This window comes from Roseomonas sp. BN140053, assembly GCF_047690175.1.
Taxonomy (GTDB): domain Bacteria; phylum Pseudomonadota; class Alphaproteobacteria; order Acetobacterales; family Acetobacteraceae; genus Roseomonas.
Map to the genome: position 1 here is coordinate 1 of NZ_JBLLEB010000030.1, position 54,572 is coordinate 54,572.

General features: G+C 70.6%; 49 protein-coding genes and 1 pseudogene. 24 read left to right on the forward strand and 26 right to left on the reverse strand.

Annotation, left to right across the window (positions count from 1 at the left end; genetic code table 11):
* Nucleotides 1-365, forward strand: a 365-nt coding sequence (locus ACLIBK_RS19835) for an energy transducer TonB family protein (protein ID WP_415389033.1), incomplete at its 5' end; no start/stop codon positions are given.
* 210 nt (nt 366-575) lie between these two features.
* On the opposite strand, the gene ACLIBK_RS19840 is transcribed toward ACLIBK_RS19835, so the two are convergent.
* From ACLIBK_RS19840 to ACLIBK_RS19850, 3 genes are all read right to left on the reverse strand, one after another.
* Complete coding sequence (locus ACLIBK_RS19840) at nt 576-1,898, reverse strand: hemolysin family protein (protein WP_415389034.1); 1,323 nt, start codon at nt 1,896-1,898, stop codon at nt 576-578.
* Nucleotides 1,899-2,042: 144 nt separating this feature from the next.
* Nucleotides 2,043-2,993: a class I SAM-dependent methyltransferase gene (locus ACLIBK_RS19845; RefSeq protein ID WP_415389078.1), complete on the reverse strand. Its 951-nt coding sequence runs from the start codon at nt 2,991-2,993 to the stop codon at nt 2,043-2,045.
* A 123-nt stretch (nt 2,994-3,116) separates the two neighbouring features.
* On the reverse strand, nt 3,117-4,379 hold the full coding sequence (locus ACLIBK_RS19850; RefSeq protein WP_415389035.1) for a UbiH/UbiF/VisC/COQ6 family ubiquinone biosynthesis hydroxylase: 1,263 nt from the start codon (nt 4,377-4,379) through the stop codon (nt 3,117-3,119).
* 144 nt (nt 4,380-4,523) lie between these two features.
* Between ACLIBK_RS19850 and ACLIBK_RS19855 the strand changes: the two genes are divergently transcribed.
* Nucleotides 4,524-4,862 carry a P-II family nitrogen regulator gene (locus tag ACLIBK_RS19855; protein WP_415389036.1) on the forward strand — a complete coding sequence of 113 codons (339 nt, stop codon included), beginning with the start codon at nt 4,524-4,526 and terminating at the stop codon, nt 4,860-4,862.
* A gap of 98 nt (nt 4,863-4,960) precedes the next feature.
* Nucleotides 4,961-6,298 (forward strand): ammonium transporter, encoded by a 1,338-nt coding sequence (locus ACLIBK_RS19860; RefSeq protein ID WP_415389079.1) that lies wholly within the window; start codon nt 4,961-4,963, stop codon nt 6,296-6,298.
* Between the two features lie 134 nt (nt 6,299-6,432).
* Here ACLIBK_RS19860 and ACLIBK_RS19865 read toward each other — a convergent pair whose 3' ends face one another.
* The 4 genes from ACLIBK_RS19865 to gnd form a co-directional block, all read right to left on the reverse strand.
* Nucleotides 6,433-7,302 (reverse strand): TauD/TfdA dioxygenase family protein, encoded by an 870-nt coding sequence (locus ACLIBK_RS19865; RefSeq protein ID WP_415389037.1) that lies wholly within the window; start codon nt 7,300-7,302, stop codon nt 6,433-6,435.
* Nucleotides 7,303-7,694: 392 nt separating this feature from the next.
* A complete protein-coding gene (locus ACLIBK_RS19870) occupies nt 7,695-7,841 on the reverse strand; it encodes a hypothetical protein (RefSeq protein ID WP_415389038.1) in 147 nt (48 codons plus the stop codon).
* Between the two features lie 68 nt (nt 7,842-7,909).
* Nucleotides 7,910-8,440, reverse strand: coding sequence for a gluconokinase (locus ACLIBK_RS19875; protein WP_415389039.1), 531 nt, complete (start codon nt 8,438-8,440; stop codon nt 7,910-7,912).
* Entirely contained in the window at nt 8,437-9,495 is a 1,059-nt protein-coding gene (gene gnd, locus ACLIBK_RS19880; RefSeq protein ID WP_415389040.1) for a phosphogluconate dehydrogenase (NAD(+)-dependent, decarboxylating), read from the reverse strand. The genes ACLIBK_RS19875 and gnd overlap by 4 nt, the downstream gene beginning before the upstream one ends.
* A gap of 229 nt (nt 9,496-9,724) precedes the next feature.
* On the opposite strand from gnd, the gene ACLIBK_RS19885 reads away from it, so the two are divergent.
* From ACLIBK_RS19885 to ACLIBK_RS19900, 4 genes are all read left to right on the forward strand, one after another.
* Nucleotides 9,725-11,302 carry a circularly permuted type 2 ATP-grasp protein gene (locus tag ACLIBK_RS19885; RefSeq protein WP_415389041.1) on the forward strand — a complete coding sequence of 526 codons (1,578 nt, stop codon included), beginning with the start codon at nt 9,725-9,727 and terminating at the stop codon, nt 11,300-11,302.
* Entirely contained in the window at nt 11,302-12,231 is a 930-nt protein-coding gene (locus tag ACLIBK_RS19890) for an alpha-E domain-containing protein (protein ID WP_415389042.1), read from the forward strand. The genes ACLIBK_RS19885 and ACLIBK_RS19890 overlap by 1 nt, the downstream gene beginning before the upstream one ends.
* 16 nt (nt 12,232-12,247) lie before the next feature.
* Nucleotides 12,248-12,997, forward strand: coding sequence for a peptidase (locus tag ACLIBK_RS19895; protein ID WP_415389043.1), 750 nt, complete (start codon nt 12,248-12,250; stop codon nt 12,995-12,997).
* A 316-nt stretch (nt 12,998-13,313) separates the two neighbouring features.
* Nucleotides 13,314-13,922, forward strand: coding sequence for a transglycosylase (locus ACLIBK_RS19900; protein ID WP_415389044.1), 609 nt, complete (start codon nt 13,314-13,316; stop codon nt 13,920-13,922).
* Between the two features lie 107 nt (nt 13,923-14,029).
* Here ACLIBK_RS19900 and ACLIBK_RS19905 read toward each other — a convergent pair whose 3' ends face one another.
* The gene (locus ACLIBK_RS19905; RefSeq protein ID WP_415389045.1) at nt 14,030-14,221 is read right to left on the reverse strand and encodes a hypothetical protein; all 192 of its coding nucleotides are present in this window, start codon (nt 14,219-14,221) and stop codon (nt 14,030-14,032) included.
* A gap of 226 nt (nt 14,222-14,447) precedes the next feature.
* Here ACLIBK_RS19905 and ACLIBK_RS19910 point away from each other — a divergent pair, with 226 nt between their 5' ends.
* The 7 genes from ACLIBK_RS19910 (at nt 14,448) to ACLIBK_RS19940 (ending at nt 23,507) form a co-directional block, all read left to right on the forward strand.
* Nucleotides 14,448-15,815 carry a c-type cytochrome gene (locus ACLIBK_RS19910; RefSeq protein ID WP_415389046.1) on the forward strand — a complete coding sequence of 456 codons (1,368 nt, stop codon included), beginning with the start codon at nt 14,448-14,450 and terminating at the stop codon, nt 15,813-15,815.
* Between the two features lie 15 nt (nt 15,816-15,830).
* Nucleotides 15,831-16,334 carry a (2Fe-2S)-binding protein gene (locus tag ACLIBK_RS19915; RefSeq protein ID WP_415389047.1) on the forward strand — a complete coding sequence of 168 codons (504 nt, stop codon included), beginning with the start codon at nt 15,831-15,833 and terminating at the stop codon, nt 16,332-16,334.
* Entirely contained in the window at nt 16,331-18,628 is a 2,298-nt protein-coding gene (locus ACLIBK_RS19920; RefSeq protein ID WP_415389048.1) for a molybdopterin cofactor-binding domain-containing protein, read from the forward strand. Before ACLIBK_RS19915 ends, ACLIBK_RS19920 begins: the two co-directional genes overlap by 4 nt.
* Before the next feature lie 276 nt (nt 18,629-18,904).
* On the forward strand, nt 18,905-19,261 hold the full coding sequence (locus ACLIBK_RS19925; protein WP_415389049.1) for a hypothetical protein: 357 nt from the start codon (nt 18,905-18,907) through the stop codon (nt 19,259-19,261).
* A 71-nt stretch (nt 19,262-19,332) separates the two neighbouring features.
* Complete coding sequence (locus ACLIBK_RS19930; RefSeq protein WP_415389050.1) at nt 19,333-20,499, forward strand: ligase-associated DNA damage response exonuclease; 1,167 nt, start codon at nt 19,333-19,335, stop codon at nt 20,497-20,499.
* 256 nt (nt 20,500-20,755) lie between these two features.
* Nucleotides 20,756-22,387 carry a cisplatin damage response ATP-dependent DNA ligase gene (locus ACLIBK_RS19935; protein WP_415389051.1) on the forward strand — a complete coding sequence of 544 codons (1,632 nt, stop codon included), beginning with the start codon at nt 20,756-20,758 and terminating at the stop codon, nt 22,385-22,387.
* 82 nt (nt 22,388-22,469) lie between these two features.
* Nucleotides 22,470-23,507, forward strand: coding sequence for an extracellular solute-binding protein (locus ACLIBK_RS19940; protein WP_415389052.1), 1,038 nt, complete (start codon nt 22,470-22,472; stop codon nt 23,505-23,507).
* 43 nt (nt 23,508-23,550) lie between these two features.
* Here ACLIBK_RS19940 and ACLIBK_RS19945 read toward each other — a convergent pair whose 3' ends face one another.
* Nucleotides 23,551-24,141, reverse strand: a complete 591-nt coding sequence (locus tag ACLIBK_RS19945) for a hypothetical protein (RefSeq protein WP_415389053.1) — start codon at nt 24,139-24,141, stop codon at nt 23,551-23,553.
* A 347-nt stretch (nt 24,142-24,488) separates the two neighbouring features.
* On the opposite strand from ACLIBK_RS19945, the gene ACLIBK_RS19950 reads away from it, so the two are divergent.
* The 3 genes from ACLIBK_RS19950 to ACLIBK_RS19960 all read left to right on the forward strand — a co-directional run bounded on the left by ACLIBK_RS19950 (nt 24,489) and on the right by ACLIBK_RS19960 (nt 27,035).
* Complete coding sequence (locus tag ACLIBK_RS19950) at nt 24,489-25,703, forward strand: NADP-dependent isocitrate dehydrogenase (RefSeq protein WP_415389054.1); 1,215 nt, start codon at nt 24,489-24,491, stop codon at nt 25,701-25,703.
* A 130-nt stretch (nt 25,704-25,833) separates the two neighbouring features.
* Entirely contained in the window at nt 25,834-26,520 is a 687-nt protein-coding gene (locus tag ACLIBK_RS19955; protein ID WP_415389055.1) for a DUF599 domain-containing protein, read from the forward strand.
* Nucleotides 26,520-27,035, forward strand: coding sequence for a 2'-5' RNA ligase family protein (locus ACLIBK_RS19960; protein ID WP_415389056.1), 516 nt, complete (start codon nt 26,520-26,522; stop codon nt 27,033-27,035). Before ACLIBK_RS19955 ends, ACLIBK_RS19960 begins: the two co-directional genes overlap by 1 nt.
* 19 nt (nt 27,036-27,054) lie before the next feature.
* Here the strand turns inward: ACLIBK_RS19960 and ACLIBK_RS19965 are convergent, their stop codons facing one another.
* From ACLIBK_RS19965 to ACLIBK_RS19980, 4 genes are all read right to left on the reverse strand, one after another.
* On the reverse strand, nt 27,055-27,411 hold the full coding sequence (locus ACLIBK_RS19965; protein ID WP_415389057.1) for a DUF952 domain-containing protein: 357 nt from the start codon (nt 27,409-27,411) through the stop codon (nt 27,055-27,057).
* Between the two features lie 65 nt (nt 27,412-27,476).
* Nucleotides 27,477-27,974, reverse strand: a complete 498-nt coding sequence (locus tag ACLIBK_RS19970) for a cell wall hydrolase (protein ID WP_415389058.1) — start codon at nt 27,972-27,974, stop codon at nt 27,477-27,479.
* Entirely contained in the window at nt 27,971-28,336 is a 366-nt protein-coding gene (locus ACLIBK_RS19975; RefSeq protein ID WP_415389059.1) for a hypothetical protein, read from the reverse strand. The genes ACLIBK_RS19970 and ACLIBK_RS19975 overlap by 4 nt, the downstream gene beginning before the upstream one ends.
* Before the next feature lie 67 nt (nt 28,337-28,403).
* Nucleotides 28,404-28,883 (reverse strand): hypothetical protein, encoded by a 480-nt coding sequence (locus ACLIBK_RS19980; RefSeq protein ID WP_415389060.1) that lies wholly within the window; start codon nt 28,881-28,883, stop codon nt 28,404-28,406.
* Between the two features lie 273 nt (nt 28,884-29,156).
* Between ACLIBK_RS19980 and ACLIBK_RS19985 the strand changes: the two genes are divergently transcribed.
* Nucleotides 29,157-29,381, forward strand: coding sequence for a hypothetical protein (locus ACLIBK_RS19985; protein WP_415389061.1), 225 nt, complete (start codon nt 29,157-29,159; stop codon nt 29,379-29,381).
* Nucleotides 29,382-29,425: 44 nt separating this feature from the next.
* Here ACLIBK_RS19985 and terL read toward each other — a convergent pair whose 3' ends face one another.
* The 7 genes and pseudogenes from terL to ACLIBK_RS20020 form a co-directional block, all read right to left on the reverse strand.
* Complete coding sequence (gene terL, locus ACLIBK_RS19990; RefSeq protein WP_415389062.1) at nt 29,426-30,868, reverse strand: phage terminase large subunit; 1,443 nt, start codon at nt 30,866-30,868, stop codon at nt 29,426-29,428.
* Entirely contained in the window at nt 30,843-31,145 is a 303-nt protein-coding gene (locus ACLIBK_RS19995) for a hypothetical protein (RefSeq protein ID WP_415389063.1), read from the reverse strand. Before ACLIBK_RS19995 ends, terL begins: the two co-directional genes overlap by 26 nt.
* 79 nt (nt 31,146-31,224) lie before the next feature.
* Nucleotides 31,225-33,558 carry a glycosyl hydrolase family 28-related protein gene (locus ACLIBK_RS20000; RefSeq protein ID WP_415389064.1) on the reverse strand — a complete coding sequence of 778 codons (2,334 nt, stop codon included), beginning with the start codon at nt 33,556-33,558 and terminating at the stop codon, nt 31,225-31,227.
* A gap of 93 nt (nt 33,559-33,651) precedes the next feature.
* Nucleotides 33,652-34,092: a hypothetical protein gene (locus ACLIBK_RS20005; RefSeq protein ID WP_415389065.1), complete on the reverse strand. Its 441-nt coding sequence runs from the start codon at nt 34,090-34,092 to the stop codon at nt 33,652-33,654.
* A complete protein-coding gene (locus ACLIBK_RS20010; protein WP_415389066.1) occupies nt 34,092-35,969 on the reverse strand; it encodes a hypothetical protein in 1,878 nt (625 codons plus the stop codon). The genes ACLIBK_RS20005 and ACLIBK_RS20010 overlap by 1 nt, the downstream gene beginning before the upstream one ends.
* Before the next feature lie 10 nt (nt 35,970-35,979).
* The gene (locus ACLIBK_RS20015) at nt 35,980-36,546 is read right to left on the reverse strand and encodes a hypothetical protein (RefSeq protein ID WP_415389067.1); all 567 of its coding nucleotides are present in this window, start codon (nt 36,544-36,546) and stop codon (nt 35,980-35,982) included.
* 267 nt (nt 36,547-36,813) lie between these two features.
* A pseudogene (locus tag ACLIBK_RS20020) lies at nt 36,814-37,404 on the reverse strand (phage capsid protein); the annotation flags it as partial.
* A 288-nt stretch (nt 37,405-37,692) separates the two neighbouring features.
* On the opposite strand from ACLIBK_RS20020, the gene ACLIBK_RS20025 reads away from it, so the two are divergent.
* Nucleotides 37,693-44,085 (forward strand): hypothetical protein, encoded by a 6,393-nt coding sequence (locus ACLIBK_RS20025; RefSeq protein ID WP_415389068.1) that lies wholly within the window; start codon nt 37,693-37,695, stop codon nt 44,083-44,085.
* A gap of 66 nt (nt 44,086-44,151) precedes the next feature.
* Here ACLIBK_RS20025 and ACLIBK_RS20030 read toward each other — a convergent pair whose 3' ends face one another.
* Nucleotides 44,152-44,769, reverse strand: coding sequence for a hypothetical protein (locus ACLIBK_RS20030; protein WP_415389069.1), 618 nt, complete (start codon nt 44,767-44,769; stop codon nt 44,152-44,154).
* Between the two features lie 293 nt (nt 44,770-45,062).
* Here ACLIBK_RS20030 and ACLIBK_RS20035 point away from each other — a divergent pair, with 293 nt between their 5' ends.
* The 4 genes from ACLIBK_RS20035 to ACLIBK_RS20050 all read left to right on the forward strand — a co-directional run bounded on the left by ACLIBK_RS20035 (nt 45,063) and on the right by ACLIBK_RS20050 (nt 47,495).
* On the forward strand, nt 45,063-45,410 hold the full coding sequence (locus ACLIBK_RS20035) for an H-NS family nucleoid-associated regulatory protein (RefSeq protein ID WP_415389070.1): 348 nt from the start codon (nt 45,063-45,065) through the stop codon (nt 45,408-45,410).
* 481 nt (nt 45,411-45,891) lie between these two features.
* Entirely contained in the window at nt 45,892-46,599 is a 708-nt protein-coding gene (locus ACLIBK_RS20040) for a thermonuclease family protein (protein ID WP_415389080.1), read from the forward strand.
* A gap of 284 nt (nt 46,600-46,883) precedes the next feature.
* Complete coding sequence (locus ACLIBK_RS20045) at nt 46,884-47,042, forward strand: hypothetical protein (protein ID WP_415389071.1); 159 nt, start codon at nt 46,884-46,886, stop codon at nt 47,040-47,042.
* A 279-nt stretch (nt 47,043-47,321) separates the two neighbouring features.
* Nucleotides 47,322-47,495, forward strand: coding sequence for a hypothetical protein (locus tag ACLIBK_RS20050; protein WP_415389072.1), 174 nt, complete (start codon nt 47,322-47,324; stop codon nt 47,493-47,495).
* Between the two features lie 116 nt (nt 47,496-47,611).
* On the opposite strand, the gene ACLIBK_RS20055 is transcribed toward ACLIBK_RS20050, so the two are convergent.
* The 4 genes from ACLIBK_RS20055 to ACLIBK_RS20070 all read right to left on the reverse strand — a co-directional run bounded on the left by ACLIBK_RS20055 (nt 47,612) and on the right by ACLIBK_RS20070 (nt 53,095).
* A complete protein-coding gene (locus ACLIBK_RS20055; protein ID WP_415389073.1) occupies nt 47,612-48,565 on the reverse strand; it encodes a Bug family tripartite tricarboxylate transporter substrate binding protein in 954 nt (317 codons plus the stop codon).
* A 274-nt stretch (nt 48,566-48,839) separates the two neighbouring features.
* On the reverse strand, nt 48,840-50,645 hold the full coding sequence (locus ACLIBK_RS20060; RefSeq protein WP_415389074.1) for a hypothetical protein: 1,806 nt from the start codon (nt 50,643-50,645) through the stop codon (nt 48,840-48,842).
* 1,602 nt (nt 50,646-52,247) lie between these two features.
* Nucleotides 52,248-52,469 (reverse strand): hypothetical protein, encoded by a 222-nt coding sequence (locus tag ACLIBK_RS20065; protein ID WP_415389075.1) that lies wholly within the window; start codon nt 52,467-52,469, stop codon nt 52,248-52,250.
* A 62-nt stretch (nt 52,470-52,531) separates the two neighbouring features.
* Entirely contained in the window at nt 52,532-53,095 is a 564-nt protein-coding gene (locus tag ACLIBK_RS20070) for a Crp/Fnr family transcriptional regulator (protein ID WP_415389076.1), read from the reverse strand.
* A gap of 369 nt (nt 53,096-53,464) precedes the next feature.
* Between ACLIBK_RS20070 and ACLIBK_RS20075 the strand changes: the two genes are divergently transcribed.
* On the forward strand, nt 53,465-54,181 hold the full coding sequence (locus ACLIBK_RS20075) for a Crp/Fnr family transcriptional regulator (protein WP_415389077.1): 717 nt from the start codon (nt 53,465-53,467) through the stop codon (nt 54,179-54,181).
* Nucleotides 54,182-54,230: 49 nt separating this feature from the next.
* Here ACLIBK_RS20075 and ACLIBK_RS20080 read toward each other — a convergent pair whose 3' ends face one another.
* Entirely contained in the window at nt 54,231-54,551 is a 321-nt protein-coding gene (locus ACLIBK_RS20080; protein WP_415389081.1) for a DUF6894 family protein, read from the reverse strand.
* Nucleotides 54,552-54,572 lie beyond the last annotated feature (21 nt).

Genomic DNA, 54,572 nt, shown 5'->3' on the forward strand with positions numbered 1-54,572 from the left:
CGGTGGCGGCCGCCCCCGCGGCGCCGGCGGCCGCGGCCCCCTCCGCGCCCGCGGTCGCCGCGGCGGCGCCCGCCGGTCCCCCGGTGGGCTGGATGAACGCGCTGGTGGGCGCGCTGGACCGGGCCAAGGACGTCGGCTTCGCGGCCCGGACGCGGCGCAGCCAGGGCGTCGCCCTCGTGGCCTTCGCCATGCGCCGCGACGGCTCGCTGGTGTCGTCGCGCCTCGTGCGCAGCAGCGGCGACGAGGAGATGGATGCCGCGGCGCTGGCCCAGTTGCAGCGGGCCCGCCTGCCCGCGCCGCCCGCGGATTACGGTGGCGAGGTGGTGCAGCTCACGGTGCCGATCCGGTTCAGCGTCACGCGCTGAGAAGGAGCGGCGGTCACGACGCGGGCGGATGTGGCAGAAAGCGCGGATTCTGCCACGGTTTTCGCCTTGCTTGACCGGCAGCCCCTTGGAACTGTAGGATTATCTTCCGTAAACAGCCTCACCGTGGCGACTCATGGTAAGGAAGTAAGAGAGTAAGGAAGTAAGGCGAACTGCCGCTCCGGCAGGCCTGGGCGCGATCCGCAGCGGGCCCTAGCCCGCCCCAGCATTGCGGTGCAGGGCGGGGACGATGATCCCGGCCTCGTGCTGGGAGGCCAGCACCTTGTCGATGCGGTTGCCGTCCAGGTCCACCACCTCGAAGCGCCAGTCGCCGATGGCGAGGTGGTCGCCCGCCCCCGGTAGCCGCCCGAAGGCGGCCAGCACGTAGCCGGCCACGGTCTGGTAGTCCCGCTCGGGCGGCAGGCGCAGCCCGAGATGCTCCGCCATCTCGTCGGCCGGCAGCCAGCCGGCCAGCAGCCAGGACCCGTCCTCGCGCCGGACGGCGCCGGGTTCCTCCGTGTCGGCATCGGCACGGAATGCGCCGGCGATGGCTTCCAGCAGGTCGGCGGGGGTCACCACGCCCTGGAAATGGCCGTACTCGTCGTGCACCAGGGCCATCGGCACGGCGGCCTCGCGCAGCACCTCCAGCGCGTCCAGGGCATCGGCGGTGTCGGGGATCACGGGGGCGGTGCGGACATGGGCGCGCACGTCCAGCGCGCCGCCGGCCAGCAGCTGCGCCAGCAGCTCGCGCGTCTGCACCACGCCGATCAGCGCGTCGGCTGAGCCCTCGCCGGCCGGCAGGCGGGAATGCTGCGTGTGCATCAGCAGCTCCCGCATCCGTTCCTCCTCGCCCGAAAGGTCGATCCAGTCGATGTCGGTGCGCGGGGTCATCACGCCGCGCACGGGACGGTCGCCCAGCCGCATGACGCCCGAGATCAGGTGCCGCTCGGCCGGCTCGATCACCCCCGCCCCTTCCGCCTCCGCCACCAGGGAGCGGATCTCCTCGTCCGTCACCGCCGCCTGCTGTTCCGGCCCGACGCCGAGGATGCGGAACACGCCGCGGGTGGACACGTCCAGCAGCCAGGCGAGCGGTGCCGCCACGCGAGACAGCAGCGTCATGGCGGGGGCTACGGCGCAGGCGATGCCCTCGGGCGAGCGCAGGGCGAAGCGCTTGGGCACCAGCTCGCCGATCACGATGGACAGAAAGGTCACCAGGGCGATCACCACCCCGAAGCCGATTGGGTCGGCCAGGTTCTGCGGCACCCCCTGGTCGCGCAGGAGGGCGGCGAGCCGGCCCCCCAGCGCTTCGCCGGAATAGGCGCCGGCCAGGATGCCCACCAGGGTGATGCCGATCTGCACGGTGGACAGGAAGCGCCCGGGATTCTCCGTCAGGGCCAGCGCCGCCGCCGCCCCGGCCCGCCCTTCCGCCACCATGGCCTGCAGGCGCCGCGGCCGGGCGGACACCACGGCCAGTTCCGAGATCGCGAAAACGCCGTTGAGCAGGACCAGCACGAGCACGATGAGCAGTTCGATCATGCGCCGGACCCTATCGGTCCCCCGACCCGAGCGCGAGGGCAGGCGGGCACCGGCGGGGCGGAGCGAGCGGGGCCGCGGTGACGGCCGCCCGGCCCGGTTCCGCCGCCGGCCGCACCATCCCCGGACGGCCGCGGCGGAACAAGCCTAGCGGCGTTCCAGCATGCCGTAGACGATGCGGCGGTTGGCACCCTGAAACACCGTCCGATGGCTGCAGGCCTCCGGAGACACCACGTCCAGCACGGCTCCCAGCCCGGCCGCGTCGCGCCGGATCGGGTGCCAGTCCATGAAGGCGGCCATGTAGCCATTCTCCGGCAGGTCGGGCACGAAGCTCGCCACCAGCAGGCGGCCGCCGGGCTTCAGCGCCTGGAACATGGCCGACACCAGCCGGCGCGCTTCCCGGTCGGCGAGGTATTCGCAGGCGGTGGCGGCGTAGACCAAGTCGAACTGCCCGAATTCCAGCGGCCGCAGCATGGTGCGTTCCAGGGAAACCGGCGCGGGCACCAGGCCGGGCAGGTCCGCGTAGTGCTCGGCGATCTCCTCCACGCTTTCCACGTCGCGGTCCAGCGCCACCCAGCGGGCGAGGTCGCCGGCGTTACGGCACAGCTCGGCTTCCCGCAGGTGCTGCGCGCCGAGCGACAGCACCTCCCCCTCATCCTCCTCGGCGACCCGGTCCACCAGGCGGGCCAGGATGGCGCGCCGTTCGCGCACGGCCTCGGCCAGCCCGCTCTGCCGCGCGAAGGCGAGCAGGTCCTGGCCGCAGGGCGTGGCGGCCGCGGCGGAAGCCTCCACACTCTCATGCCCGTAGAAGAAGTCGGCCAGGCGGGCATCGTCGGGATAGCCGCGCGGCTTCTGCCAGGACCAGTTGGTCAGCGGGCAGTGCCGCGACAGGGACGCCACCGGATGCCGGCGCAGCAGGGCCAGCCCTTCCTCGCCGTAATGGTCGAGGGCGCGGCGGCTGACCTCGATCAGCCGCGACCAGCCTGCCCAGATCCCGGGCAAGTCATCCGCGTGGCCCGCGATGGTGTCGAGTTCATCCTGGATGTCGCGCCGGATGCCGGGCGCCACGCCCGGACGGTCCATCACCATGCCCTGCATCACCGTCAAGTCCCGTGCTGGTTCCGCTTAGGGCAAAACTTTGCCACGGATTGAAAGGGCATTGAAACGAAACATCTCCTGATTTTTGACGCAATTCTCCTGAAAGCGAATAAATCTCCCCGCCTATCCCGCCCCGAGCAGGCCTCGCCCGTCGAGCAGTCCCGATAAGGCACCGGGGGCACCGAAACCCATGGCACGGCGGGCAAAGAAGCGTTTCAGGGTGGGGCTGCGATCCACGGCCGCGATGCCCAGCCGGCGCGCAACCCGCACGGGCGCGAAGTCATTGCCGAACAACCGTTCCAGCGCGTGGGTGGCGCCCAGCATCAGCAGCGCGTCCGGCCGGCGGGCGGCCTGGTAGCGCGCCAGCAGCGCCGGGCTGCCGGGATCGGTGCCGGCATTGTCCGCTTCCACCAGCAGCTCGGCCAGGGCGGCCACGTCCCGGAAGCCGAGGTTCAGCCCCTGGCCGGCAATGGGGTGGATGCCGTGCGCGGCGTCGCCGACCAGGGCCAGCCGGACGTCGGTGAAGCGCGAAGCCTGCATGGCCGCCAGGGGATAGGACCAGCGCTGGCCGATCACCCGCACCGCGCCGAGATGGTTGCCCAGCCGCCGGGCCGCTTCCCGGGCCAGGGCGGCGTCGTCCATGGCCAGGAAGCGGTCGGCCAGCGCCCGCCGCTCCGACCACACGATGGCGGACGCGTGGGGATGCTCCGGCGTGCCGGACAGCGGCAGCTGCGCGAAAGGACCGTTGGGCAGGAACTGTTCCAGCGCCACGCCGCGATGCGGTTTCTCGTGCGCGATGGCCAGCACGATGCCGGTCTGGCGGTAGTCGAACTGCGCCGTGCCGATGCCCGCCGATTGCCGCAGCGGCGAGCGGCGGCCTTCCGCCCCGACCACCAGCCCGGCGGCGATGACGGTGCCATCTTCCAGCGTCACCGTGGCGCCGTTCTCCTCCCGCGCCACCGTCGCCCGGGCCGGAGCGAAGAGCCGGGCGCCGGGCAGGTCAAACAGGACGCGGTTCAGCGCCACGCGCAGGGAACGGGCTTCCACCATCCAGCCGAAGGCCTCCTCCCCCAGCTCGGCGGCGGAGAAGTGCAGGTGCAGGGGCGAGGCGCGCTCCCCCGGGCGGCCGTCGCTGACCCGGATCTCCCCGATGGCGCAGGGCGGGGCCGGCAGCCGGTCCCAGACCCCCGCGGCGGCCAGCAGGTTGCGGCTGGTTCGCGCGATGGCGTAGGCGCGGCCGTCGAAGGCCGGCAGTTCCATCGGCGGCAGGGGAGCGGCGTCCACCACCGCCACCGTCACGCCGCCGGCCGCCAGGGTCGCGGCCAGGGTGGCTCCCACCGGGCCGGCGCCGACCACGCAGACCTGAACCTCGATACGTTGTGCCATGCCCCTATCCTGCCCCGCTGCACAGGTTTTGGGCAGGGGGGCGGGGGAGAAGCGGTGTCCCTACCCGGTCACGGCGTCGCGACGGCTGGCACGCGCTTCGCATCCACCCCGACTCAGCGGAGGAAGAAGAGGGGGCCGCGGTCGATGAAGCTGGTCATGGCGATCATCAAGCCTTTCAAGCTGGACGAGGTGCGCGAAGCGCTCACCCCGCTCGGCGTGCAGGGGCTGACGGTGACTGAGGTAAAGGGGTTCGGGCGGCAAAAGGGCCAGACCGAGATCTACCGCGGCGCCGAATACCACGTGAGCTTCCTGCCCAAGCTCAAGATCGAGGTCGCCGTGGCCGCCGACATGGTGGACGCGGTGGTGGAAGCCATCGCGGCCACCGCGCGCACCGGCAAGATCGGCGACGGCAAGATCTTCGTGCTCGACCTGGAGCGCGCGCTGCGCATCCGCACCGGCGAGACGGATTCCGCCGCGCTGTGACACACGAAACAAAGGACCCGACGATGACCATCGCGTCGCGCGGCGCCGCGGGCCGGGGCATGCGCCCGGCCGCGCGCTGCGCCCTGGCGTTGCTGCCGATGCTGCTGCTGGCCCTGCCCGTTCTGGCGCAGGGCACCCCGGGGGCCGTCGAGGCGCCCGCCGCCGCGCCGGCGGCCGTGCCCACCACCCCCGACACCGGCGACACCGCCTGGATGCTGACCAGCACCGCCCTGGTGCTGATGATGACCGTGCCGGGCCTGGCGCTGTTCTATGCCGGCATGGTGCGCAAGAAGAACGTGCTGGCCACCATGATGCAGTCCTTCGCGATCGCCGCGATCGCGACGATCGTGTGGATGGTGGCGGGCTATTCCCTCGCCTTCGGCGAGGGCAACGCCTATGTCGGCGACCTGTCCAAGCTGCTGCTGAACGGCGTGGCGGAAAACTGGAACAGCCCCTTCACCCTGGGCACGGGGGATTCGGCGGTGGCCTTCACCATCCCCGAAACCGTGTTCCTGATGTTCCAGATGACCTTCGCCATCATCACCCCGGCGCTGATCACCGGCGCCTTCGCGGACCGGATGAAGTTCTCGGCGATGGTGCTGTTCACCATCCTGTGGTCGCTGATCGTGTATTCCCCGATCGCCCACTGGGTGTGGCACCCCAATGGCTGGATCTTCGCCCTGGGCGCGCTGGACTTCGCCGGCGGCACGGTGGTGCACATCAACGCGGGCGTCGCCGGGCTGGTGGCCGCGGTGGTGCTGGGCAAGCGCGTGGGCCTGGGCCACGACAACATGTCGCCCTATTCCCTGGCGCTGGCGGTGATCGGCGCCTCGCTGCTCTGGGTCGGCTGGTTCGGCTTCAACGCCGGCTCCGCCGGGGCCGCGGGCGGCCGCGCCGGCATGGCCATGCTGGTGACGCAGGTCGCGGCCGCCGCAGCGGCGCTGGCCTGGCTGTTCGTGGAATGGGCGGTGAAGGGCAAGCCTTCCGTGCTGGGCGCCATTTCCGGCGCGGTGGCCGGGCTGGTGGCCATCACCCCCGCTTCCGGCTTCGTGCTGCCGGTGCCGGCCCTGGTGATCGGCGTGGCAGCGGGGCTGACGGGCTTCTGGGGCGCCACGGCGCTGAAGCACTGGTGCGGCTACGACGACAGCCTGGACGCCTTCGGCGTGCACGGGCTGTGCGGCATCGTGGGCGCGTTGCTGACCGGCGTCTTTGCCTACGGGCCGCTCTCGGCCACCACGGCCTCGCCGGACGGCACCACGGGCTCCTTCGCGCAGTTCGTGGTCCAGTTCTACGCGGTGGCGGCGACCTTTATCTACACCGCGATCGCGAGCTGGATCCTGCTCAAGATCGTGGACGTGGTGGTCGGCCTGCGCGTCAGCGAGGAAGAGGAGCGCGAAGGCCTGGACGTCACGCTGCACGGCGAGCGGCTGGGCTGATCCACGCTTCCCGCGGCACGCCGCGGCAGGATCGGGGGGGCGCCGGTGGGGAAACCTGCCGGCGCCCTTGCCGCTTTACACCCCTTGGGGGCACGCTTCCGGACGTCCCGTCGGCCATCCCCCCTGCCGGAGTCTCAGGCCGCCCGGGCGGTCTGGGCCGCGCCGACTGGCCGGGCTCCCTTGATCGTGGTGCGGTGCAGGGTGCGCGCCTGATCCTCGGGGCAGCCGGTGGCGAGGTGGATCACTGCCCGGTTGTCCCACAGCACCATGTCGCCGGGCTGCCAATGGTGCCGGTAGGTCACCGCCGGATCCACCGAGGCGGCGAAGAGCTGGCGCAGGAAGGCGTCGCTCTCGGCCGGCGGCAGTTCCGGGATGCGGGTGGTGAAGCCCTCGTTCACGAAGAGCGCCGGACGGCCGGTGGCGTCGTGCAGCCGCACCAGCGGGTGTTCCACCGGCGGCACGGCGGCGCGCTGGGCTTCCGTCAACGGCGGGCGCGTGCCGGCCCGGGCCTGGATATCGGAGCGGTAGCCGTAGTCATGCACCCCCGTCAGCCCGATCAGGCGCTCGCGCAGCGCGGGTTCCAGCCGGTCATAGGCGGCGTGCATGGACGCGAAGAGCGTGTCGCCACCATCCCGCGGCAGCACGCGGGCATAGAGCGCCGAGCCGAGGCTGGGCTCTTCCTTGTAGCTGAGGTCGGAATGCCAGTAATGCCCGGCATCGCCCAGGCCGATCGGCTTGCCGTCCCGCTTCTCGTTGGACACCAGCAGGATTTCCGGCGCGTCCGGATGCAGGAACTGCCTGAGGACGTGGATTTCCAGTTCACCCAGCCGGCGGGAAAAGGCGACCTGTTGTGCCGGCGTGATCTCCTGCCGGCGGATCACCAGCACCGAATTCTGCTCGAATGCCGCTTTCAGCGTGTTGAAATCCCCCTCATCCAACGGCTGCGACAGGTCTACCCCGACCGCCTCGGCGGCGAAGAGGGGGTGCAGGGCACGGATTTCCACGGCGTCGTTCCTTCCGGTGGCCATGTGCGCGAGGCTAGCGCGCGATATGCGCGAAAGAAACGCGGAAATCATCAATACCACGGCAATGTATTGGATAATGGCTCCAGACCAGGACGGCAGCGGCGCCACGAAGGAAGGCTCTGGTGGAAATAAGGCGCCAGAAAGCCGCCGTTCTGGCCGCGACGAGTCCAATGGCACGTTGCCGTCAGGTCCGGGGCGTCGCGATCCCGCGCGCTGCCGGCACGGCGGGGCGGAAGCGGGATTGCTCCCGCCCCGTAGCCAGCTCCGGAGGGGGACCGGAGCTGTCCCGCCGCATCAGGAGCGCCGGGGGAACGGCACCCGGACTGCGGCAGGGAAGCGGAACGGACCCGGAAAAAGCCGGGTCGGCTCGATCAGAGGCCCTGGAAGCGGAGCACCAGTTCGGCTAGGCCCCAGGAGGCCAGCAATCCGAACAGGGCGGCGAGCAGGGCTTCCCGGATCACGAGGTCCAGGGGGCGGCGGTGGGTGGCGGCCACGCAGGCCGGGAGGCGCGGTGTCATGACCCCCAGAAAACACGAACAAAACGTGAACGCAAGGGAAAATTCCGCGGGATGGCCCGGTGGTCCCTCTAGATCCCGGGAACCACTTTCCGCAGCGCCGTCAGGCCGCGCTCCAGCACCGCCTCCGGCGGGCCGGACACGTCCAGTGTGATCGCGCCCTCCTCCGCTTCCGGCGGCTCCAGCGTCGCGAACTGGCTGCCGGCCAGGGAAGCGGGCATGAAATGGCCCTGGCGCGCCGCCTGCCGCCTCGCGATCAGTTCGGGCGGCCCCGACAGGAACACGAACACCGCGTCGGGGCAGTGCCGGCGCAGCCGGTCGCGATGGCTGTGCTTGAGGGCCGAGCAGGTCACCACCGCCGCCTTCCGCTCCTCCAGCCAGGTGCCGATGGCTTCCAGCCAGGGCAGGCGGTCCTCGTCGGACAGCGGCTGGCCGGCACGCATCTTGGCGATGTTGGCCGGACTGTGGAAATCGTCCGCGTCGGCGAAGGGCAGCCCCAGCGCCGCGGCGATGCCGCCGCCCACCGTGGTCTTGCCCGACCCCGACACGCCCATCACCACGACCCGCAGCCCGTGGCGGCGCCCGGCAGGGCTCGTGGTCACGGCGTCGCCGTCGGCGGCAGCGGCCCGTCCGGCTGTCCGGTGGAGGGCGCGGGCGCGGTCGGCGGAGCTTCGGCATGGCCGCCGAAGCCGTGTCGCATGGCCGAGAGCATGCGGTCGGCAAAGGAGGTTTCCTGCCGCGAGCGGAAGCGGGCGTAGAGCGCCGCCGTCAGCACCGGGGCGGGGGTGCCGGTGTCCACGGCCTCCTGCACGGTCCAGCGGCCTTCGCCGGAATCGCCCACGCGTCCGGCATAGGCGCCCAGCGCATGGTCACCGGCCAGGGCCTGCGCGGTCAGGTCCAGCAGCCAGGACGACACGACCGAGCCGCGCCGCCAGGCTTCCGCGACGTCGGGCAGCGGCATGGCGAGGCCGTGGGTGTCGCCCGCGGCGCGCAGGAGGTCGAAGCCCTCGGCCAGGGCCTGCATCATTCCGTACTCGATGCCGTTGTGCACCATCTTGGTGTAGTGGCCGGCGCCGTTCGGCCCGGCATGGACGTAGCCCCGCGGCGGCCGCGGGTCGCCGTCGCGGCCCGGCGTGGGCAGGGCCGTGCCTTCGCCCGGTGCCAGCGTGGCGAAGATGGGGTCCAGCCGCGCCACCGCCGCGTCGGGACCACCGATCATCAGGCAGTAGCCGCGCTCCAGCCCCCAGATCCCGCCGGAGGTGCCGATGTCGAGGTAGTCGATGCCCTTTTCCCGCGCCGTTGCGGCCCGGCGCTGGCTGTCCTTCCAATAGGAGTTGCCGCCCTCGATCACGCAGTCGCCCGGGGAGAGCAGGGCGAAGAGCTCGGCCAGCGCGCCTTCCGTGGGCTCGCCCGCGGGCAGCATGACCCAGACCGTGCGCGGCGCTTCCAGGCGGTTCACCAGGTCGGACAGGCCGGTGGCCCCGTCGGCATGGGCGGCCGGTTCCGTCCCGGCCGCGGCTTCGCCCCCGCCCTCCCCGGCCAGGGCGGACACTGCGGCCAAGCTACGGTCCCAGACCACGACGCCGTGCCCGCCCCGCAGCAGCCGGCGGGCAAGGTTCGCCCCCATCCGGCCCAGCCCCACCATTCCGATCCGCATCGCCGCGATGCCTTTCCTGCGCTTCACGGCCCGCTTCGCATCACCCCCGGCCGGGTGCAAGCCGGAATGGCGTGCCCTGTCCCCATCTCTCCGACAGTGGCGGAAAGGCTTTCCAGGACGGGTGCCCCCCCGGGTGCTCCGGGAAAGCCCGGCGGCTCCGCGCCGCCCGGGCAGGGCTGCCGTGCAAGGGTACTCCCCCTCGGCACGACCCTTGCTGTAGCCTGGGTTCATGAACCCTCCGAAGCTTCCCCCGGCTTTCGACGAGATGAGCGCCGGCGACGAGGTGCGCCCGCCCTATGCCGGCCTGTCGCGCTACCTGGAAAACCACGGCCAGGCCGTGCTGGAACAGAAGCGGCGGGAAGCGGAGGTGCTGTTCCGGCGGATCGGCGTCACCTTCGCCGTGTATTCCGACGGCGGCGACCCGGAACGGCTGATCCCCTTCGACGTGGTGCCGCGCATCCTGTCGCGCGCCGAATGGGACCACTTGGCCCGCGGGCTGGAACAGCGGGTGCGGGCGCTGAACGCCTTTCTGCAGGACGTCTACAACGGCGGCCGGATCCTCGACGCCGGGCTGATCCCCCGCGCCCTGGTGCTGGAAAACGAGGGCTACCGGCAGGAAATGGTGGGCTTCACCCCGCCGGGCGGGGTGTGGTGCGCGATTTCCGGCATCGACCTCGTGCGCACCGGCGCGGACCAGTTCCACGTGCTGGAGGACAATTGCCGCATCCCTTCCGGCGTGTCCTACATGCTGGAGAACCGGGAAGCGATGCTGCGCCTGCTGCCTGGCCTTTGCGGCGCCCATCGCGTCGCCCCCGTCAGCCACTACCCCGAGGAACTGCTGGAAACCCTGCAGGCCCTGGCGCCGCCGGGCTGCCAGGGCACGCCCACCGTGGTGGTGCTGACCCCCGGCCCCTACAACAGCGCCTATTACGAGCACTCCTTCCTGGCCGACGAGATGGGGGTGGAGCTGGTGGAGGGCGCCGACCTTTTCGTGCGCGACGACACCGTGTTCATGCGCACCACCGCGGGGCCCAGGCGGGTGGACGTGATCTATCGCCGGGTGGACGACGAGTGGATCGACCCCGAGGTGTTCCGCCCCGACAGCGCGCTGGGCGTGCCGGGACTGCTGCGCGCCTACCGCGCCGGCAACGTGGCCCTGGCCAATGCCCCCGGAGCCGGGGTGGCGGACGACAAGGCGGTGTACCCCTACGTGCCGGAGATGATCCGCTTCTATCTCGACGAGGAGCCGATCCTGCAGAACGTGCAGACCTTTATGTGCTCCCGGGATGATGACCGCGCCCATGTGCTGACCAACCTGGACAAGCTGGTGGTCAAGCTGGCCCGCGGCTCGGGCGGCTACGGCATGCTGGTGGGGCCGCACGCCACCGCCGAGCAGCGCGAGGACTTCGCCAACCGCATCCGCGCCAACCCGGACGACTACATCGCCCAGCCCACCCTGGCGCTGAGCACCGTGCCGACCCTGGCGGATGGCGCGCTGGCGCCGCGCCACGTCGACCTGCGCCCCTTCGTGCTGTTCGGGCGGGAGGTGCGCATCGTGCCGGGCGGGCTGACCCGGGTGGCGCTGCGCGAGGGCAGCCTGGTGGTGAACTCTTCCCAGGGCGGCGGCACCAAGGACACCTGGGTGCTGGAGGACGGCCCGACCCAGGAGATCGGTCCCGGCGGCATGACCCAGAGCATGGGCGGCATGACCCAGTCCCTCGGAGGCAGCGGCATGATGCAGTCCCTGCCACCCATGAAGCCGCTGTCGCCGCCGGGGTCGGCCGACGGCTCCGGGAAGCCCGGCTGATGCTCGCCCGCACCGCCGACAGCCTGTTCTGGGTCGGGCGCTATTCCGAGCGCGCCGGCAACATCGCCCGCGGCCTGTCCGCCAGCCTGCGCATGGCCTCCCTCACCCCCGCGGAGAACGAGGGCGGCGAATGGCAGGCACTGCTGCTGGCCTCCGGCACCGAGGGCGGCTTCCGCGCCACACACCCCGCCCCCGTGGCGCGCGACGTGGTGGAATGGCTGACGCTGGACACCGCCAATCCCTCCTCCATCGCGTCCTGCCTGGAAGCGGCACGGCGCAACGCCCGTGCCGTGCGCACGGCGCTGACCGTGGACATGTGGGAAGCGGTGAACGACACCTGGATCGAGCTGCAGCGCACCGGCAAGGACGTGGTGCAGGACGACCGGCTCGCGGGCTTCCTGGACTGGGTGAAGTCGCGCTCCCTGGCCTTCAACGGCGCCGCCGCGGACACCATGCTGCGCGACGACGCCTGGCGCTTCACCCATCTCGGCACCATGCTGGAACGGGCGGACAACACCGCCCGCCTGCTGGACGCGCGCCACGCCGCCTTTGCCAGCAACAGCCCGGCGCACCACGTGCAATGGCAGTCGGCGCTGCGTTCGGTGTCCGCCATGCGCGCCTACCAGCACGTGTTTCGCGCCCGGCTGGAACCCACGCGGGTGGCGGAGCTGCTGCTGCTGCGGCGGGAAATGCCGCGCTCCCTGCGCTTCTGTTATTCCCGGGTGGACCGCACCCTGGCGGAGATCGCCGCCGCCGAGGCCAGCCTGTGCGGCGATTGCCGGGACCTGTCCGGCCGGCTGCTGGGGCGCTGCGAGGACGCCCGCATCGAGGATATCCTGGCGCGCGGCCTGCACGACTTCCTGACCGGCGCCATCAACGACAACATCCGGCTGGGGGCGGAGATCGGGCGTTGCTTCCTGGTCGGGTAGCGAGGGGCCGGCCAGCATGACCTACTGCGTCGGCCTTTTCCTGCAGCAGGGGCTGGTGATGCTGGCCGATACCCGCACCAACGCGGGCGTCGACAACATCGCCACATTTTCCAAGATGTTCACCGTCACCGAGCCCGGCGAGCGCGCGCTGTGCCTCCTGTCCTCGGGCAACCTCGCCATCACCCAGGCCGTGTGGAACCGCCTGGGGGAAGGGGTTTTCCTGGACGGGCAGCGGCAAACCCTGCTGAGCGTGCGCAGCATGTTCCAGGCTGCCCAGCTGGTGGGCGCCGCGATCCGCGCCATCTATGCCGCCGACGGGCCCAGCCTGGCAGCGCAGAAGGTGGGCTTCACCGTGTCGATGATGCTGGGCGGGCAGATCGCCGGCGGACCGATGCGGCTCTACCTCGTCTACGCCGCCGGCAACTTCATCGAGGCTACGCCCGACACGCCCTTCCTGCAGATCGGCGAGGCCAAGTACGGCAAGCCCATGCTGGACCGCGTGCTGACCCATGAGACCGGGCTGGTGGACGGCATCAAGCTGTGCCTGATCTCCATGGACGACACGCTGCGCTCCAACCTCAGCGTCGGCATGCCGCTGGACCTGCTGGTCTACCGCGAGGGCACGGCCCGCATCGGGCTGCAACGCCGGATCACCGAGAACGACCCGTATTTCCTGTCGTTGCGGGATTCCTGGTCCGGCCAGCTGCGCGACATCTACGGCGCCTTGCCGGTGCCGGACTGGCTGCCCCTCGACAGCACGGAATAGGCGGCCGGGGGCAGGTTTTCCGCCGCCCGGACGGTCCGGCGGGGCTGCTGCCGGAGTCTTCCTTGTTCCTCGACCGAGACATCCCGCGGGCATTCCTACCAGGAAATCCGGTTATTAGGAAAATGTTCTTGTTTGCACGCTGCATCCTGGGCTGCTAGTCCGGATGGCGATGACGTCCGCGAGCAGCCGGTCGACGCCCCCGCGTCGGCGACGAGACGCGGCGTTCCCGTGCGATGTGCCGCGGAGCGCCTCCGAACCCCAGCCCAAGAGGAGGCTGAGGCGACGAAGATTCGCCGTCCACCGGGCCGGTGGCGGCATGATCCTGGGGGGTGCCATGCTCCTGGCGGGCTCGGCCCTGGCCCAAGGAACCACGCAGGGCAGCCGGGGCGAGGGTATCGCCAGCCCCCGCGCCGCCTGCCTCGACGCGGCACGCACCGCCGAGATCCGCAACCAACTGCCCCAAGGCCTGCTGGTCGCCGTGGCCCTGGCGGAATCCGGATTGCACGCCTACGCCCTGAACATCGGCGGTCGTTCGCACTTCCCATCGAACGCCGAAGCGGCGCGGCAGTTGCTGGCCGGTGCACGGCCGGGCCAGTCCATCATGGCGGGCTGCGTCCAGGTGAACGCCCGGGTGCATGCCCGCGGCTCCTTCTGGCCGCTGGATCCGGCCCGGGCCACCGACTGGGCGGCGCAGCACCTGCGCCAGAAGTTCGACCAGACCGGCAACTGGGGCGATGCGATCCGCCGCTGGAATGGCGGCGCCCCGCGAACCGCCAACAACCTCGTGTGCCGCGTGCAGGCCAAGCTGCAGGTCACCAACCCCGGCTCCGTCGTGCTGAGCCGCGAAAGCTGCGGCGGGAATTACGCCCGCGAGCGTCGCAACGGTGCGGAACTGCTGGAAATCGCCGAAGCCTCCGAGCGCTGAGGCGAACCCCGGGGCAGAGCGGCCTGCCCCCTGCGTCGGATGCCGCGGATAAACGCGGCCGGCTGCGGGTTGCCTGGGTCCGTTTCGCCCCCGGCCGGCCCGCCGCCTCAGCGCGGCGGCGGCACGAATTCCGCCGTCATCAGCCCTGCCCGTTCCATGGCGCGCAGCACCGACACGACCCGGCTGGTCAGCACCACATGGGCAGGTCGCTTCTCGGAAATGCTGGGATCAGCGGGGTCGAAGGTGGCCTGGGCGATGGCCACGGCCGCCTGAAGGATCGCGTGCTGATCCGTGAACATGGAACTTGGTTTCCTTATCCGTGTCGATGGCTTTCCCGGCCCTGAAGTTCCAGGTCGGCCTTCGATTTGTTTCCGCAATATATTCGTCATGAAATCTGCGGGAGATACCCTCCGCAGGGCTTTTCCGGCCGGGAACCGCTGGCAGGGAAGGGCGACGAACCGGACGCCGCCGCGTTACAAAGGGGGCGGAACGGGCGGGAACGCGATGCGGATCAGAAACGTCCTCTTGGCAGGTCTGGCGGTGCTGGCCGTAGGGATCGGCGGCTTCGCCGCCTATGCCTGGCACCCGGCCATCGACCCGGTGCAGCCGCCGCGGCCCGAAAGCTTCGATCCGGCGCTGGTGCGCCGCGGCGCCGAGCTCGCCGCGATCGGTAACTGCAACGTTTGCCACACCGCCCCGGGCGGCAAGGTCTTCGCCGGCGGCCTGGCGATCCCGACGCCCTTCGGCACCATCTATTCCACCAACATCACCCCCGACCCGGACACCGGCATCGGCCGCTGGTCGGAAGCGGCCTTTACCCGCTCCATGCGCGCCGGGCTCGACCGTGAGGGCCACCACCTCTACCCCGCCTTTCCCTACAATCATTTCACCCTGGTCAGCGACGAGGACAACCGCGCCCTCTACGCCTATCTGATGACGCGCGAGCCCGTACGGGCCGAGGCGCCCGCCAATGAACTGCCCTTTCCCCTGAACCAGCGCTGGGTGCTGGCCGGCTGGAAGCTGCTGTTCTTCCGGGAAGGCACCTTCCAGCCCGATGCGGCGCGCGACGCCGAATGGAACCGCGGCGCCTATCTGGCCGAAGGGCTGGGCCATTGCGGTGCCTGTCACACCCCGCGCAACGCGCTGGGCGCCGAGCGGAGCGATGCGCACTATGCCGGCGGCGAGGCGGAGGGCTGGCACGCCTATGCCCTCAACGCCGATTCCCCCGCGGCCGTGCCCTGGGAGCGGGACGCCATGGCCACCTATCTCCGCCAGGGCTGGCAGGAGCGGCATGGGGTGGCCCGGGGCTCCATGGCGCCGGTGGTGGGCAATCTCGCCTCCGTGCCGGAAGCCGAGACCCGTGCCATCGCCACCTACGTGGTGGCCGGCATGGGCGAGCCTTCGCCGGCGCGGCAGGCACGGGCCAGGACGGTGCTGGAACAGGCGCGCGGCGGCGGCCCGGGCGGGCGCGCCACGGCGGCGGACAGCCAGACCGCCACCGCGGTGCCCGGCAACGACCGTGGTGCCGCCATCTACGCCGCCGCCTGCGCCACCTGCCACGAGGCCGGGCGGCCGCTGCCCTTCGGCGGCCTGCATCTGTCGCTCAGCACGGGGATCACCGGCCCGACGCCGGAGAACCTGCTCAACGTCGTGCTGCACGGGCTACCCGCCTCGGCCGGCGAGCGCGCCCCGATCATGCCGGGCTTCAGCGGCACCCTGAACGACGAGCAGCTCGCCGCGCTGGTGAGCTTCCTTCGCGCGAATTTCAGCGACCGCCCCGCCTGGGACGGAGTGGACAAGGCCGTGCGGGAAGCGCGGGATAGGGATCGGGCCGTGTCTTCGCGGCCCATGGTGGCGCTGCGGGCCGCACCGGCCGACCCGAGCCGGCCGTAAGGGGAGGCGCAGGCGATGGTGAAGCTCAACATCAACGGGCAACAGCACGAGGTCGATGCCGAGCCCGATACCCCCCTGCTCTACGTGCTGCGCGACCAGCTCGCGCTCAACGCCGCCAAGTACGGCTGCGGATTGGGACAGTGCGGCGCCTGCACGGTGATCGTGGACGGGGAAGCGGTGTTCTCCTGCACCACCCCCGTGCTGCTGCTGGAGGGCAAGAAGGTCACCACGCTGGAAGGGCTGGGCACGGTGGCCGAGCCCGGCCCGATGCAGCGCGCCTTTATCGAGGAACAGGCGGCGCAATGCGGCTACTGCATTCCCGGCATGATGATGCGGGCGCAGGCGCTGCTGGCCCGCAACCCGCGTGCCTCGGAGGAGGAGATCCGGGCGCAGCTGCAAACCAACCTGTGCCGCTGCGGCACCCACACCCGCATCCTGCGCGCGGTGCGCCGCGCCGCCGGGCTGATGCAAACGGCCGAGGCGGCGCCGGCTACCGGCAGCCGGAGCGTGGTGCGATGAGCGCGCGGCGGAACGACGTGGCCGGGCCCCGGGACGGCGAGGCGCCGGGTGCCTCCGCCGGGCTGTCGCGCCGCGGCGTGCTGGCCGGGGCCGGCGCCCTGGTGCTGGGCTTTTCCATGGATTGCGCGCGGGCGCAGCCGGCGGCGGAAGCGCAGAATGCCGGCGTGACGCCCCGCCCGGCGCCGCGGCTGCCCGGCAGCCTGCAGACCAGCCCGCAGCTGGATGCCTGGATCCGGGTGGATGCGCAGGGTGCCGTCACCGTGTTCACCGGCAAGGCCGAGTTGGGCCAGGGCATTCGCACGGCGCTGCTGCAGGTCGCGGCCGAGGAACTCGAAGTCACCCCCGACCGCATCACCCTGGTCACCGCCGATACCGGCCGCACGGCCAATGAGGGCTACACCGCCGGCAGCCATTCCATGCAGGACAGCGGCGTCGCCATCCGCCACGCCGCGGCGCAGGTGCGCGAGATCCTGGTGGCGGAGGCCGCGCAGCGCTGGAACACCGAACCGGCCCTGTGCCGCGCCGAGGGCGGCGCCGTGCTCGGCCCGGGCGAGCGGCGCCTCGGCTTCGGCGAGCTGGTTTCGGCGCAGGCGCTGACGGGGCGGGCGCAGCAGACCTCCCGCCTGAAGGAGCCGGCCCGCTTCAAGGTGATGAACACGCCGATGCAGCGCGTGGACATCCCGGCCAAGGTCACGGGCGGCGCGGCCTATGTGCAGGACATGCGCCCCGAAGGGATGCTGCACGCCCGCGTTGTCCGCCCGCCCGGACCGGGTGCCACCCTGTCCGCGCTGGACAGCACCGCGGTGGAACGGATGCCCGGCGTGGTGAAGGTGGTGCGCGACGGCAACTTCCTGGCCGTGGTGGCGACGCGCGAATGGCAGGCCATCAAGGCGATGCGCGCCCTGTCCGCCGCCGCACAATGGCAGCACACGCCGCGCCTGCCGAAGCAGGCGGAGATCTTCGCCACGCTGCAGGCCCTGCCGGTGCAGGACTTCGCTATTCTGGACCAGCGGCAACCCGTGACGGGCGCGGCGAAAACGCTGCAGGCGCGCTTCACCCGCCCCTATCAGTCGCACGCCTCCATCGGCCCCTCCTGTGCGCTGGCGCACTGGGTGGATGACGGCGTCACGGTCTGGACTCACACCCAGGGCGTTTATCCCGACCGCGCCGCCATCGCCGAGATGCTGCGCCTGGCGCCCGAGAAGGTGCGGCTGATCCATGCCGAGGGCGCCGGCTGCTACGGCCACAACGGCGCCGACGACGCCGCGGCGGATGCGGCGCTGATCGCCCGGGCCCTCCCCGGCCGTCCCGTGAAGCTGCAATGGATGCGCGAGCAGGAGAATGGCTGGGAGCCCCTCGGCCCCGGCATGGTGACGGAGGTGCGCGCTTCGCTCGACGCTTCGGGCGGCATCGTGGACTGGGATTACGGGGTGTGGAGCAACACCCATTCCATGCGGCCGGGCACGGCGGGCGCGCTGCTGGCGGCGCAGCTGGTGGCCGAGCCCTTCCCCATCCCGGAAGCCAAGCCGCTGCCGCAGCCCGAAGGCGGCGGCGACCGCAATGGCATCCCGCTGTACAAATTCCCCAGCGCGCGGGTGGTGCACCACTTCATCAAGGACATGCCGCTGCGGGTTTCGGCCATGCGGGCTCTCGGCGCCTACATGAACGTCTTCACCATCGAGACCTTCATGGACGAACTGGCCCAGGCCGCGGGCGCCGATCCCGTGGCCTTCCGGCTGCGGCACCTGGAGGACCAGCGCGCCAAGGACGTGATCACCCTGGCCGCCGAGCGCTTCGGCTGGAAGCCCGGCCAGTCGGCGCCGCGCGGGCGCGGCTACGGTTTCGGCTTCGCGCGCTACAAGAACCTCGCCGCTTATTGCGCCGTGGCCACCGAGGTGGAGGTGGAGCGCGAGAGCGGCCGCGCCCGGCTGGTGCGCGCGGTGGCGGCGGTGGACAGCGGCCAGGTCGTCAACCCCGACGGCCTGCGCAACCAGGTCGAGGGCGCGATCCTGCAATCGGCGAGCTGGACGCTGTACGAGAGCGTCACTTACGACGAGCGCGCGATCACCAGCGTCGACTGGTCCACCTACCCGATCCTGCGCTTCGACGCGGTGCCGGACAGCGTGGAGGTGCATATCGTGGATCGGCCCGGCCTGCCTTTCCTGGGCAGCGGCGAAACCGGCCAGGGCCCGACCGCGGCCTCGGTCGGCAATGCGGTGGCCCATGCCGCGGGGCAGCGGCTGCGCGACCTGCCGCTGACGCGGGAACGGATCAAGGCGGCGGTCGGGGTCTAGCCGCCCAGCCCCCTGGAACTGCGGCGGCCCGGCGTTAGACTGCCGGGCACGACGGTGCCGGCGTGCCGTTCTCCCCTGGTTGCGAGAAGGGCACCGCATGTTCACCAGGCCCGGGATCACGGGTTTCTTCGTCATGAACGCTCACCTGCTTCGTGCCGCGTCCAGCGTGGCGGCCGCTCCCTGCCCCCATGCTTGCGGCGGTTCGAAGAATGGCTGCACCGGGTCACGCGCGGTGTCCGGTGCGGTGCGGCCGGGCCGCGCAGGACGGCACGCGGCGTGAGCGGGACGTCCTGGCTCGCCTGGCTGCTGGCCATCTCCGCCGGCGTACTGTCGTCACGCGCGGCCACCTTGATCGCGCGTGGGCCGGAGGGCGTCGTGCAGACCGGAAACCGGGCGCTGCTGCAGATCCTGAACTTCCCGGCCCTGCTGGTGCTGATGGCCGTGCCCTTCTTCGTGCTGCCCTGGCTCTACGCCGCGGTGCTGTCCGTGACGGCCACCGTGTTCAACCCGGCCAACCTGATGGTGAAGCGCAACAACTTGGCCCGCATCTTCCTGCGCGCGCCTTGGCTGAATCTTCTGGCGATCGTGGGGGCCGCCTACTTCGCTTTCCACATCGTGGGGATGCTGCTTTAAGCGTGCTTCCGGCCACCAAGGTCGCGATGGCCGGCCGTTGACCGGGTGGGCTCACGGCATACCTTCCAGGGATGGCTCCCCACCCCGACACCTGGATGCGCGTCACGCCGCTGGGCCTGTACTGCGAGCCGGGCGACTTCTACGTGGACCCCGCGCGTCCGGTGTCGCGGGCGGTAATCAGCCACGGCCATGCCGACCACGCCCGCCCCGGCCATGACAGCGTGCTCGCCACGCCCGAGACGCTGGCGATCATGGGTGCCCGCTACGGCGCCGAGCGGTCGGGGCGGGAACAGCGGGCGCTGCGCTACAGCGCCTCGCTCACCCATCGCGAGGTCCGGATCACGCTGGTGCCGGCCGGGCACGTGCTGGGCTCGGCGCAGGTGATGCTGGAATGGCGCGGCTCCCGCATCGTGGTGTCGGGCGACTACAAGCGCGCGCCGGACCCGACCTGCGCGCCCTTCGAGCCGGTGCCCTGCGACGTCTTCGTCACGGAGGCGACCTTCGCCCTGCCGGTGTTCCGCCACCCGCCGGCGGAGCACGAGGTGGCGCGCCTGCTGAACAGCGTTTCCCTGTTCCCGGAGCGGGCGCATGTCGTGGGCGCCTACGCGCTGGGCAAATCGCAGCGGCTGATCGCCCTGCTGCGCCGCGCCGACTACGAGAAGCCCATCTACCTGCACGGCGCGCTGCGCAACCTGTGCGACCTCTACGGCCGGCTCGGCATCGAGCTGGGCCGGCTGGAGCCGGTTCCCACCGGGCTGAAGCGCGGCCATCCGCCGATCCTGGCCGGCGAGATCGTGATCGCGCCGCCCTCGGCGGAAGCGACGCCCTGGGCGCGGCGCCTCGCCGACCCTGTGACCTGCGCTGCCTCCGGCTGGATGACGGTGCGGCAGCGCGCCCGGCTGCGCGGGGTGGAACTGCCGCTGGTGGTCAGCGACCACGCCGATTGGGACGAGCTGCTCGCCACCTGCGCCGAAGTCCAGGCGCCGGAGGTCTGGGTGACGCATGGCCGCGACGACGCGCTGGTGCACGCCCTGTCCCTGCGCGGCGTGCGCGGCCGCGCCCTGCACCTGGTCGGCCGCGACGAGGACGACGACGCGGTCGAAGGCGCCCCCGCCCCCGGCGGTGAAACCGCGGCCGCACCCGAGGAAGCCCTGGCCGGCGTCGGCGGTCATGCCCATGTCGCCGAGGAAGGCCCAGCCCCGCCGCGCGGCGGCTTCGACGTGGCGGAGGCGGCGTGAGCGGCGTGGCGCTGCGTGGCCCACGAGGGGGCTCTGCCCCCTCGCGCTCCCCCGCGAGGAACCTGAGGTTCCTCAACCTCCCATTCGTAACAGTGTGGCGCTGGTGGATGGGGGTGCACCTGCGGCGGCGTAGCCGTGCCGCAGGTGCACCCCCATCCACCAGCGCCAACTCACGGCGGGGTCCGGGGACCTACGAGGTCCCCGGCGGGGGGGCGGGGGGCAGAGCCCCCCGCGGGCCACGCGGTGCGACGCGCCCATGAGCGTCCCCGCCTTCGCCGACCTGCTGGAGCGGCTGGTCTTCACCCCCGGGCGGCTGGCCAAGATCGCCCTGCTCAAGCGCTGGTTCGCGGAGCAGCCGGACCCCGACCGCGGCGTCGGGCTGGCGGCGCTGACGGGGGAGCTGGTGTTCACCGCGGCCAAGCCCAGCGTGGTCAAGGCGCTGGTGGCGGAGCGCACCGACCCCGTGCTGCTGGCCCTGAGCCAGGACTATGTGGGCGACCTGGCGGAAACCGTGGCGCTGATCTGGCGGCCACGCGAAGGGGTGAACACCCCGCCCCCCACGCTGAGCGAGGTGGTGGAAGGGCTGGAACTGGCCTCCCGCGCCGAGATCCCCAAGCTGATCGAGGGCTGGCTGGACAGCCTCGACGCGGGCGGCCGGCTGGCGCTGATCAAGCTGGTGACGGGCGCCCTGCGCGTGGGCGTCAACGCGCGCCTGGCCAAGACCGCGCTGGCGGAATGGGCGGGCCGCGGCGTGGACGAGGTGGAGGAGGTCTGGCACGGCATCGCGCCGCCCTACCTGCCGATCTTCCGCTGGCTGGAAGGCCGCGCCGAGCGCCCGGACCCCAAGGACGCCCCGGTGTTCCGCCCGCTGATGCTGGCCCACCCGCTGGAGGAGGCCGACCGTGCCGCCGTCGAGGCCGAGCCGGAGCGCTGGCGGGCGGAATGGAAGTGGGACGGCATTCGCGTGCAGATGGCGGCCTCGCCGGGCGGGCGCCGGCTGTGGAGCCGCACCGGCGAGGATGTGTCCGGTGCCTTTCCCGAGATCGTGGAAGCCATGGACTTCCACGCCACCTTGGACGGCGAGCTGCTGGTGGTGCGCGACGGGGTCGTGGCACCCTTCTCGGAACTGCAGCAGCGGCTGAACCGCAAGGTGATCACCCCCAAGATGCAGGCGGAGTTCCCCGTGTCCGTCCGCCTCTACGACCTGCTGGTGGAAGGGGATGAGGACCTGCGCGCCCTGCCCTTCGATATCAGGCGCGAGCGGCTGGAAGCCTGGGTGGCGCGGGTGAAGCCGGCGCGGATGGACCTGAGCGTGCCGATCGCCTTCTCCTCGCTGCACCACTTGGCCGAGCTGCGCGAAGGCGCGCGTGCCGCCTCCATCGAAGGGCTGATGCTCAAGCGCGCCGACAGCCCCTATGTCGCCGGGCGGGTGAAGGGCCTGTGGTGGAAGTGGAAGCGGGCGCCGCTGAACGTGGACGCGGTGGTGATGTACGCCCAGCGCGGCCACGGCAAGCGCTCCTCCTACTATTCCGACTACACCTTCGGCCTGTGGCGCACGAATGCGGACGGCACGCGCGAGCTGGTGCCGGTGGGCAAGGCCTATTCCGGCTTCACCGACCAGGAGCTGGTCTGGCTGGACCGCTGGATCCGCGAACACACCACCGGCCGCTTCGGCCCGGTGCGCGAGGTGGAGAAGGAACTGGTGCTGGAGGTGATCTTCGACGCCGCCCAGCTGTCCGGCCGCCATCGTTCCGGGGTGGCGATGCGCTTTCCCCGCATCGCCCGTATCCGCCGCGACAAGCCGGCGGCGGAGGCGGATACCTTGGACACCCTCCTGGCCATGGTGGAGGACCGTGCCCCGACGGAGGAGGCGCAAGCCCCGGCCTGACCGACCCGCGACGGATTACAAAGTTGCAACTCGTTCGCACTCGCCGTAAGCCTCGGGTTTCCTCCAGCTGGGAAACCTCTTCATGCTCCGCCGCAGCTTCCTCGCCGCCCTTGTCCTGGCGCTTCCCTCGGCGCTGCCGACGCCCGCCGTGGCGCAGGACCGCGGGGTGGTGAACGTGTATTCCGCCCGGCACTACGACAGCGACCGGCAGATCTGGGAGGCCTTCACCCGTGAGAGCGGCATCCGCGTCCGGGTGATCCAGGCCGATGCCGACCAGCTGATCGAGCGCATCCGCAACGAGGGCGCCAACAGCCCCGCCGACGTGTTCCTGACGGTGGACAGCGCCCGCCTCGCCCGCGCGGCGGATGCCGGGATCCTGGCGCCGTTCCGCTCCCCGACGGTCGAGAACCGCGTGCCTGCCGCGCTGCGCGACCCGCAGGGCCGCTGGTTCGCCGTGTCGCAGCGTGCCCGGGTCATCATGTACGACAAGCAGGCCGGCCGCCCCGAAGGGCTGAACCGCTACGAGGACCTGGCCGATCCGCGCTTCCGCGGGCAGATCTGCGTGCGCTCCGGCGCGCATTCCTACAACACCTCCATGACCGCCTCGATCCTGGCGGCCGACGGCGCTGCCGCCACGGAGAACTGGGCACGCGGCCTGGTGGCCAACCTCGCGCGGCCGCCGCAGGGGGGTGACCGCGACCAGATCGCCGCCCTGCCCACGGGGCAGTGCCGGATCGCCATCTCCAACACCTACTACCTCGGCGGTTACGGCCGTTCCGCGAACCCGGCCGAGCGGGCGCTGTTCGAGCGTGTGGGCGTGATCTTCCCCAACCAGGGCCAGGGCGATCGCGGAGCGCATGTGAACATTTCCGGCGCCGGCCTGGTGGGCACTGCGCCCAACCGTGACAACGCCGCGAAGCTGCTGGAATTCCTGACCGGCCACGAGGCGCAGGACGTGTTCTCGCAGGCCAACATGGAATACCCGGCGGTGGCGGACGCGCCGCTGCACCCTGCCCTGCGCTCCATGGGCACCTTCCGGGCTGAGCCGGTGAACGGGGCCCGTACCGCCGCCAACACCGCCGAAGCCCTGCAGATCGCCCAGCGCGCCGGCTGGCGCTGAGCGGGCGCGCGCCGGGCAGGATCGCCCGCCCGGCGCGCGGGGTTCATTCCCCCGTGCGATAGGCGCGCACGCGGGGGCGGCTGAGCTCCAGGTCGCGTTGGCTGGGGCCGATGGGGGTCCCCTCCTCCTCGGTGGTGCTGACCATCGGCACGCGGGTGCCGGTGGGCGGGTTCAGCGCCGCGGTGCCCATGCTGTCCGGCGTGCTGGTAGCCAGCACGCCCATCTCCGCCTCTTCCGCCGAGGCCCCGCCGCGATCCGCGTCGCGCAGGGTTTCCAGCGACGGGTCGTAGTCGGTCCAGCCGCTGCTGCACCATTCCGCGACGCGGGAGTCGAGGTCCACCGCGCCGTGCTGCTCGAACACGTCCAGCGCGTGTTCCACCTGCGCGTCTTCCAGCTCGGCGGTCAGCACGTAGCCGCCCTGGCGGACGCCCTCGGCGTAGACGTGACGGTCGGCGTCGGGGATGAACACGGCCAGCAGGGAGGATAGGAAGCCCCCCTCCTCCTCCGGCTTGGCCTCATCGGCGGCATGCACCCGGATGCGGTCGCGGCCGACACCGTCGTGGTGCACGAGGTGTTCGATCACGTGCTCGACCTCCTCGCGCTGGTCGAAAAGGCCGGTGATGATGCGCGCCATGCCGCCGCTGCTCCCTGTTGTGCCGCCGGGCCGTCCGCCCGGTCGGGCGAGGCAGCCGGCGCCCGGGGACGCAACGCGCGGTTCTCGGCGGCCCCGGGTGCGGCGCTTCCCTGCGCGGGAGACGACGTGAAAGGGAACAACAGCGCGGGTGCCACGGGGTTGCGGCACCCTGCCCCGGCAGCCTCGCCGCACCCGGCCGGACCAGGCCGTTCATCCGCCGGCCCGCGGTCGTTCCAGTTCCCGGGCGCTCTTGCTGGCAGGGAGGGCCGGTGCGATGGTCCGGCCGCTTCGCCGGCGGCTGAAACCGGGGCGGAACGTTGCTTTGTTGCCGGAACGAGGACCCCCGCATGGCCAAGATCAAGGTGAAGACCCCCGTCGTGGAGATGGACGGGGACGAGATGACCCGGATCATCTGGGGCTTCATCAAGGACCGGCTGATCCTGCCCTATCTCGACATCGACCTGAAGTATTTCGACCTCGGGATCGAGCACCGCGACGCCACCGACGACCAGGTGACGATCGACGCGGCCAACGCCAACAAGCAGTACGGCGTGGGCGTGAAGTGCGCCACCATCACCCCCGACGAGGCGCGGGTGACCGAGTTCGGCCTGAAGAAGATGTGGCGCTCGCCCAACGGCACGATCCGCAACATCCTGGACGGCACGATCTTCCGCGAGCCGATCATCTGCTCCAACGTGCCGCGCCTGGTGCCGCACTGGAGCAAGCCGATCGTGGTGGGCCGCCACGCCTATGGCGACATCTACCGCGCCGCCGAGACCAAGATCCCCGGCCCCGGCAAGGCGACCCTGATCTGGACGCCGGCCGAGGGCGGCGAGCCGATCGAGCTGGAAGTGTTCAACTTCAAGAGCCCCGGCGTGCTGATGGGCATGCACAACACCAAGCCGTCGATCGAGGGCTTCGCGCGGGCCAGCTTCAACTACGGGCTGGCGCGCAACATGCCGGTCTACCTGTCCACCAAGAACACGATCCTCAAGGCCTATGACGGCATGTTCAAGGACGTGTTCCAGGAGATCTTCGACGCCGACTTCAAGGCCGAGTACCAGAAGCGCGGCCTGACCTACGAGCACCGGCTGATCGACGACATGGTGGCCGCGGCGCTGAAGTGGGAAGGCGGCTATGTCTGGGCCTGCAAGAACTACGACGGCGACGTGGAGTCCGACATCGTGGCGCAGGGCTACGGCAGCCTCGGCCTGATGACCTCCGTGCTACTGGCGCCCGACGGCAACACGGTGGAGAGCGAGGCCGCGCACGGCACGGTGACGCGCCACTACCGCGAGCACCAGAAGGGCCGGGAAACCTCCACCAACCCGATCGCCTCGATCTTCGCCTGGACCCGTGGCCTGATCTACCGCGGCCGCTTCGACGGCACCCAGGACGTGGTGGACTTCGCCCAGGCGCTGGAGCAGGTCTGCGTCGAGACGGTGGAAGCCGGCCACATGACCAAGGACCTCGCCATCCTGATCGGCAAGGACCAGCCCTGGCTCAACACCCAGGCCTTCCTAGCCAAGCTGGACGAGAACCTGAAGGCCAAGATGGGCTGACGCCCACCCGCCACGGCGGTTGCTTCCCGGGGGCGGGTGCCGTGCATGGCGCCCGCCCCCGTTCCGTTTCGGCGCCCCGTGTCCCGTCCCTCAGAGGGTCGGTGGCACGCCCGGTGCACCGCGGGGCCGCATGACCGCTTTCCTGTCCAGCCTCGACCTCCTGGCCCTGGCCGTCTTCTTCCTGTGCTGGGTCGGCTATGCCCTGGTGGTGGACCGTGTTCCCACCATCCGCCGGCGTAGCGTGATCACGGCGATGGACGAGCAGCGGCGGCGCTGGCTGCTGGCCACGCTGCCGCGCGAGAACCGGGTGGCGGACGTCGCCATCATCGGCAACCTGATGTCCTCCACCTCTTTCCTGGCCAACACCTGCATCTTCATTGTGGGCGGGTTGATGGCGCTGCTGGCGGCGCCGGAGGTGGGCCGGCGCGTGCTGACCGCCATGCCCTTCGCCGGCAGCATGTTGTCCGACGGCGCTTGGGAAGCCCGCATCCTGCTGCTGCTGGTGATCTTCGTGCGCGCCTTCTTCGAGCTGACCTGGGCGCTGCGGCAGTTCAACTACGGCTCCATCCTGATCGGCGGCTTGCCGCGCGACCCGGTGGCAGGCGTGCCGGCGGCGGAGATCGGCGCGCGGGTGGTCAACCGCGCGGCGCGACACTTCAACACGGGGCTGCGGGCCTATTACTTCGGCCTCGCCGCCCTGGCCTGGATCCTTCATCCGCTGGCGCTGATCGGGGCCAGTCTCTGGGTGCTATGGGAGTTGTACCGGCGGGAATTCCGGTCCGCCGTGCGGCAAGCGGTGCAGGAAAGCGCGGGCTGATGCCGGTAGCTGTGACAGCGGTGTTCGACCCGGTAGCGACGGCTGGTCTAGCGCGGCTGATTGGTCGCCTGAGTGCCGCCGGCCTGTCACGCAGCCAAGAGTCGCTGGGCTACCTGCCGCACCTGACTCTGGCCGTGCAGAACACGGAGGATACAGGGCTTGCCGGAGCAGCCGCACGCGATGTGCTTGCGCAGCTTCCAGCCAGACTGGAATTATCGGGGCTAGCGGTGTTCCCCGGCACACCATCGGTGCTCTACGCCGCGGCCGTTCCCACGATGAGCTGGCTCGAGATGCACGCAGCACTGTGCGGACGGTTGGACAGGGTGGAGGAGCATTTTCGCCAGGGGAACTGGGTGCCACACATTACACTGGCGGCCGACCTAGAACCCGGCCGGCTCTGCGAAGCGATGGGGCTGCTACTGGCGGGATGGTCAACCAGTACGCTGCAGGTGCGCGCCCTGGAAGTGGTGCGTTTCCCTCCGGTCCGCTGCGAGTTGCACCTGCCTCGTACCTGAGTGGCGGGTGCTTTCGCATTCAGGGAATGGTTTCGGGAAATACGTGCCGTCCATCCGCGCCCAGCGGCACGTGGCCGGCGAACACCACCGCCGAAACCGGCAGCACGCCGTAGAGATGCGGAAACAGCCCGGGCCGCTTGCCGCCCGCGGCCGCTTCCCAGCGCAGCGCCTCGCCCAGTGCCGCGGCATCGGCCGTGATCAGCCACAGGTCGGCCTCGCCGGCGCGATGCTTGTGCGCGCTCTCCCGCAGCTGCGCCGCGGTGGAGAAGTGGAGAAAGCCGTCGCGCCGGTCGTCGGCACTGCCGGCATAATGCCCGGCGGCGAGGGCGGCGCGCCAGTCCGCGCCGCGCACGAGGGTGTGGATCTGCGGTTCCATGATGCCGAGGCTTACCACCCGGCCCCGGCACCTGTCGCGGTGCCGGGGCCGCGGGTGCGGCGGCGTCAGCCCACCGCCGCCAGTCGCGGGCGGGCCGGGGCCGCGGGCGGGGCGGCCGGGGACAGGCGATAGAACAGCAGCCCGCCGATCTCCGCCACCGGCAGCTGCGCCAGCGCCCAGCCGGGCTGCGCGTCGTCGCCGTGATAGTGCGTCGCCCCACCCGTGCTGTCCGGCAGGGCACCGGCCACCGCGCGCGCCGCGATGCGGCGGCAGATCGCCATGGTCGCATCCGCGGCGCGCTCGCCGCCGGGTGCTGCGGCGCGCAGCGCGGCGTGGTTGCCGTGCCGGGGGTTCCAGCAGGGGAACTGGAAGGGCGCGCGGCACACGGCCTCGATGCCGTGGCCCCAGTGCGGCCGGCCGGCCGCGACCCGGTTCAGCACCACGGAGGCCAGGGCCTCCAGCGCCCGCACGGGACGGTGCCCAGCCTCGGCGAACAGGGTCAGGGCCAGCACGGCGGCGTCGCGGGCACGCAGGGCGGTGGCGTCGTTCAGAGTGGCGCTCATGGGCGGTCATCCTCCAGGGCGGCCACCCGCACGGCGGCCATCGTGGCGGCCCGGGTGGCTTCGTCGAGCTTGTTTTCGATGCGCAGCAGGTGCTGCGTCAGGCGGTTGTCCACGTCGCGGATCAGCGACAGCGGCACGTAGGTCCGCGCCACTTCCAGCTTGAAGGCGGCGACGTCCTCGCGCGTGCGCTCCAGCGCGGCGTCGTTGTCGCAGGGCGGTCCTTTCGGTCGGCCGGGCGGGCCGAGCCCATCGGCGCGTCCCGGGCGGGATGGCTGGGCTCCGCGCAGGGCCCAGCCCAGCAGGCCTGCCGGCAGCACCGTCAGGGCGAGGTGGATCCAGGACGGATCCGGCGGTGACAGCATCGCGGGTGATCCTTCGTGAGGGACGGACAGGGGCCGCAACCGGCGCCTCGGCGCCGGGAGAGACGGTTCAGGGGCTCGCCGCGCCACCAGGGCCGGCACCTTCGCCGGCCAGGGGCGGCTGCTCCGCCGGCAGTGCCGCGATGGCGTCCAGCCGCGGCAGGGGCTGGGCCGGGAAGCCGGCGAGGTCGCGCCGGCCGCGCGGGGCCAGCACGGCCTGCTGCAGGTCGCGGAACTCCCGCCACAGCTCGTGCGCCTTGGCGTGCCAGGCATGCGCCAGGGTCCAGGCCCGGTTACGCTCGGCTTCCAGCTCCGCGACGCGGCGGCGCACGCGCTCCAGCTCCTGCTCCTGCCGGTTGATCCAGTTCGTCTGGCGCGCGTCGAAGGTCGCGAGCACGCTGGCGCGTTCCTGCGCTTCACGGTCGTCGCGCTTGTCCTGGCTGGCCGTGCGCGTGCTCAGCCAGGCACTGCGGGCGTTCAACCACAGGCCCAGGGCGGAGATGACGCCGGACACGAGCACGACCCACCAGGGGTTGGGATTCTCCGACATGTCATCCGCACTCCCCTGGCAACCGCTGACCCACGCCCCGCCCGCCACCCCGGCGGGGGGGTGCGGTCGGGCGGGGCTGGCCGGGGGGGCGGGATGGCTCAGCCTGCATGATCGTGGCCGATCCGCACCGGCCGTCGCGCGGGGGCGGGACGCAGGGCTTCGGCCGAGGCCGGGACGGGCACGGCATCGGAACTCCTTCCGGATGGCTGGGGCGGGGTGGCGGAAGCGGCAGCGCTCGCGCGCGGCGCATCGGGTGTGCTAGGGGGTTAGGCCGTGACCTGGAACGAGCCCTACCTCGAAACCTGCTGCCGCTCGGCCCTGCACCGGCTGCGGCAGGTGGGCGAGGCCGGACGCCCGGCGGGGCTGCCGGACGATCCCTGCCTGCGCCGGCTGGACGGCATGGGGCTGGCGCGGCTGGGCACGCATGGCCGCTTCAGCATCACGCCCGCCGGCGCGGCGCGGCACGACAGCGAGATCCTGAAGAAGCGCGCGGCCTGATCGCTGACAGCTTGGCGGCAAGTCTGCCGCCCGGCCCTTCCCGCTCAGGCCCCGTGCCAGCCCGGCCCGCGCGCGGCGGGCGGCAGGCCGGGCAGGCGCACCGGCTCGGCCAGCAGGCAGCCCGCCACCGCGTCCAGGGCGTCGTCGCGTGCCCCCGCCGCGTCGGGCCGCCAAGCCGCCATCTCGGCGGCGAAGGGCGTGCGGAACACGCTCTCGTGGGCCAGCAACCGGCGCGCGGCCAGGGCGGGGTCCAGCGCGCTCAGGATGCGCTCCCGCTTGGGGCGGTGATTGTTGTGCTCCACCACCGTGCAGGCGACGCCGGCGCGGGCCAGCTCGCGCCGCAGCAGCGCCGGCAGGAAGCGGCCGATGCCGTTGGTCTCGACCCGTACCACCGGCAGCAGTAGCTCCCGCGCGACCGCCGCCACCTGCATGCATTGCTGCGTCGCCGGGTCGGGTTGCGCGTCCAGCTCCTGCGTCAGGAAGGCCAGGCGGTGCAGGTAGTGCCGCCCCTCGGCATCGGCGTAGGTGGCGGCCAGCACGCTGCCATCCCCCACCCCGGGGCGGCCATAGGCAGGGTCCCAGTAACCGCCGCCCGATACCAGCCGCCGCCCCAGCAGCGACAACACGGGGCGGCCGCCGGCCTCGTGGTACTGGGTGTTCTCGGCGTAGCGCAGGACCAGCGCGGGATCGAGCCGCGCCGCGCTCTCGGCCACGGCCTGCAGCAGCATCTGGCGGGCGAAGTGCAGCGGGCCGACGCGCTCGCGCAGCGCCTCGATCCCGGCCTGGGAGAAGCGTTCCGGCCAGGCGGAACGGCCGGCCGTGTCCAGCAGCGGCAGTTGCAGGCGCCGATAGCCGCGCAGAAAGGCGTCCGGTGCGTCGGCGGGGGCGTAGAGACTCTCGGCGCAATGCGGCGTGCCGACGTAAAGGACGGTGCCGCCGGGCATCAGCACGAACTCGGTTTCCGCCAGCCGCTCGCGTAGCTCGGCACGCTTGCCGGCCGTGTCGCAGTTCCCCGCGACCTCCACGTCGTCGCACACGATCACGTCGGCCCGCGCCCCGGTGATGTTGCCGCCGATGCCGGCGGCCAGCATGGAAGGGTCGCGCAGCGCACCCTCGCGCCGCACGCTGAAACGGTCCGCCGCCCAGTCGCCGGCGCCGTCGGGCAGCAAGTGGTGGCACAGCGGGTGGCGGCCGATGATGCGCCGCACCGTGGCCACCATCTTGGTTGCCAGCGCGTGGTCGGCCGCCAGCACGAGGATGCGCAGTTGCGGGTCGCGCAGCAGCCGCCAGGCGCACCACAACCCCACCAGCGTGGACTTGCCGCAGCCGCGAAAGGCCATCAGCAGCAGGCGGCGATCCTCGGCGGCGTGGCGCGCGTCCAGCCAGCGGGCGATGCGGCGGTGGATATCGGGGGTGGATTGGCCGTTGCGGCTGTTCCACGCCCAGGCGAATTCCAGGAAGTCAGGCGGCGTCTCCGTCGTCGTCATGCGCTTCCCTTTCGGCGATCTCGGCCCGGACCTGTGCCAGCAGCTGCGCGCTTTCCCCCGCCCCGGCCGCGTCCCCGGGAGTGATGCTGCGGGCGAGCTTGACCAGGTGTTCCAGGTGCGCGAGCGCCGCGCGCGCCGCGGCGTGAAAGGCGGCGAAAGCCTTGGCGTCCTCGTGCCCGCCGGGACCGGGCCCGGCGGACAGAAAGGCGTCGTAGTCCTGCACCACCCGCTGCGCCGCCTGCTGCAGCTCGGCCAGTGAGGTGTCCGGCAGCTTCACGGCGCCACCTGCCGGAAGCGGCGGCCCCGTCGGGCACCCCGCGGCGACGCCGGAGGGAAACCGTGGCGCATCGGCCGCCTCACAGCCGAGGCTTGGTGACGCGGACGAACAGGGTGCCGGGCCCCACGGTGATGCTGCCGCCGCTGATGTTCTGCGCGGTGACGCGCACCTGGTCGGCGCCGGCGGTGCCGCCGACGCTGCCGTGAAACACCACGCCACCGTTCTGGAAGCCGCTGGACTTGCTGAAACCCACCTGCACCACGTCGCCCTGCCGCGCACCCAGCACCGTCACGTCGCGGGTGGCGGTGGCGCCGGCGGCCAGGGCGGGGATGTCCCAGCCGGGGTCCTTCACCGTGTATTCGCGCACGCCCCAGCGGCGGTTGTTGCCGTAGAACAGCCGCGGCGCGCTCAGGTGGCCGGCGTAGAGCCGCAGGGCCCGCAGCGTCGCCGCGGCGCTGCCGCCGCGCACGCCGATCACCGCGAAGGCCGCCGCGTCGGCCAGGGTGACGCGCTGCAGCTGGTTCAGCGGGAAGCCGCCCACCAGGCTATCCAGGTTAGCGTTGCCTTCCCACCAGCACGGGCCGCCGGCCCAGAGGATGTTCATGTTGGACAGCAGCGCCGGCGAGCTGTCGGCCAGCACGGTGCCCGAGGCGTCGAACTGCTGCACGATCGGCCGCAGCTCGGAACCTTCGGCCGCCACGAAGAACTCCTTGCAGGCGGAACTGTCCACCACGAAGCCCAGGGCACGGGAGGTGGGCAGGCCGATCTCCTCCAGGCCCAGGCCGATCTGGTCCAGGCCGGGAAAGCAGAAGCCGTCCAGCGTGGTGGGCGGCCCGGCCGGGTTGCCGGACAGCACCGCCATGCCCTCGAAGCCGACGCCCTCCGCGGAAACCATCGTTTGCCGGAAGGCGCGCGCCCGGACGTTGTCGGCCGCGGCGATCAGGCGGGGCGAGCCGTAGGAGGCGGCTGCCTGGTGCAGCGGCAGCACCGTGCCGCCCGCGCGGTTGGAGCCGGCATAGAGCACGGAGCAGCCGCGGAAGCCGTAGGTGCCGACGTAGGACACCTCGTAGACGGCGTCGTTGAAGGAGCCGGAATGCTTCGCCACGAAGGGCGAGCAGGCTTCCATGCGCACGCCATTGGCACGCAGCCCGCGGCCGTCCACTTCCAGCAGGAAGGGAATGGCTTCCACCGTGCCGGGCGTGCCCTGGCGCTGCAGCTCGAAGGCCGGACCTTCGAAGAGATGCGCGTTGTGTAGCGTGTAGCCGCCGGGATCGCGCGACAGGCGCACCCCGTAGCGCGACAGGGTCGGGTGGCTGGCGGAGCTGTTGGCGAAGTGGCCGCCGATGTAGCGCACCGAGTTGTTCCAGCCCGTGGCCGCAGCGGTGCGGATATCCAGCCCGATGCGGTTGTCCACGATGCGGCCGAGGTAGACCGTGCTGTCCTCGAAGCCGCGCTCCACGCCCAGGGTGCGCAGGCCGATCGTGAAGCCCTCGATCTGCCGGATGTCCAGCGCGGAACCGTCGAGGTTGCGCGCCACCACGCCGATGTCGCTCTCGTTCTCCCAGGAGGAGATGCGGGCGCGCAGCACGCGGATGCCCTGGTACAGCTTGGCCTGGTTACGGGCGTTGCCGCCGTCGCCGATGGTCAGCGCCGCCTGCCCGTCCGGCCCGGCGTAGAGGATGGCGCCGCGCATGCTCAGCCCCGCCGCGGCGCCGGGAAACACCAGCGGCATGCTGGTGCGGAAGCTGCCCTCGCCGATGTCGAGATACTTGCCCGAAGCCGCGGCGGCATTCATGGCGGCCTGCAGCGCGGCACCATCATCCGTCACGCCGTCGCCGGTGGCGCCGAAGTCGCGGGCCGAGAGGCGCTCGTTGAGCTTGTCCTCCACCGAGCGCGGGATGCCGCCGGGAAAGGGCACGGAGATCCCGGCGTCGCCGCGCGAGAACACCGTCAGGTCGCCCAGCGAGTCGAAGCCCAGCAGCCGGTTGGCGCGCGCCGGCCGCATCGGCAGGGTCAGCCGCCCGCCGACCTCGCCGGGGTCGAGGCGGATGGCGTTGGCCACGTCCTCCGATACTTCCTGCAGCGCGGCGGTCTGGCGGTCCAGCTCATCGTTCAGCGTGTCGGCGCGCAGCACGCCGTTGGGCTGGAAGTCGGTGGTGCGGTCGATGCGCAGGCGGCGGCGCAGCAGCACTTGCGCGTTGGCCGCTGGCGGCACGGCGAAGGCCACCGTGCCGCCTTCCGAATGGCCGGTGCCGGAGATGGCGTAGCCACCGCCGAGCAGCAGCCCGTCCACCCGCACTTCCAGGTCGGCGAGGTCGAAGATCGGAAAAGGAAAAACGAAGACGGACTGGCCGCCGCTGGCCACGTAGTGCACGCGCGGCGCGACGTCGCCGATGCGGATGTGCTCGGCCATGGGGGTCTCCGGATCTGCGAGGGGTCGAGGAAGAGCCGCGCCGCCATTCCGGGCGGGCCGCTGCACCCCCTTGGCGGGGGTGCCGGTGCGTGTTCAGTCCAGCAGGTTGCGGGCGGCGCTGGCGAAGGAGGAGCCGGCGCGCAGCCAGGTCGTCAGCGAACCATCGGTGTTCAGCAGGGAACGGCGCCCGGCGGCGAGGCGCGCGGCGCGCAGGGCAGCATCCTCCTCCGTGTCCTGCGCGGCGTCGCGCCGCAGCCCCGCCGTGACCGCTGCCGCCGAGCCCTGGTCCGGCTGCAGCCCGGAAGCCGCGGCGCGGGCGCGCACGGAAGCCAGGGTGCGGTCCAGCGTGTCCTGCCGGGCGCGCGCCTCGGCCTGCGCCTGCACGGCGGCGACCTGGGCCTGCGCCACGTTCTGCTCGGCCTGCTGCGCCGCCTGGTTCCTGGCGACCTTGCTCTGTTCCTGGGCCTTGTGAACCGTCGAGTAGATCGACAGTCCCGTGCCCACCAGCGCCGCGACGGGTGCGAGCTGCGCCATCAGTCGGTCATCCTCGTGTCTGTTGTCACGGAAAGCAGGGTGAAAGGCAGCGGCGCATCCGAGGCGACGAGCCAGACCGGCCGCAGCGCGTCGCGCGACCAGCCCAGCGCGCGCAGCGTGATGTCGCCGGTGAAGGCGGGCGGCCCGCTATCCAGCAGCGGCGTGTCCAGCCGGCGCAGCGGCACCGGCTGCGCCCCGCGCCCGAGATCCACGGCCATGGCCCTGGTGTCGAGCAGCCGGAAGGTGGCGCTGACCAACCGGCGCGGGCCGCCGGTGACGCCGGGCTGGCCCGCCATCTCGGCCGGCAGGGGCTCCACCACGTGGGTGAAGGGCAGCCCCGCTTCCACCGACACCGCCGCGCGTTCCAGCGTCACGGCACCGGCGGAAACCTTGGCGTTGGCCACCGGCGCGCCCTCGGCCACCACGGCCAGGCTGCGGGTTTCCAGATGCCCCAGCCCGGTCCAGCGCTTCTGCGCCGTGCCGGCCGTGCCGGTGATCGCGGCGTCGGTGTTCAGCGCCGGGTCGAAGCGTTCCAGCCGCGTGGTGCCGAAGCGCTCCACCGCGGCCCAGATCGTGCCGTCGATCTCGGCAAGAGAGCGAAAGGCGCCCGCCGTGTCCTGGCGCGTCCAGGCGGTGATGGACTCCGCCCGGAACAGCGTCAGCGTGGCCAGCGAACCGTCCGCCATGGCCAGGTGCAGCAGCCGGCGCCGCTGGTCAAAGGCCATGGCCACCGGATCCGCCACGAGGTGCCGCGCGGTGATGGCGAGATCGCCGGCCTGATAGGCGCCCTGCACCTCCGTATAGGCGAACTCGTAGACGGCGTTGCCGGTGCGGGCGACGAAGATGGTGCTGCCATCCACGTCCACCGGCGGCACCGAGCGCCCCACCGGCGAGCCGATGCGGGTCTGCCGGTTCAGCTGGATCGAGGCGGGGGTGAGCGGCTCCCCCGTTACCATCCACTCGGCACCGGAGGTGAAGACCTGCAGGTGGCGGCCCGAGAACACGGCGCGGATGGCGTTCACCTGGTCCGACACCAGCCCGAACGCGATCGCCTCATCGTCCAGCCCGGTGCCGAGGTCGAAGTCGCCGGCCGAGCCGGAACGGCTCAGCCACAGCCAGTTGGGCAGTTCGCGCGAGCCGCCCAGCACGAGGCGCTGCTGGTGGAAGCAGGCGGTGGCGGGCCAGCCATGCGCGCCGAAGGCGGCCTCGTCCCAGTTCGCCGTGGCATCGCCCGCCGTCAGCGGATCCTCCACCATCGCGGTGGCGCTGCGCGGGTTGCTCACCGCGGTGATCCGCACCCGCTTGCCGTTGATGCGAAGACGCCGGCCGAGATGCCCGTCGCGGAACACGTCGGCGCTGGCCGTCAGCACCGTGCTGCCGGCCAGCGCCGAGGCGGCCAGGGTGATGTCAGGCGCGGCGAAGCGGTGGAAGGGCTCGCGGGCGAGGACGAATTCCGCCAGCGTCCAGCTCGCCGGCCCCGTGCAGGTGAGGCGCTGCGGCGGCATGTCGGGATGCACCAGCAGCAGCGTGTCGGCGCTCTGCGTCCAGTTCAGCCCGGGCAGCATCGCCTCCGTCCAGGGCCCGGACAGCTCGGCCTGCAACGCATCGTTCTTGATGACGCGCAGCTTGTTGTGCAGGAACACCAGCAGATAGGTCTGCTCCGTGCCGTACTCGAAGGCGACGAGGCGCGCGGGGCCGGGAAGTTCCGCGACGTGGCGCAGGCCGGGGCGGCGGGTGACGCCGCCGGTGGGCTGCAGGAACAGGTTGCGCAGGCGCCGTGCGCCGTTGTCGTAGGCGCTGGTGTCGCCGCGCCCGAGCATCTCGGGCGCCAGCTCCCCCGCGGTGAAGGCGGTCTTGGCGCGTCGGCTGGCAGCCATGGCGTGCTCCTCAGCGCCTGACGTCGACCAGGGGGAAGCCCTCGAAGGCCATCACGCTGGTCTGCTGGCTGTCGTTGAGCCGGGCGTCGCGGAACTCCGCGCCGGCCAGGCGCTGCAGCATCTCGGCCCGCGCGGTGCTGTCGGTCAGCGGGATGCAGAAATCCGCGGCCAGGCGCAGCACCAGGGCAGAGGCGAAGTGCGGCGGGAAGCTGCTTTCCTCCGGCCGGAAGATGTAGGTCAGCACCACCTCCGGCGCGTCGGCGTGCAGCCGGTTCTCGTGGATGCGGTAGTCCAGCCCCCGGCCGCGGCCGCTGCCGGCGCTCAGCACGCGCAGGCAACTCGGCGGCATCTGGAAGGCGTATTCCTTGTCGGCCACCGGCGCGGCCAGCAGCCGCGGCAGCACCATCTGCCCGGTGGCGAAGCTCCAGGGATGGGCGGCGAGCAGGGCGTCTCGCGCGGCCGGGTACAGGTTGGCCGCGACCTCGGCCTCGGCTGTGCCTTCCTCGAAGGAGGCGACGGGCTGGGCGCCGATCCGCAGCAGGGCGCGCGAGCAGAGAACGAGGGCGGAAAGCGCCATCGGGGGTCGGCTCCTCGGAAAGGATGTGTTCGGGGCAGGCAGGGGCCGCCGTGGCGGCCGCGAACGTCCGGCGGGAACTCCTCCCGCGAACAGGCGGCGCATCGCGACGGCCCACGCCATGGAGGGCCCGCGAGGCGGCCCCCGGCGTTCCGGCGAAACGGGTTCCGCCGGAACGCTGCGCACTGCCGGGATGTCGCGCCGACAAACGGCGCCTACTCCGTCAGCATGCGAGCGCACGCGGCGATGCCGCCGCGTGCAGCCGCCGGATTACTCCGCCGCGCGCATCCGCACGACACCGGCATTGTCGATGAGCACCGAGCCCTGGCTCATCATGTTGTTGACGAAATGCGCGGCGCGGTCGCCGTGCCAGGTGATGTCGGTCTCGACCTCCTGCGCCACGGCGTGGCCGACCGCCGTCTTGTGATAGAAGTAGCAGTAGCGCAGCGCGCCGTTCCGGGTCAGGCCGGAATGCGGCATCCAGGTCGCGCCCAGCCACTTCTTGGCCTGCGTTCCCTTCCAGGGCAGCGCGTCGTCACCGATATAGGCGGAGGACGCGAATTCCGGGATCTGCAGCAGCTGCGACCACTGCTTCCAGCCGACGACCGCGAAGCGCTGGCCGTCATCGGGAACGTCGGCAGCGCCCAGCATCTCGAAGGCCAGCAGCACCTTCTTGATCGTCAACCCGTCGGCGTCGGTGGTGCCGCTGGCCGTGCCCACCGCTTCCTGAGTCGCGGTGTCCAGCGCCGCGATGATCAGGTCGTCGGTCTTGCGGCCCAGCGCGTAGGCGCCGGCATTGGCCACCACCGTGCGCTCGTCGAAGCTGACCTTGATCTCGTCGAGGCGGTCGATCCACTCGCCGGCGTAGTAGTCCTATACTCGGCAATATCGTTTTATCATAATTGTTTATGCTTTCTTCGCGGCTATGAAAGCGGGTTTGTGGCACAAGGCTTGGCACATGCCACGCCCGAATATTTCAGCCGGTCGTTTTCGGCGTTTTCAGCCTAACGGGATCGTACTTGGAGCTTGAGCTGTAGCCCTAGACTCCTGCCCATGTCCGGCAGCCGCTCCATTCTCCCCTCCCCTTCCCTCGCTTCGGCGTTCTTCAGTCCAGGCGTTCCCTCGCCTGCTTGGCAGGAAATCTTCCGCTTGGGGTCAGCTGGGCCGGGTGCAGCAGCGCCGCTGCGCCGGTTGGTGAACGATGCCGGCGAGCCCATGGGCGAGTGGGACGACACCACCGTGGAGATCGAGCCCTGGGCTGGGCGCGACACCATCGTGGGGCCGGACGGCCGCGAGGTGCTGGGGGCGATCAATCCGGAGGTGTTCCGCGGCGTGGCGCCGGTGCTGCGGGAGGCGCCCGTGTATTCGGACACGCGCTTGAACCCCTACAATCCCTGGGAGCGCGCAGCGCCGTGGCAGGGTGCAGCACCCGAGGCGTCGCCGCTGCTGCAGCAGACGTCGGCCGGCGCCGCTACCGCCACCGGACTTCCGCCGGGCTTCGAGCTGGACCCTCTGCCCACCGCGGCGGCGGTGCCGGCCATGGGCGGCCTGCCCGAGGGCTTCGAGCTGGACCCGATGCCCGCCGCGCCCAGCCCTGCACCTGCGGCGGCAGAGCCGGCCCGACCCGGCTTCATCGACCGGTTCACGGCCAATTTCGGCGACGCGCGTCGGAACAGCATCGGCGGTGCGGCCGAGGAAGCCCGGGAGCAGGGGCGTGCCTATGGCCAGGGCGTCGCCGCCGCGGGCGGCAGCATCCTGTTCCCGACGCCGGAGCAGGTCGCCGCCGGCGAGGCGGAGCGCGAGCGGGTGCGGCAGGAGGAGCGGCAACGCCGCGAGCGTTACGAGGCGATGCCCGGCGCCAGCGGCATCGTGGAGAATGCGGCGGCTCTCACCGGGCAGGTGCTGGGCAGCATCCCTTCCGTCGAGAACATGGTTACCGGCATTTTCCGACCCGGCGCCACGGTGGCGGGCCGTGTCATCCGCCAGGGTGCCGAGGCCGCGATCGGCAACGTCGTCGGCGACGTCGCCACTCAGGGCGCGCAGTCGCAGGTGCTGGGCGTGCGGGACGCCTACGACCCCTGGCAGACGGCCTTCGCCGCCGGCGTGGGCTTCGGCATCGGCGGCTCCTTCGCCGCGGCACCGGAAATCATCCGCGGCATCCGGCAGCGCCTCGCCGCCAGCCGCGGCGTCGCCGAGGACGCGATCGACCCCGCTCGGGTGACGCCGGAGGACATCGCCTCCGTGCTGACCGATGCCGACGCGCAGGCATTGGCGCGCGCCAACGGCATCAGCGACCCCGCCGACCCACGGCTGGCTCAGCTTCAGGAGCGGCTGCAGGCGCGCCGCGCCGCCGAAGCCGATCCCTACGCAGCCCTGCAGCAGCGGGCCGACCGCCCGGCCACCAGCGCTGCCGCGCCTGCCGATGGCGAGCTCGCCCGTGGCGATGTTCAGGTGCGCCAGGAGGTCGCCGGTCAACGCCGCGAGGAAGAGAGTTTCCGCGAGCTGCGGGATCGCATTACGCAGGATGTTGACGCCGAGGTGGCCGGTGACCGCCTGCCCTTCGAACGCCGAGATGGGGAGATCGAGGCGCGGCTGCGCGACCGCCTCTCCATGCCAACGCCGGAGCCTGCCGCACCCCGCGCTGTAGGCACCGCGGGCGAGGTCTACCCGCCCGCCTCAGAAGCTGGGATCGCTGCCGGCCAGGACGCGATCGCTGCCCGCGGCCCTTCCCGCGGCGCGCTGGTGCCGACCGAGCCGCAGCCGTCGCGCATGACACCCGAGGAAATCCGTCGCGCGCAGGCGCGGATGGCGGACCCGGAACCCAGCGGACGCACCGCGGAGTTGCTGGCCGAGATCGACACGGCAGAAGCGCAGGCGACACGCATCACCCGTAACGGCGAGCCGGCTAGCGGCACCCAGGCAGCCCGACGTCTCGGCACCCTGCGGGCCCGGGTCGAAGCGCTCCGGGCACAGTTGGAGCCGCCGCCTCGTCTCGTGGCGCCCGAGGGCGGGCTGCCGAGGACGCCCGATCAGGTGGTGCAGGGGCGCGAGGCAGAGGCGGCCTTCCGTGCCGCGGAGCGCCAGCGCGGCCGGGTTGGACCCGAGGTGCGCGACACCCAGGCGGGCGGTCGCCCCGAGGGCGCGGCACCGCAGCAGGTGTTCCTGGACGACGGCTACCCGGTCCGCCTCCTGTCGCGTGACGACCAGGGCTTCGCGCGGGTGGAGCGCTACGACCCTCGCACCGGAGCGGTGGAGGAAGGGGCGCAGCCCTACACGGTTCGCGAAGGTGCGCTGGAGAGCCGTGCCTATAGCGCCGAGCCCCGCCGCGCGCAGGACTTCGCCGCACGCGCCCGGGGGCCTGCGTCGCCCGAAATTCCTCGTGATGCCTCCACCAACTCGGTGCAACGGGAGCCGCAGCAGACCTATCGGGCCACCTCACCCGATCCCAACCAGGATTTTCCGGGTGCCACCTCCCGGCCGCGCGGCGAGCCCCCGCCTGGTGGTGAAGCGCTGGGGCGTTCGCCTTACCCGGCGCAGCCCGAGGGACCTGCAGCAGGCAGGCGGTGGTCCAGCGCGGAGGAAGTCGAGCGCGCCTTCGAAGCGCGGCGTGCGGAGGCGGAGGAGGCAGCCCGTCAGGCACGCGAAAGCGGCGAATGGAGCAGCGGCCAGCGCAGCACCAATACGCCGCGGCCCCCCGGTGCGGACGGGCGCTGGGCGGTGGACGGCACCGGCTTCGTCGCATCCGACGCTGGCGGGCCGCTGCGCTTCGCTGGACAACGGCAGGCGGCGCTCTGGATCCTGAACCGAGGCCAGAAGCTCAGCCCCGACCAGTTCTTCGACATCGCGGTGCACCCCTCGGGCAAGGGCTTCACGGTGCGGGAGGCTGGCCGGAACGCCGGGTCGGATGCCCGCGCCGCGCCGCCGGCAAGGGACACCGCCTCGGGCCCTATCCCGCTGGAGCAGCGCCAGGCGGACGTTGCCGAGCTTCGCCGAGCCCGCGTGCCCGAACCAGAGATCCGGGCCCTCTCGCCGGAGCAGCGGCAAGTCCGCTTGCTGGAAACCCGCGCCGTCGCATCCGGCACGCCGCTCAGCCCGGAGCAGAGCCGAGCCGCGATCCAGCGCGTGCTGGACCGGCAGGCGGGCGAGGCGCAGGCGGCACTACACCACCCGGAGGTAGGGCCCATCGACGTGATCTGGGGCAACCCGAAGGGCGGCCTCGCCCACATCCTGAGCAAGCACCCGGAGATCACGGCCGAGAACCTGCCCGGCATCATCGCGGGCTCCACGATCGTGGAGCGGCGCCCAGGACGAATCCGGCTGGAGACGCCGGACCATACCGCCATCATCGGGCTGAACTACCGGGGTGAGGAGCAGCGTTGGCTGCTGACCGCCTACGAGGACCACGCCCGGAAGGCGGGGGATGCTCTGCGCGCAACGGACGGTGGACAGGTTGCGCCTCGCGGCCGGACTGACAAATCTCCTCCGGCGCAGAGCCCCGATGCCCCGGGCGCTACAGTCGATGCTCGGGCAACGCCTGAGAGCCGGGCCCATCCCCCAGCACGGGGCGAGGCAAATCTAGGGAGCGCCGAAGCGCCGCGCAACATCTCCGTGGCACAGCGACAGGCCGACTACGCGGCGCTCCGCCGCGCCGGCATGCCGGAAGCCGAGATCCGCGCCATGACGCCGGAGGCGCGCCGGGAGCGGCTGGTGGTGCCGCCCAGTGCAGAGCCTGCGACGGCGCGCGCCGCGATCCAGCAGATGATGGATACGAGCAGCGGCGAGGCTGCGGGGGTGCTGCATCACCCGGCGGTCGGGCCGATCGACATGGTGTGGGGCAATGCCCGGGGCGGGCTGGCGCACATCATCGCGAAGCATCCAGAAGTGGACCCGCTGCGGCTGCCTGAGATGATCCGCGACATGCGAGTGGTGAAGACGCAGCGACCTGATGGCGCGCATCCGCGCCTGCGGCTCGAAGCGCGGGACCACACCGCCATTGTCCGGCTGGACTACGACGGGCAGGCGCGGCGCTGGCTGGTATCCGCTTATGAACACACCGTGCGGCAGGCGGATACCCTGCGTGCAGCGAAGGACAGTGGGGCTACACCTCGCGGCCGGACCCAGGATGCTCCGACACAGGGCGACCGGAATCTAGGGAGCCCCGAGGCGCCGCGCAATGCTGGCGGTGCGGACGGCGGTACGCTCTACGCCAACCCGCTGGATCCCGCCCTGGTGAAGCGGCTGCTGCTGGACCCGGCGCTGGATCAGGTGCGCCGGCTGCGCAACCGGCTGGCCTCCTCCACCTCGCTGCAGGGGCTGCGCAACAACTGGCAGTGGTTCACCTACTCGTCGCGCGCCGGCATGCGCGCCATCGCGGAGCGCTACCCGAACGTGCCGGAGATCGCGCAGCTGGCCGATCACCTGGCGACCGACCCCGGCACCGGGCGGCGGGTGGCCGAGACGTTCCAGACGGCGGTGGAATCGCGCGCCAAGGCGATGACCAACCGGCTGGGCAACCTGATCGGCCGCGTGCCGGACGTCGCCGCCGAGGAGCGGCTGCGCGACATCCTGACGGGCACCGGCCGGGCGCGCGACGCCGCGGAAGCGGCCCGGGCCGCGAGCGTGCGGCGCCTGCTGGATGAGCAGCACGACCACCTGAAGGAAGCCGGGGTGGAGCTGGGCTACATCCGCGGCCGCTACTACCCACGGATGTACGACGCCGACCGCATCCTGGCCGACCCGGAGGGCTTCGCCGAGGCCGCGCAGCGCGTCTACCGCAAGGTGGGCCTCAACGCCGCCGATGCCCGCGCCGCGGCGGAGGACTGGATCGACCGGCTATCCGGCGTCGGCCGCGGCGCCGCGGACTACGCCCACACCCCCACCGGGAACTTCACCAAGGGCCGCGCGCTGCCGGCCGACACTGACACGCTGATGCGGGACTGGCTGGTGACCGACCCGCGCCAGGCGCTCAGCCACTACTTCGAGCGCACCTCGCGGCTGGCCGAGTTCACCCGGCGCTTCGGGAAATCCGGCGAGAAGGCGGAGGAGATGTTCACCGCCATGCGCCGCGGCGGCGTGCCGCCGGCCGACATCGCTCTGATGCGCGGCTGGTTCGCGGCCAGCACCGGCACGCTGCGCACGGCCTCCTCCGGCCCGGCCGTGGCCATGGGCAACTGGGTGCAGACCCTGGGGACTTTGGCAGTGCTGCCGCGGGCGGTGCTGTCGGGGCTGGTGGAGGCCGGCACCGTGGGCAGCCGCACTGGCAACCCGCTGACCGGGCTGAAGGCGGTGGCGGAATCCTACAAGGCGCTGCTGAACACCCCCGACACCCGGCAGGCGCGGCAGGCCGCCGAGATGATGGGCATCATCAGCGACGGGCTGACGGATGCCACGATCGCGGCGCGCATGGACACGCAGAGCGCGCCGGCGATGCAGCGCAACCTGACCAGCCAGATGTTCCGCCAGACCGGCATGTACGCGATCACCAGCGCCCAGCAGGTGGCCGCAACCAAGATCGGCCAGGTGTGGGTGCGCCAGCTGGCGGCCGACATCGCTGAGGGCGCCTCCACCCGGGCGAGCTCCGCGCGGCTGCTGGCGGAGCTGGGGCTGGACGAGAACCAGGCCCGGGCGATGCATGTTTGGCTGGGGCGCAACGACGGCGTGCCGACGCTGCCGGATCTGCTGGGCAACGCCCCCGAGGCGCAGGCGTACCGCGGCGCCATCCGGCGCTTCGTGCGCGAGTCCATCCAGGAGCCGCAGGCGGTGGACAAGCCGGCGCTGGCGGGCAGCCCGGTGGGCCGGCTGGCCTACGGCATTACGTCGTTCATGTTCTCCTTCACCCGCAACGTGCTGCTGCGCTCGATCAAGCAGGCGGGGGAGGGGATGTCCGGCGAGGGCTACACGATGGCCGACCGGGCGCGGCTGATCGGGCCGCTGGTGGGCTACATGAGCCTGGGCGCGATGCAGTACGGCGTGTCGGAGCTGCGCGAGCGGCTGTTCAACCCCCAGGCGCAGGACGAGCGCGACCCCTGGGTGCGCACCATCCTGAACCTGGATCGGGCGGGCTCCTTCGGGAACCTCAGCCCGATCGTGAACATGGTGTCCTCGGCGAAGTACGATCGCGATCCGTCGTCGCTGATGACCGGGCCTTACCTGGCGCACTTCGCCACCAACCTTGGGAAGATGACCCTGGGGCTGGTGCCGCAGCCGGTGGGCCCCAACAGCCCGAACACCAACAACGCCGAGCACTCGGCGGTGCGCGCCCTGCACGCGGCGGTGCTGGCACCGGCCGTGGCCGCCACGCTGTCCTCGCTGCCCGGCGGGCCGGCGCTGCAGGCCGCCTACGGCATCGGCACCATGGCGGCCACCAGCCGAGGCGCCGGGCGGGCGCTGGCCGACACCGCGGTGGGCGAGCCGACCACGAAGCCGCGCACCGCCGGCGGCGCGGCGCGCAGCGGGATCTCGGCCGGTGCCGGCATCCGCTCTACCGGCGGGATCAGCGGTGGCCGCGGCATCTCCTCCAGCGGCGGGATCTCGGCGCAATGAGCGACACCCCGGCACCAGCACCTGAACCGCCGGCGGAGGAAGGGGAGCCCTGGCTTCGGATCATCCTCAGTAAGGCCATTCTAGGCCGTTGTCGGCGTAAAACGCTCGCAGCATCTCTGCACTCGGAAAGAACCTGCCGAAGCCATTCGGCGTCCATGCCACGAAGTACTCGCCTATCTTCGTGTTCAGCGCCTTGCCACTTTCATCACGCCAGTCGTCGTTAGCTCCGTGTTGAAGCTTGCGGCGAAGATGGGCGTTTAGGCCGTCCATGATTTCCCGTGCCTGCGAGTTCATCTCGCCATCCGGCCCTTCGGAGAAGAAGACCTTGCGGTATGGCCGAGCAGGGCCAATCCAGACCGACATTAGGTCGTAGTCCGAAATATAAATCTTACCTCGGTCCTGCAAGATACCCTTAGACGGGACACTCTTCTTCTTCAGTTCTGGCGGCTTGGGTGCGTAGCCTCGAAGATCGTAAATCCGTGAGTTTCGGTTCGGGCAGCGCGAGATGATGAGGCAATGCCGCTGAAGGCAGAAATCTGAGAAGACCTTCGCGTCCTTAGCACTCATGCCAGCCATTCGGGCGAGACGTCGGTGCTGGATCTCGATGCCGCTTTCGCTGTCCTCCTTCGACAGCTCAGGATCGTTTAGGGCATGGAAGATCACCCCAGTCTTACTACCACTCATCGACATTCCTCCTCACGTGGACGCTATAGCGCGCGCTCGTTCTGTGTGCAAAACGCTGCCGATGGCCGTCTGGAGCTGCCGTTGCTCTTGGGAGTGGCGAAGGGCCCAGCGCATCAGATCGTGCAGCGGAGGGCTTGAGTAGTCGCAACGCCAGTGAGATAGGGCGAAGAGGACGTGGTAATCTTATTTAGCTCGCCGCATGATTTGATAGATCCGATTGACGCTGGTGGAGTTAATGTCGGCCCACTATATGATGGCTACTGTCGGCATTCTACATCCTCAAAGGAATCGCTATGGCCCACAAGATGAACCTTGCCGCCCTTTCGGTTCAAGAACTCACCAGCTTGATCCACGATGCTGAAGCCAAGCGTCAGGAGAAGATGGAAGAGGCCAAATCTTCTTTGAAATCTGAGATGGAGGAAAAGGCGGCTGCACTTGGCCTGTCTCTTGAAGGGCTGTTTCCACGAGCAGAGACGGCAAAGATCAGATCCAGCCGTAAGCCGCGCAAGGATGCTGGCGCACCAGTTCCCGTGAAGTACCGTGGCCCGAATGGTGAAGAGTGGACTGGCCGTGGTCGCCCGCCTGGCTGGTTGGCTGCATTGGAGAAGCAAGGCAAGCAGCGGGATAGCTTCCGGGTCTGAGCCGGCTGATTGGGGATTTGGAACTTTGGGCAGCGGTTGCTTATCGCCCCTAGATTGAGCCCTTAGCAGCCGCTTCTTACTACATTCACATTTGCCTAGTTTGAGGCGTAACAGTTGCTTCGAAGGCTCCGAGACGTTGCTGCAAAATGGCGTCCATAAGAGCTGCCGCCTCACCGCCTCGTCCTGCTAGGCTCGATTGCTTAGCCAGAACGGCAAGCGCCTGCTGCACTTCTCTCTGCGCCACCCCGTCCGCTGATCGCACCAGTGCCGCAACGACGGTTCGCAGTACTGCGACGTCTGCCACTAGAGTGAGAACCATAGCCTGTTCGGGTTCGGCAGCAGGGGTAGAGGGCTGTTCCATGCAAGCTGGCTAGCATGCCTCGCGAGCAGTGGCTGCCCGGACCGGATATGCACTTCCCACCCGCAGCCTCTCCGGAGAGGATCGGCTGGAAGCCAAGGGGCAGGAACTGGAAAGAGTATGATGCGCTTCCTCCGCTGCCTTGCGTTGCTGGTGCTGTCCCTTGCTGGGCAACCTGCCTCGGCGGCCGACATTGCCGGTCGCGTGGTCGGCATTAGTGACGGCGACACCCTGACCTTGCTGGCGCCCGGCAATCGCCAAGTCCGGGTCCGCCTGGCTGAGATCGATACCCCTGAGAGCCGCCAGCCGTACGGGACTCGGGCCCAGCAGGAGCTCTCCGACTTGGTGTTCCGTAAGGATGTGCGAGTAGCGGTGCAGGACACTGACCGCTACGGGCGTACCGTGGGGCGGGTTTATACTGGCTCAGTGGACGTCAACGCTGAGATGGTCCGCAGAGGTGCGGCCTGGGTCTATCGCCAGTACAGCCGAGATTCCACACTGCTGCCGCTGGAAGCCGAGGCGAGAGCAGCCCGGCGTGGCTTGTGGGCGCTGCCGGAAGCGGAGCGTACGCCACCTTGGGAGTGGCGGGCGGCAGCCCGAAGCGGGGTGCGCACTGAGCAGGCACCAGTTGGGACAGCTGCCCCGTCACTGGCTCCGGCTGCCCCGGCCCGCTCAGCACCAGCAGCCTCGTCAGGGTTCAGCTGCGGCTCCAAACGTTACTGCCGGGAGATGACGAGCTGCGCCGAGGCACGCTTTCACCTGCAGCAGTGTGGTCTCAGTCGGCTGGACGGAGATGGCGACGGCGTACCCTGCGAAGCCATGTGCCGATGATTTCAGGGCAGACGGAAGTTGCTGAGGCTAGGATGATCTTGCAATCTCGGGACGATGCAGAACGCATCCTTGATTTTTGGCCTGCCCAGCTCCCGGTTTGATGGAGCGAGAAGCCCTTTCCGGGTGCGAACCCGCCCCTTTATCAGCAAGCGCGGACAGGTTGTGGCAGCTGCCTCGTGCAGTCAGTGGACTACTCATTGATGCGGCGTCCAGCTCCGATCCAAGACGCGCGCCTACCGCGCCCGGAGGTGCCGGTGGATGCTTACAGGTGTGCAAAGATCCTAATGGATCAGCATGGCGCTGCCGCACGCCAAGTCGCGGGCAAGCGTCTCACCGCGATGATCGAGGCTGGCGACGAGGGCGGCGCGGCAGCCTGGATAGATATTGTCTATGCGTTGGGCGAGATGGAACGTGGAGCGAGAGACGGCGAAGCGATCAACTGAGGGCATGGCCCTCGATATCACCGGTGTCGCATCCAGCCCCGAGAACGGCGGTGGAGCCGGTGGGTGGCCACGTCGGGTCCGTGCGGAAGAGAAAGGCGAATGACAGGTGCCGACGGCCTGCCCAGCGCTGGAGCTGTGTACAGGGGGGACGGCCGCCTTACCGTTGGCGAAGGGCCACCATTCTCACTGAGCTTGGTCGCCGATCTTGCCTTCCAGGCGGTGCTTCACGACCAAGCCGCGCCAGGTAACAGCATGGAGGACGGCGACCGCATGTGAGTTTTGCCGGACCAGCCCTGGGCGGCCATTGCCGTGCCAGATCGCCTGCTCGCGGAACTGGCGCGAACCATCCGGGCAGGGAACAAGGTGCTGGTGATGGCGTATGAACCGGACGTAGGAAACCTGGCCTGCGAAGCGGTCGAGCGAATGCTGGATATGCCGTACGGCGCCGCCTAGAGCTGGACGACGCTCACGGGAAAGCAGACACGATGCAACTCGGCCCCAGTGGCAGCCCGCCGCTTGAGGCAGATGCGGACCCATCCTCGAGCAGTTGGATTGGGCGCTGGGCGCGCTCAGTCCGGGCGAATATTGGCCCGCTCCACCACCTCGTCCCACTTGATGGACTCCGCGCGGATGCTGTCGCGGAACTCCTGCGCCGAGAGCGGCCGCGGCTCGCAGCCGATGGCCTGCAGGCGCTGTCGCACGGCAGGGTCGCGCAGCGCCGCCACGAACACGGCATTGAGGCGGTCCAGCACCGGGGCCGGCGTCGCTGCCGGGGCCACCAACCCGAACCAGCCCACCGTCTCGTAGCCGGGCACGCCGGCCTCGGCGGCAGTGGGCACGTCCGGCAGCAGCGGCACTCGCTCGTTTGCAGTCACCGCCAGCGCTCGTAACGCGCCACCCTCCTGCAGCAGGCTCAGCGCCGTGGGCACATCCAGAACGGCCGCTTCCACCTCACCGCCGGTCGCTGCAGCGCCTGCCGGACCGGTGCCGCGGTAGGCCACGGGCAAAACCTGGATCCCACCCAGCTGGTTCAGCAGCTCGGCTGACAGGTGCATCAGCGTGCCGTTGCCGCCGTGGCCGATGGACATCGCGCCGGGTCGGGCCCGGGCGAGCGCCAGGAACTCGCGGAGGTCGTGTGCCGCGACCCGGCGGTTCACCACCACCACGAAAGGGCTGTCAATTAGCTTGGTGATTGGCGCTAAGTCGCGCGTAGGATCGTAAGGACGGTTCGGGTACAGTCGCGCGTTGACCACCAGCCCGCCCTGCGAGGCGATGCCGATCGTGTGGCCGTCAGGCGGAGCCTTGGCCACAGCGTCAGCACCAATCATGCCGCCCGCGCCGGCGCGGTTTTCCACCACCACGGACTGCCGCAGCTGCTCGCTCACCAGGGGTGCCAAGATGCGGCCCACCGCGTCGGTGCTGCCGCCGGGGGGAAAGGGCACGATGAGGCGAATCGGCTTGCTCGGCCAAGACTGTGCCCGCACCGTAGGCGTGGCGAGCAGCCCGCCGGTCAAGGCGCCCAACAGCACGCGCCTACGGGACGTGATGTCGCACACCATCTTTCCCCCCAACTGTGTGTTGCGACTACGATGCATGCGGACGTGCTCCGGTGCAACGATCAGCCTCCGCCCCGCTCCGCGCCCCATTTCCTCCGTACTGCTTCGGCTCGGCGCAGGTGCTAGCCGCGCCTAGTGCGGCCGCCGTGCCAGATCCCTTCGGCATGGAGCACCCGGCACGTGCCGCGTGAGCGGTTTCTAGGTCGCCGCGCCGCGGCTGGTCACGCACGCGACCCCCCGCCTATCCCGTGCAGCGCCGCAAATCCAAGCCGCCCGGCACCGCCTCACCCGGTTGGAGAGCACGCAGACTGGACAGGAACACTCCAAGCTCGCGCAGATCGGCGCTGTGGCCCGCCGCGCTGGGGCTGATCGCGTCCGGCGTTTCTAGGCTCAAGGCCCGCCGCCCGGCCGGATCCGCATCCCCGGGCAGCACGAGATCTCGCGGCACCTCGTCCAGGAAGAAGCTGCAGACCACCCCGTCCCCCTTGCGTAACGTGACCCGCTGCGGCGCGCCTCCGGGCGGCACATAAGCCGCAACACGCAGCACGCTTCCCGCCGTCGCCGCCTCGCCACCCAGCACCAGCATCGCCCCGCTCCCCAGCGACCACCGCCCAGCCGCTTCAGGCAGCGCCCAGCCCAGGAACCCGGTCGCAGCTGCCGGTGCGAAGGGGATCGGGCGGCAGTCCAGCCTCAGGCGCGGCAGCGTGTCCCGGTACAGCGCGAGGAAGCTCTCGACCGGCGGCATCTCCATCGGCGGCTGGTGCCACAGGATCGTCCGGCCCAGCACCCGTAGCGCCGCCGGATCGCGGGCGAGGCCGCCATCCGCCCGACAGGTCGCGTCTCGGATCACCGCGAAGGCCAGTTCCCGCCCTGCCATGTCGCGAGCCGCCGCGCGGTTGTGCAGGCAGGTCGCTGCCCCGAGCAGTCCGACAGCCCCGGCGCAGAACAGCGCCGGTACCCGCGAATGCAGGCCGCAACGCTGCAGTGCCCGGAGCAGCAGCGCGAGCCCTACCGCCAGCGCCGCCCCCACGCCCAGCGCCGCGATGCGGGAATCCACGTAGGTGCAGTCGCCCCCGATCCGGCACCACGCCTGGTACTTCGCGGTCAGCGCGTGCGGCAGCGTGTTCAGCCAGGCCCAGCCTAGGCAGAACAGCACCACCCCGCCCGCCGCGCGCGGCCGCAGCTGGCGGGCCAGGGCGGGCAATAGCCGCCAAGCCAGCCAGGTCGCCGCGGCGAAGGCGGCCATCGCCAGGACCAAGTCCGCCGCGGTGGCCGGACCGGGCAGGAGACGGGGAAACACCGTGCCGTTGACGGCGTGCAGCCATTGCAGCTCCGGCACGTCCAGCAGCGCCGGCACGCCGGCCGTGTTGCCCGCGTAGCCACTGGGAAAGGCGGCGCGATAGCCGAGATAGATCGCCGCCGAGGCCGCCAGGGCGGAACCGTGCAGCCGCAGCTCCCGCCCGCGCCGGTCGCGCCGCGCCGTGCACACCGCCAGGGCGGCGAGGCTGAGCCCCGCCACGAAGGCGTATTCCAGCACCAGTGTCAGCACCACCAGCAGCAGGCCGGCGGCCACCCGGCCCCGGTGGGACGCAGCCGCCCCCGCCAGCCACAGGTGCACCGCCACCAGCCCCAGCAGGGGCAGCAGGATCAGCAGCGGGTAGGCGTTGGGCGCCAGGTGGTGTGCCGCCAGCGGTGTAGTGCAGCAGCAGAGCAGGAGCGCCGCTTGCGCCAGCGGTGCCCCAAAGAGTTGCGCCAGCAGGCGGCAGAAGGCGAGCAGCAGCAGGCCGAAGCAGCCTACCACCAGCAACCGGCCCCAGCCGTATTCGGGCAGCATCGCCCCCAGCAGTTCCAGCGGCATGGCCAGGAAGATGCCGATCCGGCCCTGCTGCTCCGCCACCCGGCCGATCTGCACCAGCAGGTCCTGCGGCCGGTCCAGCGCGGACAGGATGAGGAACTGGAAGAAGTTCTCGTCGGCGGACTGGTGGAAGGCCCGCAGAAAGGGCCACAGCTGCAGCCCGGCAAAGAGCAGCAGCACCATCTCCGGCATTGCGGCACGCAGCCGCCCGGCCGCGGCCAGGCCCGGCGCCGGAAGCGAGCTGGCGGAAGTAACTGTCGCCGCGCTTCGGCTGACCGAGGTCACTGGCAAGCAGGAACGCCCTTTCTACAAAAGGAGAATTCAGCGCATTAATTGCGATCGTCTCGCTTTAGGAGCGGCTTGCCAGCAAGGCAACCTGGAATAAGCGTTTTGCAGTTCGCTACGTCACGCGTTGGCCATGGCCGGACGCCCAGCACGGTCGGGGAACGAGGCCATCGGAGCAGGGCGAGATGGCGGCGGATCAAAGCGGGTGAGGAGGGGGAGGAGGCCGCAGCCTCCTGGCGGAGAACTCAATCGGCTTCTGCGCGATCCCTAACCACGGGAGCGGTAGGTCGCTCCCTCAAGGCGTCCAAGGTCAAGGCGCGGAACCTCACTTCCTAGCCGCGCTACGCGCTACTCATCGCGAAGCACCACCGCCCTGCACAGGTACGCCCCGGGCCGGGTCCGGCCGAAGTGCCGGCTGCCCTCGGCGTGGAGCACCCGGGCCGCGGGGTTGCCCCACACCACTGGATCAGCGCTGCAGGCCGCGTGGGCTGCTTCTAGGCCGGCACGTGGGGTGGCAGGAGCCGTGCGGCGAGGCGGGGCTTGCCGGGGCGCTGGCGCAGTCTCCGGGGCCACTGGCACTGGGGCGGTCGCTGCAGGCGCCCCGTCTCGCAGGAACGGGTTAGGGCCAACCGTGATCCCCTGTGCCCAGGCGGTGCCCGCCAGGGCGAGGAAGCCCAGCGCCAGGCAGAAGCCCCTCACGCCGGGTTCGGCCCACCGTCAGGCAGTGGCTAATCCTGGTCCAGCCAGTAGTTCACCATCCGCATGCACTCTTCCTGCGAGGCAAAGAACTGCCCGTTAGAAGGATGACCTGGAAGTTTCAGGCACCACGTCACAAGCTCGGCGTCAGTCGCGTCAATCGTAGAGCCGCGATAGCGAAAAGATGGGCCGCCGAGCCGCCCAGTCGGCGTGATCAGCTCTGCCTTGTGGTTCGATGTCGGGGTATTTTGGTCTGGCATGGGGTAAGGGTATCCAACTCGAGCACGTCGCGGCTTCAGGGCTGGGGTTCGTCCGACACCTTCGGCCCCACCTTCTCTTTGAGAGACAATGGTCAGCCCACAGCCTCTCAGAGGTCCCCTGACCATGGAGGGTTTTTCAGGCGTTCTTGTGGCATCTGATGAGAGCGACTTACTTGGGGTCCTCGGCTCCGTTCGGACCCCATGGTCAGATACCAGCACGGGTAAGTGGTACATCTTGCGCTCCCCCCTCCGGCAGTTGCGAGCGGGATGCCGATCCAGTTGTCGAACGACATTGCGTTCTCTGCCAGGGACGCCGCTTCGCTCTGCTCGGAGTTCTGCTTTTTCTTGTCGTCCGATGCAGCCTGACCGATGCAAAACGAGCGTTCAAGGCCGTCTAGTAAGTATTTCCAAGGTTGGATTTATGGGGCTTGAATTCTACTCAAAAGAGAGACGATAGCCGTCGGCCCATACATGTGTCTGGAGCCAAAGGGGGGAGCCTGAAGCGTGAGCTAGGCACTGCTGGAGATCGACGATGATATGCCCCTCACACCGCTCACGGTCCCACATGGGACGCCAGCGCCTGCCCGCGGTCTAACCAGTTGTCCACCATGCGCGCGCATTCTTCCTGAGAGGCGAACATCTCACCGTCGCAAGGATGCCTATCGAACATCAGGAACCATTTCACTGTCCCGAGGCCAGACGCGTCAGTCGCGTCGATTATGGCGCCACGGTAGAGGTAAGACGGGCCGCCGAGGCGGCCGACCGGGGTGATCATCTCGGCTTTGTGGCGGCGGACCGGGGTAGGTAAAGGGCCAAGAGGCGGCCCTCGCCCTGGCATCAGCGCCGGTACTCGACCGTGCTGCCGTTATCCGCACTCAGGAACCTGTCCGAGGCCCGCCGGACCACGCCGTAGCACTCGCAAGACGCGTTCTCGAGGCCGGGCCGGTCGGTGATGGTGATGCGGCCCCGCTGGTACTCGATCAGCCCCGCCCTCTGCAGCATGCCTGCGGACACGGTGACGCCCGCGCGGCGCACGCCCAGCATCATCGCCAGTAGCTCGTGGGTCATCGGGAACTCGTCGCCCTGCGAGCGGTCATGCGCGATCAGCAGCCAGCGGGCCAGGCGCTGCTCCGTGTGGTGGTGGCCGTTGCAGGCTGCGGTGCGGGCGACCTGGCCGTGGTGCACCAATGCGAAGCGGAGCAGCAGCGTGCGCAGCGCCCCATCGGTCGTCATCACGTCGCGTAGCGCCCCGGCGCTGATGCTCAAGGCGGTGCCGCTGTATTGCACCATAGCTTCCAGGTCGTCGCGATCGTCGCCCAGGATCACCGGCAGCCCGACTACGCCTTCATAGCCGATCACGCCGACCTCAGCGCCGTCGCCATTCTCCAGCGTAGCAATCATGGAAACCCAGGCCGTTTCAGGAAAATAAACGGTTACGAGGGGCTTTTCCGGGACCTGCAGGACTTGGCGGAACACGAGGTCCACGGGCGTGAGATGCGGCCAGAGCCGCGCGAGGCTGTCGGCCGGCAAGGCTGCCAGGAGACGGTTCTTGGGGGTTGGTAGAGTGGAAAGGGCCAACATAGGGCTCCCGCGAAAGGTACCGGCGGGAGCGCTCGCATCTCTTAGCCACCCGCGCCGAAAAACCGCAGCGGGCGATACAGAAGACTGTAGCAGAAGCTCTTGTCCAGCATTGTACGAAACCGCGCAGGCTGAGCATCCACAGCGCAGGAAAGGGCTCGACTTGGCAGCCCCTATCCGAATACTGCATCTATGCCCGTCCTAGAACAAAGCAATGTTGCGAACCATCTGCTCGCCGCCTTGCCGCCCGCAGACTTCGCCCTACTGGCTCCGGCATTGGAACCGGTTGATTTCGCGATCCATCAGATCCTGATCCATGCCGAGGATGAGGTCGGAGCTGCTTACTTCGTTGAGAGTGGTGTCGTCTCCATGCTGGCCCGGCTCCAGGAAGGCGAAGCAGTGGAAACAGGCGTCATTGGGCCAGAAGGGATGGCAGGGCTCCCCCTGGTCTTCGGCACGCCGATCTCGCCACTGGAAGCAGCGGGTGAAATCCCGGGCCGGGCGCTTCGCGTCGCGGCACCGGCACTCCGCAAGGTCCTCCAGGACAGTCCTGCGCTGATGCAGGTACTCCTGCATTATGCCCAGGCCTTCTACGCACAGGTCTCTATCGCTGCGGGCTGCCATGCCGCGCACGACATCCCGCACCGCCTCGCCCGCTGGCTGCTAATGGCGCACGATCGGGCAGAGGCGGATGAGTTCCCGATCACCCACGAGGTGCTGGCGCAAATGCTCGGGGTCCGTCGCGCCGGTGTCACCATCCACGCGGGCCTGCTGCAGAATGCCGGCCTGATCCGCTACCAACGGGGGCAGATCGCCATCGTGGACCGGACCGGCCTAGAGAACGCATCCTGCGAGTGCTACCGTTCTATCCAGCGCATCACTGAACGCCTACGCGCGCCATCCAGCTAGCTGGGGAGTGTCGCAGCCCTGGTTTTCTACGGCCGGGTGATGCAGCGCGTCAGTCCAGCCAAGCCCCTTCCAGCGACAGCGTTGCTCTGAAGAACTCTCGCCCGGCCTCGTCCCTGACGACCGCGTAGAGATCCCGCCCAACGTCAGTGGGAGGAAGATGTCGCGCCAAATCTGGCAGTAGCGCCATGGCCTCGCGGCATGCATCCCGGTGAGTAATACCGGCGAGCGGATGAACTGACTCGGATGTGAGTTTCAGTTCGCTAGGTTTGGTGATTCGGTTTCGGCGTGGCTGGAACGGACGGGCCGATGGGACGAGCGCTGGCGATCCGGACTGACCTGCTGAGCGCGTCCGAGTTGCGCAGGCGGGCACGCCGGGAGCCGAACCGACGGA

Coding starts and splice junctions, on each gene's coding strand:
- ACLIBK_RS19890 (WP_415389042.1), top strand. CDS start 11,302: ATGCTCGCCCGCACCGCCGACAGCCTGTTCTGGGTCGGGCGCTATTCC.
- ACLIBK_RS20010 (WP_415389066.1), bottom strand. CDS start 35,969: ATGGCTGCCAGCCGACGCGCCAAGACCGCCTTCACCGCGGGGGAGCTG.
- ACLIBK_RS19895 (WP_415389043.1), top strand. CDS start 12,248: ATGACCTACTGCGTCGGCCTTTTCCTGCAGCAGGGGCTGGTGATGCTG.
- ACLIBK_RS20015 (WP_415389067.1), bottom strand. CDS start 36,546: ATGGCGCTTTCCGCCCTCGTTCTCTGCTCGCGCGCCCTGCTGCGGATC.
- ACLIBK_RS19965 (WP_415389057.1), bottom strand. CDS start 27,411: ATGGAACCGCAGATCCACACCCTCGTGCGCGGCGCGGACTGGCGCGCC.
- ACLIBK_RS19975 (WP_415389059.1), bottom strand. CDS start 28,336: ATGCTGTCACCGCCGGATCCGTCCTGGATCCACCTCGCCCTGACGGTG.
- ACLIBK_RS20000 (WP_415389064.1), bottom strand. CDS start 33,558: ATGGCCGAGCACATCCGCATCGGCGACGTCGCGCCGCGCGTGCACTAC.
- ACLIBK_RS19915 (WP_415389047.1), top strand. CDS start 15,831: ATGGTGAAGCTCAACATCAACGGGCAACAGCACGAGGTCGATGCCGAG.
- ACLIBK_RS20030 (WP_415389069.1), bottom strand. CDS start 44,769: ATGAGTGGTAGTAAGACTGGGGTGATCTTCCATGCCCTAAACGATCCT.
- ACLIBK_RS19845 (WP_415389078.1), bottom strand. CDS start 2,993: ATGCAGGGCATGGTGATGGACCGTCCGGGCGTGGCGCCCGGCATCCGG.
- ACLIBK_RS20075 (WP_415389077.1), top strand. CDS start 53,465: ATGCCCGTCCTAGAACAAAGCAATGTTGCGAACCATCTGCTCGCCGCC.
- ACLIBK_RS20035 (WP_415389070.1), top strand. CDS start 45,063: ATGGCCCACAAGATGAACCTTGCCGCCCTTTCGGTTCAAGAACTCACC.
- ACLIBK_RS19870 (WP_415389038.1), bottom strand. CDS start 7,841: ATGACACCGCGCCTCCCGGCCTGCGTGGCCGCCACCCACCGCCGCCCC.
- ACLIBK_RS19980 (WP_415389060.1), bottom strand. CDS start 28,883: ATGTCGGAGAATCCCAACCCCTGGTGGGTCGTGCTCGTGTCCGGCGTC.
- ACLIBK_RS19855 (WP_415389036.1), top strand. CDS start 4,524: ATGAAGCTGGTCATGGCGATCATCAAGCCTTTCAAGCTGGACGAGGTG.
- ACLIBK_RS19905 (WP_415389045.1), bottom strand. CDS start 14,221: ATGTTCACGGATCAGCACGCGATCCTTCAGGCGGCCGTGGCCATCGCC.
- terL (WP_415389062.1), bottom strand. CDS start 30,868: ATGACGACGACGGAGACGCCGCCTGACTTCCTGGAATTCGCCTGGGCG.
- ACLIBK_RS20060 (WP_415389074.1), bottom strand. CDS start 50,645: ATGCCGGAGATGGTGCTGCTGCTCTTTGCCGGGCTGCAGCTGTGGCCC.
- ACLIBK_RS19935 (WP_415389051.1), top strand. CDS start 20,756: ATGAGCGTCCCCGCCTTCGCCGACCTGCTGGAGCGGCTGGTCTTCACC.
- ACLIBK_RS19950 (WP_415389054.1), top strand. CDS start 24,489: ATGGCCAAGATCAAGGTGAAGACCCCCGTCGTGGAGATGGACGGGGAC.
- gnd (WP_415389040.1), bottom strand. CDS start 9,495: ATGCGGATCGGAATGGTGGGGCTGGGCCGGATGGGGGCGAACCTTGCC.
- ACLIBK_RS19970 (WP_415389058.1), bottom strand. CDS start 27,974: ATGAGCGCCACTCTGAACGACGCCACCGCCCTGCGTGCCCGCGACGCC.
- ACLIBK_RS19955 (WP_415389055.1), top strand. CDS start 25,834: ATGACCGCTTTCCTGTCCAGCCTCGACCTCCTGGCCCTGGCCGTCTTC.
- ACLIBK_RS20005 (WP_415389065.1), bottom strand. CDS start 34,092: ATGGCGCAGCTCGCACCCGTCGCGGCGCTGGTGGGCACGGGACTGTCG.
- ACLIBK_RS20065 (WP_415389075.1), bottom strand. CDS start 52,469: ATGATCACCCCGGTCGGCCGCCTCGGCGGCCCGTCTTACCTCTACCGT.
- ACLIBK_RS19920 (WP_415389048.1), top strand. CDS start 16,331: ATGAGCGCGCGGCGGAACGACGTGGCCGGGCCCCGGGACGGCGAGGCG.
- ACLIBK_RS19840 (WP_415389034.1), bottom strand. CDS start 1,898: ATGATCGAACTGCTCATCGTGCTCGTGCTGGTCCTGCTCAACGGCGTT.
- ACLIBK_RS19850 (WP_415389035.1), bottom strand. CDS start 4,379: ATGGCACAACGTATCGAGGTTCAGGTCTGCGTGGTCGGCGCCGGCCCG.
- ACLIBK_RS19945 (WP_415389053.1), bottom strand. CDS start 24,141: ATGGCGCGCATCATCACCGGCCTTTTCGACCAGCGCGAGGAGGTCGAG.
- ACLIBK_RS19900 (WP_415389044.1), top strand. CDS start 13,314: ATGATCCTGGGGGGTGCCATGCTCCTGGCGGGCTCGGCCCTGGCCCAA.
- ACLIBK_RS19930 (WP_415389050.1), top strand. CDS start 19,333: ATGGCTCCCCACCCCGACACCTGGATGCGCGTCACGCCGCTGGGCCTG.
- ACLIBK_RS20070 (WP_415389076.1), bottom strand. CDS start 53,095: ATGATTGCTACGCTGGAGAATGGCGACGGCGCTGAGGTCGGCGTGATC.
- ACLIBK_RS19860 (WP_415389079.1), top strand. CDS start 4,961: ATGCTGCTGCTGGCCCTGCCCGTTCTGGCGCAGGGCACCCCGGGGGCC.
- ACLIBK_RS19885 (WP_415389041.1), top strand. CDS start 9,725: ATGAACCCTCCGAAGCTTCCCCCGGCTTTCGACGAGATGAGCGCCGGC.
- ACLIBK_RS19960 (WP_415389056.1), top strand. CDS start 26,520: ATGCCGGTAGCTGTGACAGCGGTGTTCGACCCGGTAGCGACGGCTGGT.
- ACLIBK_RS19940 (WP_415389052.1), top strand. CDS start 22,470: ATGCTCCGCCGCAGCTTCCTCGCCGCCCTTGTCCTGGCGCTTCCCTCG.
- ACLIBK_RS20040 (WP_415389080.1), top strand. CDS start 45,892: ATGCGCTTCCTCCGCTGCCTTGCGTTGCTGGTGCTGTCCCTTGCTGGG.
- ACLIBK_RS20045 (WP_415389071.1), top strand. CDS start 46,884: ATGGATCAGCATGGCGCTGCCGCACGCCAAGTCGCGGGCAAGCGTCTC.